This window comes from Vibrio floridensis (assembly GCF_021852965.1).
In the GTDB taxonomy this organism is placed as follows: Bacteria; Pseudomonadota; Gammaproteobacteria; order Enterobacterales; family Vibrionaceae; genus Vibrio; species Vibrio floridensis.
The window spans coordinates 115,344-164,637 of the sequence record NZ_JAKGCY010000009.1 but is presented as its reverse complement, the minus strand read 5'-3'; the positions used below and the strand labels follow the sequence as shown (position 1 = coordinate 164,637).

Sequence of the window (49,294 nt, the reverse complement as noted above, 5' to 3'; positions counted from 1 at the left end):
TCGTTTTTAGCTTTATTGCCAAGAGCACCAGAAAACTTTTTGATGTGTAATGGGTTAGCGATGACATAAGGCAGATTGGCATTTTCACACGCTAAGATGAATGGCATTTCCAATCGACCGGTTGCTTCAATAACAATCCTTTCTGGATGATATTTAGCAATAGTGCGAATGGCTTGTTTGATGCCTTTTTCGTCATTTGTGACGTTAAAATAGATATCGAGAGGGCGGATATAGATATCAAGTTGTGTCTTACCCGTATCAACGCCGACATTAATGTTTTGAAGTGTATTTGTATTCATAATAAGCTAACTCTTGCTTGCGAAATGCGGGCTCGAGACCCAGAAGACTATTCGAGTGTGATGCTTGGAGTTCTATCTGATGTTCGTTCTTGTTATCGGTCTCTCAATAGAGGAGCCAGCGTTCAATCGAACTATCAGATAGAGAACTTTAGTTGCAGCTAAAGTCTGGGTCTCACCTTACCCTGATTCGTTAGTTATTATCCATACAAGGCGTTCAAGAGGGATTCATGCCGCGTGGCATTTTTGGTATGCGGTGAGTTTTGGTGGTGAAGTGGTCTGCGGAAAGCTGGTTTAAGCCGCATTCACCCCTTAACGCAGCGTTATAGCGCTATATGAGTCGCAATCCTGACAGATCAATTAATCTCTAAATATTCATGCGTAGTATGGTTTGCTTGGTTTTATTATGTATAGGTCAATTTGATGAAAAATAAACTAATTTTATGCTCTGTACTTTTGTTGGGGTTATCAGGTTGTGCGTCTGTGCCTACAGCTGATAGTTCAATATCTAATCAGGCAAAAGCATTTGAAGCACCCACAACAGGTAATGCAGGCATTTATATTTATCGTGAAGATACATTAGTTGGTGCGGCACTAAAGAAATATGTTTACGTAGATGATGAATGTATTGGTGAAACGGCCCCAGGTGTTTTCTTTTACCATGAAGTTGAGGGCAATAAAGAACACAAGATAAGTACTGAATCTGAGTTTTCTGAAAATGATTTGACTATCTATACAGAGGAAGGACGAAACTATTTTATTAATCAATTTATTAAAATAGGCGTTTTTGTAGGTGGAGCAGGGTTAGAGCAAGTGGATGAAAACAAGGGTAAAGCAGAGGTTCTTAAAGTTGATATGGCACAAAAAGGAAACTGTACTGTCAAGTGATTATGTGGCAGCGCAATAACAAACGCCTCAAGAGGGACTGTCAAAGCGTGGCGTTTACAGTCCCATTTAGACGCAGTGGTTACCGTTATTGTTTTGCGTTTTTGGTCATGCGTTACCAGCCCCTTAAGGGGGCGTTGTGAGCATCCGCTAGTTTCTAGATAAGGAGTCAATTTTGTTTAAACTCTACTATTATCCGAACAATGCGAGCCTAGCTCCTCATTTCTTGCTTCACCACCTAAATGCAAGTTATGAGTTAGTGTTGGTCGATAGAAAATTGAACTCACAGAATTCGGCAGATTATCTTAGGCTCAATCCAGCAGGTCGCATACCTACGTTAGTTATCAATGACCAGCCAATTTTTGAAAGCCCTGCGATTTGTATTCATATCTGTGAATTGCACCCAGACTCAACGTTAATGCCCTCTGTTGGTGACGCAAAGCGACCTTTGTTTTATCAATGGTTAGCTTTTCTTAATAATACGCTGCAAGCAGAACTCATGGTTCGCTATTATCCACACCGACATACCAACGATGAAGCTAGCATCCCCAATGTTGTGTCTGCGCAAGATGACAGGATTGCTGATGCATTATCAATTATCGACAACCAACTAGCGCACCAAGAGTATTTACTTGGCGATACGCTCACAGCATGTGATTACTTCTTATTTATGCTCGCTCTTTGGTCGTTACCAATAGAAAGGTCACCACTGACTTTCAAGCACCTAGCGGCGTACTTGAAGCGACTTTGCTTAAATCCAACGATTCAGGCGGTTTGTGACATTGAAGGTATAGATATTACCCCTTTTAAATCATACTCATAACTAGGCGGTTGTTATGAAATTAGTTAACATACTTATTTTGGTCATTCTACTTTCAGGTTGCTCTTCAATTGTAGCACGCAGTAATGGCGGTGAGTTTGGTCACCCTTTTTCAGGTCCAATACAATCAATTCTCCTTCAACCGTGTGGGTTTGTAGCTTCTGGTGCTGGATGGTTTATTCCATATCCATTGGTTTTAGCCGATATACCGATATCACTAGTGACTGATGTGGTTCTACTTCCTATTGATTTGGTTATGATGTCAAGCGCTGGACCCGCATATAGTAATATCCAGTATTACCCTGCATCGGACTGTATGTTTGGCGGCCAATAAACATAATTGAAGCCAGCTTTTTTCATTTTCAGCTATCTACGCCCCAGAACTCATCCTATAATTAGCGTGCATATGGAGGATGTTTAATATTTAAACATCCTCTATTTTTTGAAACCGCCAACATGGAGTCGATTCGTTTGTGAGTCGATGTTGTTAAATGCTTACCGGGAAGGTGATTTAAATTACAACCGAGGTTCTTAAGATGACTATTAATAAGTACTTTGTATTTGTTCCACAAGCAGTTGAACAAACTCAGGAAAAGGAAAATAAAGTGGTAACAGATAAGGAAACTCAACGTCAGGCATTAGTAAAGCAAGCTCAGCAGGAAGGCGGGCTATAACGGCTAGGTTTCATAACGAGAGAGCACCCATCGAGGTGCTCTTTTTTTGTCTGTCGCGTGCGAAGAGTGCGTTGGATCTTGCCGCTAAAAAGCAAATTTTACCGCGGTTTGCCCATTAAACTGTTCAGAATCTCGGTAGGTATTGTAACCGGCAGAAACTTCAAGAGAGAAGGTTGAGCCAAACATAAACTGTCCAGTAAGTTTGTAGTCATTCATCACATCTTGGTCAAGATAAGAAATTCGATATCTTGGCGTGAGAGCAAAGAATGGGGCGAGCTGAAAGCTGACGCCAAGATCGGCAGCCGGGCCAAACTCTCGAAACCTCGCAGAACCTTCACGGGAGCTGTATTCACGCTCTACGTCGTATTTACTGACACCAAGTGTGTAGAAAAGCGAAGTGGTATTGAAATTATTGTAACCGCCTAAGCCAGCAAACGAGCTGGAGATGTCGGTATTTCCTGATGTGGTACCTTCAAACTCGTATTTGACATAAGCATCCATGGTAACGGGTGAATAGCTACCAGTGAAGTTAACACCAAAAAGATCTCTTGAGCCTTTACCATCGAACTCAGAGCCTAGAAATGATCCTAGACTGTCATTTTTCTGCTCGCTGTATTGCAGACCGACACCGATGTAAGAGTATTTGCCAAAAGAGTTTGCGTGTGCAGCTGCGCTAAGGGTCAGTAGCAGTGCTACTGTGGTCAATGTTTTTCTTTTCATTGTACTTTCTATGAAGATGGTGAATCGAGAAGGCGACCTTAACAATTAATAAAACAATGTTCAATTGCAATGTTTATAGCGAGCGTAATTGTTCTAAGCAGCGCTTTGTTGATGGTTATATTAGTTTAAGTGAATGTATGAATGTAATAGGCGGGATGCTCATTATTAAGACGTCGAAAACTGGCAATTAGGTCCTCATCGACTAGTGTTATGGCGAACATAACAACGTGTAGGAGGCAAAATGGATAAGAATCCCATCGGTTGGTTTGAGATTTATGTTGATGATGTAGAGAGAGCCAAACATTTTTATCAATCGGTTTTTCAAGTCACTTTTGAACAAATGCTGGATCCGACAGGAACAGATATAGAAATGTGGTTCTTCCCATCGGATATGGAAAGCTATGGCGCAAGTGGAGCATTAGTGAAAATGGACGGTATTAGCGCCGGAGCAGGCGGTACGCTGGTGTACTTTTCTTGTGAAGACTGTGCGGTTGAACAGGAGAGAGCAACGCAACACGGTGGCGTTGTCGTTCAAGCGAAAATGGCCATCGGCGAGTACGGCTTTATCTCGCTAGTGCAGGATTCGGAAGGCAATATGATCGGCTTACATTCTATGCAGTAGTGGAATTGTTTTGCGTTCTCTTTAAATAGAAAAGGCATCTAACAAGATGCCTTTTTGTCTTTGTGATTCGTTTATTGACGAATAAAGCGTCGCTTAAACACCTGCACGTTTAAGTAGGCCTGCCATAAGCGCAGAGCTTGAGCGCGCTTGTTTGCCTTTGCCTTGTAGGGATTTTGCAAGTGAGACGTTATCAATGCTCTTAGCAATGTACGCCATTGAGTTGTACAAATCCGTCGCAGATTTGATCTTTGACTTGTCATTCATAGGCGCAAGCAGTTGCACCATCTGAGTACCACTCATTTGTTTCTCTGTTGCGTATTCCTCAACGGCATCTAAAAGAAGATCAAGGTCGACCATGGCTTCTGCGCTTTCGATACCTTGTTTTTTCATCTCTTTTTGGTTGCGTCGACGCATTTGCTTGATGATGAAAGCAGGCTTGTTGAGCTTTTTGAAGCCGAAATAGCCGATCAGCGCGACAACCGCGATACCGCCAATCACATAACCCCAAACTGAACCTGTAGATTCAACGACAGGTTGAACAGTTTCTACTGCGTATTCAACGGTAGTAGGTGCATCAGACATAAAATTTACCTTTGAAAATGGCTTCTAAAATGAAGCGTAATACTAAATCTGGCTAGCGAAGCACCGCATTGCGGTGAATCAAAAATCGTTGGATAAGCTACTTTTACTCAAGTAGACAATGCATTTGTTTTATCTCGCTTGCACATGTTATTGGGGCCACATACTGAAATACAAGGCATGAGGAGACGCTATCTTTTAAAGTGCAGCCATTGATCACACTTTTATTGAGCATTGAGACAGTATTTGAGCAATGGCTTAGTTCGAACTGGTGGATGAAAAAGACGTGGTGCCAAAATTGAACGATACTTTAGTGAGGTTTTGCAATTGAGGTGGAGCGCATATGGAAGAGCGACGATTCGATAATCCATGCATTCGGCACTGTTGTTTGAATGAGGAAGATGTCTGTTTAGGTTGCGGTCGACACCTAAACGAGATCTTAGGCTGGACGCAATCGAACGCAGCACAACAGCAGGAAATATTGGCGCGCAGCCAAGCGCGTTTAGCCGCACTGAAGGCGCGCGTTTATCTCCATCACCCCAAATGAACTTCACAGCGGTACGCTCTCTGCTTGTTAACGAGAATACCGCGACAAAAACTGATAATATGTCCGCCTTATGCTTTATTTCTACTCTCTGTATCTCTAGTCGCTATGTCTCAACAAGCCAAATTGACACTCATTCGCGGATTACCTGGTTCTGGTAAAAGTACGCTGGCGCAACAACTCGCGAAGCAAACGCACGCCGTTCATCTCGAGACAGACATGTATTTTGTCGATCAGCTAGGCCGCTATCAATTTGACCCAACGCGCTTAGAGCAAGCCCATCGTTGGTGTTTAAACAAAGTGTGCCAATACCTCAAACAGGGCAGAGCGGTGATTGTGAGCAATACCTTTGTTCAGCACTGGGAAATGAAGCCCTACTTGCGTTTTGCAGAGCGTCATGGATTCAGCGTGGCGATTCTTGTCTGTACGGGTGAATATGGCTCGATTCATGATGTGCCAGCACAGACGATAGAAAAGATGCGTCAGCGCTGGCAAAACTAGCTCAACGACCTCGTCCATCCACCATCACAATGATGGTTTTGACGATAATGGCTATGTCTGTTTGCAGCCAGTTAGAGAAGGAATTGAGGCTCAACGCATAGCTATGATCAAACCCCACTTTTCGGCGAACATCTTCGATGCTGGTGTCGTAGCCTTGATTGATTTGGGCAAGCCCTGTTATTCCGGGTAAGACCCCATAGGTGCGATCGGCAAAATAGGGGATCTCTTGTTCAAGGCGCTGATAAAAATCGGGTCTCTCAGGTCTTGGGCCAATCAGAGACATTTCACCTTTTAAAACATTAAACAGCTGGGGCAATTCATCTAGGCGCGTTTTGCGTAAAAATCGCCCCACTGGGGTAATTCTTGGGTCGTTTTCTGTTGCCCACACTGCGCCAGAGCGTGACTCTGCATCGCAGTACATGGTGCGAAACTTCATGATCTCGAACAGTTCCATTTTCTCGGGGGTCGAGCGTCCGACACGCAACTGTTTATAGATGATGTTGCCTTTCGAGGTGATTTTAATAGCCATCGCGATCAGCGGGAAGAGCGGAAGCGTGATGAGCAGTGCCAATAACGCGAAGAGGATGTCAAACAGACGTTTTGCTCGGAAGATATTTGATTCAAACAAGCCATAGTGTTTCATAACTGTTCTCCATTTTGATTGATGCGTGACCACTGGCCATTTTCCTTGCCAAGCAAATAACGAAGACCACCGGTGAGGTTGGCAAAATGGCCAACGACAAGATAGTGAATCAGGTTTACCGGTTTAAGTTGCTTGCTTTTTGGCCAATAGTAACCAATAAGCGCAGTACCATAGAGTGCCCATTGAGCAGTAAGCATCAGCGCAAAGAAAAAGTAGTGGCTAAGCAGCAGTGAGCTTAACAGGCACAAAAGCATTAGATACGGTGTCAGCAGTCGCAGCCCTTTCCCTGAAAACAAGGTGAAAGCCGTCCCACCAAATTTAGGGTTCAATAGTGAGGCAAGTTGAATCAACTGCTGCATGTTTCCCGCAGAAATGCGCAGACGGCGAGCAAAGTCTTGTTGAGTGGAACTTGCTTCGAGCTCAATCGCAACCATCCTTGTTTCATAGTCTGCCTTGTGTCCTTTCTTAACAATTAACATTGGTAGGACAAAGTCATCATTAATGGTATTGAGTGCAAGTGGCGTAAACAGTGCGGTTCTGAACAGGTAGAAAGCACCATGCGAGCCGATGCTGGAGCCGATTGATGCTTCAGTGGCTTTGATTTGAGTTTGGTAACGCCAATACGCTTCTTCCGATGATCCACCGTTACACAACATGCGGTAGCAAGCATTTACCACACCGGTTTTAGGGTCATCAAAATGTGCTGCCGCGAGCAAGAGGGAATCCACTGATATCAAAGCCGAAACATCACTGATCGCCGTAATGTCGCTACAAATTGACGCCATTTCATGATTAATGACCGCAACCTTTCCTCGGTTAATCGGGTGGTCGTGAATCTCAAACAGAACTTCAGAACAGATGGCTTCTTGGATCGTATCTTGCGCAATCTCTACGGTATTATCACAGCATCCGTCGCACGCGATCACCACTTTCAGTTTATCTGTAGGGTAATCTAACGCGGCAAGATTGCGTATTTTTTCAGCTATCCATGCGGCTTCATTGTAAGCGGGCACTAAAACGGTAATAGTGGGCAAATCAGCATCACCCAGCTGATCTCGATAGTGTCGCTGGCTTTTGGATTCAATGTGAGCGCTAAACCCCGTCGATTGCTGTTGTTGGCGTTTTGCCAGCCATTTGAGCAAGAGCGGGTAACCGGCATGGTGATAAACAATCAGCACCGAGGAGATGACAAAGGTGAGTAGCAAAGTTAACTCCATCGTGTTCATCGAACCAACCAACGCAACGTTCATAATAAAACCCCCAATGTCAGTTGATGATATTGTTCAACCACATGACGAATATTGTGATGACGTACCACGTAGTCACGCAGTGAGTTGGGATACAAGCTCTTGTCCAGTTGCAGAAGTTCACGGAGTTCTAAAGCCAATGCGTGTTCATCTCTAGGTGGGCAGAGCCGGCTCAAGTGAGGACACAAAGTTTCATGTGTTCCTCCTACGCTGGTTGCAAGAACCGGAATGTTGCATGCTTGCGCTTCTAAAGTTGAGAGTGGAAAACCTTCATTGAGAGAAGGGAGACAAAATAGATCCAGTGATTGGTAAAATTGAGGCATGTGGTTGCACAAACCCAAGAAGGTGACGCGCTTGGTCAGTTTAAGCGTAAACACTAAAGACTCTAAACTCTGTCGATGAGAGCCATTACCCGCGATGACCAAATGAACATCTTCGGGAAGGTGAGGCATTGCACGAATCAACCACTCTTGCCCCTTAACGTACTCTAATCGTCCAGCGCAGCCTACGATGCGCCTGTCGAGGGGTAGACCGAGTTGCTCACGAGCGGTGTGCATGTTACCTGGAACAAAGTAGTCGCAGTCGATACCATTTTTAATGGTCACGATGTTTTCTCTATGAAGATGTCGCTGGATGCTCATTTTCACTTCGGTTGCATCGGCAACCAAAATGGGATTGATCACGTTCAATGCCGCTGCTTGAAGCCATGCATTTTTCTGTTGAGAGAGGTGCCAGCCGTCGTGCTCAGTGTGAATGCGACATCGAACCCCCGCAAAACGTGCAGCCAAGCCCGCGTAAAGTAAGGGACCAATATGATGTGTGTGGACGACATCCGGTTTGAACTGTTTAAACAGGCGTACCAAGTGGACGAGAGCGTGCCAATCCGTGCCATCTTCCTTTTTATCGAGGAAAACACATTGTCTGGCGTATTTTCTCAGCTTGGGCCAGCGCATCACGGCCTCCTGTTTATTTCCTTCCAAACTCACGATGTACACCTCGTGTTCAGCGGAGCAAACCTTCACCATATCCAGCACTAATGTTTCTAACCCACCAGGAGCAAGGTGTTGTACAACATGGAACAGCGTTTTTCTCTTCTTCTCTGTACTCATTTTCTTATCTCGCTACTGTGATGGTCTAAAATCCACCATTTGGCTACCACATACCCATACATCATGGACGAATGGACCTCTTTGAATGAGATAAAGCAGAAGCCGTGCCAAATAAATAATTACTTTAAATCAATGTCTTGAGAGTGCTTTTGTTCTGGTCAGGTCCGATTCTCAATATGAGAATCGGATTGAATCCCAAGCGTGAACCACAAAAAGAAAGCCCATTTTTTATACGGAAAAATGGGCTTTTCGGTTTTCAACAGTTGGAGCGTTGCCTGAGCGAGGTAAAAAGTTGTTCAACCTCACTTAACATGAGAGGCACACCTCTTAGGGCTCTTTGATCCTAGGAATCACGGTCAGTACAGGGGTGTTGAGTAACGTCCTTAACTGTTGTTGACTGCGAATGGTCGAGTCAAATATTTCAAAGAACATCGCTAATCCGGCCCCCAATGCAACGCCAGCAACAATCCCAACCAAAATGAAAAGGATCACAGGCAAGTTGGAGGGGGCTGAGGGAGTGAACGGCACGTCAATCACTTTTACGCGTTTGTTTTGTTCAAAGATGCCGAGTGAACCCGTCAGTTGCGCCATTTCGTAGCGTTGAACGAGCTCTTCGTAGAGTTGACGTTTTACTTTGACTTCACGCTCTAAGCGATTGATGTCTTTCGCCGTGTTGCCAAATTGATTGGCTTTTTGTTCTAACGCATCAATCATGGTTTTTAAGCTCACGGTTTCTTCATTCAATGCCTCATAGCGGCCGCGAATGACTTGCAACTGTTGCAGTTGGGTAACGAGTAGCGGCTGGTTGTCACTGCTGTCACCTAATGTGCTACTGCTAGCGATATCCCAAAGTTGATCAGTGTTTAATGTGGTTGTGCGATTGCTTAGCAAACTGTGTCGTTCTTGTTCTAAACGAGAGAGTTCACGTACTTTGGCTTGTACAGCGCTGTGCTGCTCAGTGTACTTAGCACTCAAAAGTGCCAGTTCGCTGCGTATGGAGATGATTTGTTCTTCTATTTTGCCGATCACAGGGTTGGTTTTGGAAAGCTGTTGATCAAGCGAACCAAGCGTTTTTTCCACCCCAGCTAATTCAGCCTCTTTTTCCGCTAAGCTTTGTTTGAGTGATGCAAGACGAGTGAGATTTTGAGCTTGCATCGCGGGCGTGTCGGCTGAAAATTCATTTTGAAAATCGGCCAGTGCTTGCTCAGCGACAAACAGTTCTTGGCGTCGTTTCTCGATATGCACAGTTAAGAACTCACTGGAGTCACGGATCGATGAGCGCTCTGGTGCGAGCAGTTGTTCAATAAACTGATCGCTCACTGCTGACAACAAGGATGCCATTCCTTTTGGTGAGCTTGCAACAAGTTCGATTTGAATGAAATCTTTGCCAAGTTGCTGGACGTTGAGTTTGCCAGCCAGTTGATGGATGACGCGATCTTGCTCAGCCACGCTCATTTCATCGGTGATCAAGCCTTCCTGTTTACCGACCGAGTAGAGCACATGACGACTTTTTAGCAGGGTACTAAGGGCGCTTAAGCGATCTTTGAGCATGGTGGAAACGGCAATGTCTTCGAGGAAGGGATTCATTTTCGCCGTTTCTTGGATCAGCATACTGGTGTGAGAGCGATAGACAGGCGTTGCGCTCATGCCAATCAAAGCGCCGACAACCGGCAGAACCAAAATCGGAACAACGATGACATAACGTCTACGCCACGCTGCGACAAGAATCGAGTAAAGCCTCAGTTTCAAACCCATCATAATCGTTCCACCAATTGTTCAACGTAATCGGCACGAGCATCCCAACTTTGCTGCGAAAGATCAGGCGCCTCCAATCTGCTAATCGTGGAAAAATTTTGCAGTTGATCAATCATCTGTTGCGAGTTTTCTGCAATCAAAACGTTTGAATGAAATTGTTCCAAAGCCGGAAAACGTTTGGTTAACACGGGACGACCCGTCGCTAGGTATTCAAGCAACTTGAGCGGATTACAAAATTCAATTTGTTGATTGTTGACAAACGGCAACCAGCTCACCGACCAGTGCTGTGAATAACTAGGCAACTGAGCATGTGGCCTTTTACCCAGATAGAACACATTGCTAAGTTTGGGTAGTGGATTACGGTCAAACTCACACGGCCCAATAAAGACGAACGCCCATTGCGTCAACTGTCGCGCTACGGTTTCAATCATCTGGTAATCGAGCCAATGAGAAAGTGACCCGTAGAAGCCACAAACGTACTGGTAATCATTCGGTAGATCGGGCGCTCTTGAACAGGGTTGGGAGAAGAGTTCAAGATCAACCCCGTGGGGTACAAAATGTGTTTTTTCGGCAGGAAACTTATCCATTAACCGCTCGCTTGCGACCAAAACACAGTCAGCTTGTTGAACCAGCTTGGTTTCATGGGCTGTAACCGTTTGATGATCAACACCGGCTAGGGAAGAGAAATCGTCGCCACAGTAATAAACCGAACGCCAAAGCGGGAAGCTGTCGAGCAGATCCGCTGTGGTTGGCAGTGAGCTCCACAACACGGGGTCATGCATACCTAGCTCCCCAATTTTTCTTTTGAGCTGCAGAGAGAGCATTTGTTTAGCCAACCAGCGAGCGAAACGGCTTGAAGGCGCAGGAATAGTCAGCAGTGTGGTGATGTAGATGTTAGCTGATGTTTTGTCGCTATCTGGCAATTCAAATTGAGTGACAACGTGACGTTTACTAGTCAGACACAGTAGTTTGCTGAGCAGGCGTTTCGCATCTTTAAGCGTCCATCTTGGTTGACGCAAGCCAATGGAGTTGACCCATAAAATACGATGTCGCTTAGCCATACGGCGAATAAGATGTTGAGTTGATGAAGGCAGCCCGCCAAAGTCCTCTGCAAATACGATCAGGTCACTCATCGCGTTCTCCTTTCTTGTTATGAATCTCTTGCTCTTCAGCTGTTTTTAGCGTTGAGAAACGAGATTGAGCATTGGCCGAGATTGAACGAATCACGCGAGCGGGATTCCCCCCTGCAATCACCCCTTCGGGTATGGTTTGGGTGACCACACTGCCTGCGGCAATCACACTGCCTTCACCTATGGTGACGCCAGCCATGATGGTGACGTTGCTGCCGATCCAGCAGCCTCTTTTTAACGTGATCGGGCGAATTTGTGCGGGGTCGTCCCCTTCGCCTGCCGCTCGTCTCTTCGGGTCGAGTGGGTGCCCAGAGTAACCAAAGAACATGCATCGACCAGCAATCGCGACGTCATCTTCAATCGAAACGAGGTCACCAACGGCGATGGTCGTTTGCCAACCGATGGAAACGCGACTCCCAATGTTTAAGGTTGGATTTCGCACTGAGCTACAGCCGGTGATGGTGGATTGACCGGAAATATTGCAAGCGTCTCCAATGCAAATCGCGACATTATCGGTGACTAGGGGCAAACCGCCGTATAGATAGAGTTGGTTGCCACAATGTTTCACCCGACCTTTGAAGGCTGGCGTAGTAACAAAGGTTCGCAGCAAAAATTCGCCTAAGTTACGCAAACCGACAACGAAGCGGTAAAGGAGTAAATTGAACCAGTAAGGAGTCGGAAGGTTGGCGCTTCGTGCACGTTTCAAAAACTGGAAAAGCCCTCTTAAAGCGGGATGGCGGTGATGTTTTAGCCAAGACTTTAAATCGTTTCGAGCAAGGTACCGATTGCTTTTTAGCTCCGTTCGATTCTTTACCAACATAACGCCTCCAAATTCTAATATCCAAGAGAGATTGTCTGAACTTTATGGCTCACGGGTCGCCCTATCGATAAGTAATCAACATGCGTGCCACGTTAAAAAGTCACAAAAATCATTGCATTAGAGAAATTATTACGAAATTAAGAAGTGGTTTTCTCATTTTGAGAATCAGATTTAATGATATGGCTGATGGCGATAGTCAGCGCCGTGAGGATGTAAATAGGCCAGGTAAAACCTTGTGTCAAAAAGGTTCCCGAGACAATCGTACCCAGTAGACCCGCAAACACCGCGTTGGCAGCGATGTCGATGGCGACAGGCATGTCAGGGCGAATTGCAGCAATAGAGCGCAACGACGTTTTGATTAAACAGACGATAAGCGTGACAAACACCGTCAAACCAAGAAAGCCAGTTTCCGCCAGCACGCCGAACCAAGTGCTATGAACCGCATGATTGAGGCCATCCCAGTGAGGGCTATAGAAGAAATAGTTGTAGTAATAGTTTTGTAAGCCAACCCCCAGTAGAGGGTGGTCCAGCGCCATTTTAAACGCCGCTTCCCACGCGTAAAGCCGCCCCATCGCAGAGGCATCGATACCTTCTTCACCAGCACCGCCAGATGCGCGATCAGAAATCCCAGCGACCGCATACAGAAGCAGACTGCCTACTAGGCCAAGCAGCATAAGTAGCGCCTTGTTGCGAATTGTCTTGTTGGCAAAATAGCCAAGCACAGCCATGGAACCTAATAAGCCACCGCGGCTTTGCGTCTCTAATAAGGCGAGAAACAGCACCAAGCAAGTGACGATGGCAACAGTGCGTGCAACAAAACGACTTTGACGGTGGAAGCTGATACTGACACTAAATGCGAATGGGAACATCAGTACCAACGCAAGATCGTTTGGATCACCCAGCATAGAGCCTAACTCTCGTCCAATGGTGACGCGAGAACCTTCAACAAGTCCGATACCTTGAGCTGCATTGCTCAGTGCCACGGTGCCAATGAGTAAACCAGCCAATGTGATCACCATGGAAATGGCATTGAGATGTCTTGCCGTGGTGACAAGCCAGGCGATGGCCAAGGTCATCACCATGATTTTCCAGTAAACCCCTTTAAACGCGTCAAAGGCAACGCCTCGGTTTCCGGCAAAGAATAGGCCGATAAAAACGATCGCCCAAAACAGCGTCAGCCATTTCATTGCCGGGTGCCAGTAAGGTTGAATTTGCTTGGTGATCACCAAATGCCAACTCAAAGCGGCCAATGCACCAAAGGAGAGTAACAATGGAATTTTAAGTGAATAGAGTTGCGGTATCGCTTCATGAATACGGAAAAAAGAGAACACCACAAACAGAAGCACCAACCAAAACGTTTGGTTGAGGACATAAAGAATCGCGATGGGGAGAAAACACAGAACCAATATGACCAGCGGATTGGGCTGAAAATACCAAACCACGCTCAACACCATGCATGCGCTGGCGATAAAAACGAGGTGAGGGTATTTCGCTGTGGTGTTCACGCGATTTCTCCTTGTATTTCAGTTTTGCGCGATGACGAGCTCCAATTCAACATCGGGTATGCTAACCAAGTCATGACCATCAGCGTGATTAAGGTAAGAAATAGAGAGGCGAACTCGTTCGCGTTAGCATCCTGTCTGGTAAGGAGATATTGCCCAGCGATCCCCAATAAAGCCGTAGCATAGACAGCAACGAGTCGTCGGTGTTGCCACACTAATGGCAACGCTTGCTGGCTAAAATAGCTGACGAACGAAAGTCTCGCGGCTTGGGTAAGGGCTAGGGCCAAACAAATCCCCATCACGCCAATGGGTGACAAGAGGGCAAACAGCGAAAGAGCGATAACAGCGCTCAATAGGTTGATCTTGAACAGCAATGCGGTTTGTTGGCGAAATAAAACCCCGAGATTGAGCAGTTCGTAGCACTCTTTAAACATGGCAGCTGGGATGAGCAGAGCGAGGAAATGGATTGCAGGGGAAAAGCTTTCTGGCAAAGCATGAAGAACAAACACTTTGCCCAATGCAAAGACGATAACGCCAAGGAAAGCGATGTAAACAAGGCCAATTTGAGAAATTTGTGCGGCCTCGCGGTATCGCTGGCTCTGCAAATATTCAAAGCGTTTCGGCATCCACCACATACCAAAAGGTTGCACCAGAATACACATCGCTAAAGCGAACTTGGCGGCAATAGCGTAGATCCCCAATTGTGTGAGCGATGTGTAGCCACCAATAAACCAACGTTCTGCGCCATTTAAGCTAAACGCTAATACACCCGAGAACATCAGCGGAGCGGCATAGTGAAGCCAGCTTTTGAGCTGAAGCCACGAAAGTGTCATCCACTGATAGCGATGTATGACGTGAAGGGCCAGGCACTGGTAAAGCGCACTAATTAGACTGCAAGCAATAATCGCCTCAACTGCCGGGAAAAAGCGCAACACGATCATCACCGCACTGAGTTGTAGCACTAAAGCACTGACGCTCACTTTTACCAAGGTTTTTGCTTTGTCTTCTTGCATCCTTAGCCAAGCAGTGCCAATGGCAATCAGGCACTCTAGGCAAACACAAATAAAAAGCAGCAACAGGGAAACCCTTGTTACCGCTCCATCCAATGCTCGTAACGGTAGGGGCAAGTACATCACGGCTAAGATGCAAAGCATTAGCGACATGCTGGCAATCAATAGAGCAAAACTGTAGATCTGATTGACGATCTGCTTTTTGCCATCACTTGTGGTGTATTGCGCGGCAAAGCGATAAAGCACTTCGTGCAACGAGAAGGAGATCAGGAGAGCACTGAAAGTACCGATAGAGGCGAGCAGTTCTAAAGAGCCCATTTGCTCTGCAGTGAGATGATGCGCCATGATAGGTAACATGATCAAGGCCGCACCTTTTTGCAGTAACAAAGCAACACCAAACAAAGAGATATTTTGGACAGATTTTGCTCGTAGAGCGCTCGGCCATTTGATGTTCATAAGGCACCTTTTTCACTCGTTTTGACGCGGTGTATTTCTTTTGAGGCTGATGCTTTTATTGGGTTGGTTTGGCTTAGCGATTCAACGATGGCTTTGTAACACAGTTCCGAACGATAAAGGCGTGCGAGATTTTTTGCGTTTTGAGATAAACGCTTCCGAGTTGCCGGGGAAGCGAGTAAACGTTCTATTTTGAGTCGTAAATCGCGTGCGCTGTTGGGTTGGTACTTAAGGCAATGTTCACCGTCGACCAATTTTTCAGCCCAAAACGCGCCGTCGTCAGGGATGATCACCGCCATGCCCGCGGCTAAAGCTTCCAGGATGGACAAGCCGAAAGGCTCATTGTGACTGGTAGAAACAAAAATTGAGCAGCGCGCACGAATCTCATCAAGATTACTCGGCTGTTGATACCAATGAGAATAAGGCAGCGAACGGTCCGGCTCACTGACTGGAAGTTGCGTTTGTTGTGGCTGAATGTAACAGATGTGGGCATGTAAATCTTGCGGCTGAATTTTCAGCGCTTCAACAAAAAGATCCAAACCCTTCCATTTCAAAAGCGAAGCTGCCCAAAACAGTTTGCTACCATTGGGATTACAAGGTGTGGGCCATTTTTCTTGGCTGAGTCCGTTGGTAAAAGCAATGAAGTTGTGTCGCTCGAACAGTGCTTGCGCCATCTCGCTATTTGAACGGATGTTTGGCTGTTTTTCGTAGTAACGACACAAAGCACCGAACAGGCTTTTTTTGGTACAGGGTAAGTAAAACACCTTCTCTGCAATGGACAGACAGTAGCCGATCGAACGAGAGCGGGCGACGTTGCCGTGAATCACCTGAACGATAGGTGTATCGAACAGTGATTTGTACAGATATAAGGGCATATCAACCCCTGGGCCAGAAATGCCCATCAACTGATGGATCTTTGGCAAGCGTAGGGCAATGATCATCAACATGAGTAAGTAGAAACCTTGCATGGCCCAATATTTCCAACCTTGCTCAGAGATAAGAAAAGCCATGGTGGGAAGATTGAAAATGGTGCAGTTGTTTCCTTGTTCGCGCCAATTGTCTGGATTCGCACTGATGATATAGAAATGCATCGGCTGGTTTTGCCCAACTTGAAGCATCTCCAATGTCGCGATTTTTGACCCGCCCATGTAACCAATGGGATCGAAGATAAGAATATTACGTTTCATAACCAGACCTCCGTGCGGCGGACAAGTTGCAGCAGTGGCTTAAGCGCGAAGCTCCATGAAGGGCTAGGATGGCGCTTTAGTAGCAAACTGTCGTATTCGGCCTGCAGAGCTTGAGTATTGGATTGGATCGTCAAGTAGCGCTGTGCGTCTTGCTCTCCCTGTCTGGCGAGTTGGCGCGCTAGGGATTCGCAATTCATCATGCTTTCCATTGCTTTAAGGAGGGAGAAAAATGCATTGGATTTGTAGAGAAGGCCGTTGTTGCCGTGGTTAACGAATTCTGGAATACCGCCGAGATTGGGCGCGATAACGGGCAAACCCGCCATCATTGCTTCCGCTATCACTAGGCCAAACGCTTCTTGATATGCGCCACTGACAAACGCATCACCATTAGAGGCTAGCCACGAGGTCGCATCGCTGCGTTCTCCCAGAAAATGCACGCGATGCTCAAGATTGAGCTTTCGGCATAGCGTTGCTAGCGGCATGCGCATGGGGCCATCACCAATGATCACCAAATGCGCCGGCGTTTGACTGTTGCGTAGAAAATAGAGTGCTTTTAGCAGCCGATCGATGCCTTTGCGTTGAATCAGTGAACCAACGGTGACAAAGGTAAAGTGATCGTTGGGAATATTAAGGGCCTGCTTGAGTGATACCGTCAGTTGAACATGTGACAACGCAACACCGTTGTGGACAACACTGAGCTGGTTGGATTGCAACCGGTCTTTTTTTAACTCACGGCTGATGGCCTCGCTGACGCAAACAATTTTGTCGGCAAGATGAAACCCCATTAAGAAGCGCTCGCGCAATGGGTAGTCACCGTGCAACTGTAACAACAGTGGCACTTTTGTCAATCGAGAGGCTAAGCTCATCCATTGGCACGGGGCGCCACTATTCACGTGGATCAGTTTTATTTGATGCTGCTTGATGAGTTGTACGGCGCGAGAGACAAGGGATAAAAATGGCACAATGCGCCACTTGTGCTGCCCAAGCACAGCGAACACCGAAAAAACATCACAGTAGGTCGTGACCCCTTGCTCAGTCAATTTCGCATTCAATGGTTCACAATTGGACCATACAATTGGTCGGTAGCGACGCTTATCAAGGGTTTCGATGAGTTGAAACAGCGTGGTTTCACTACCACGAATCCAATTATCGCCATAGTGTACAAAGAGAATCGGTGTCGTTGTTGTCATCTGCAATCCCTACCCACGAGTGTTTGAATGGTAAGGATTGCAATGGAAATGCCAGAGTGAATATGTTTCTAACCAATTGAAATTAAAGCACTCTTGCTTTTGTTAATGGTGAGGCGTCAAATTGATTCCCAAATTGAGAATTTTTCTATCGATATGATAAGCCGATAGCAGTTGCGGTAATACAGCCTGAGGAGAGTAGTTGAGGGCTATGGTCTCTCGAGCTGTAGCAAGCAGCGCTTGGCGCTGGTGGTTGTTCATGCCGAGCCAACGATTCAGTGCTTCAGCGAGCTGCTGCTCGTTATTGGCGAGAAAGCCATTGCTTCCATCGTCAATTAAACGACCTAAATCGCCCACTTGCATTGCAATGACCGCGACACCATTCGCCATTGCCTCCAGCGCGGCCATGGGGAGGCCTTCAAATCGAGAGGAAATCACCAACACTGACAGCGTTGGCCAAACAGACCTCATGTCAGAAGTAAAACCATGAAAGTGCACATTGTCGTTGGCGAGTGTTTCGAGTGCTTCCCGTTCCGGCCCATCGCCAAACAAATGGAAGTGTTGTGAAGGAAAATGCTCCGCCAGCTCAACAAAACGATCCGGCGCTTTTTCATAACTGAGCCGGCCAACGAAACCAATCTTCTCTTGTATTTTTGGTAGCGCTTCACTGACCGAAACGAAATTGTTGGTTTGCTCTCCAGCAAAAGGGAGGGTAGACAGTATTTCTTGGCTAACGGCAAAACGATGATCACTAATAAAACTGGAGTAGCGGTCCAACAGATCATAGAGCCACAGTTTACCCGACTTTTTCTCTCCAGCGTGGTAGGTACTCACCAAGCGCAAATTGGGGAAACTCATCATTCGAGCTAACCGTGCGTAGATATTTGCTTTGTAACCGTGGGTGTGTAGAACGAGTGGTTTGTAACGCTTTAACGCTACAGCCAATTGCATGACGGGCATTGGATGGTTGCCAGACAGTTGAGAGACGTAATTGATTTGAACACCAGCATGACGCAAGTTCTTCATAATGTCGGGGCGTCGTTTGTACTTGTTGGTAAGCAGTACACGCACCGCGATATGTTGTGCTTTTAACGCACGAGCCAACTGCTCCACGTGACTTTCAATTCCACCGTAAACCAATGAATCGAGCAACAGCCAAACCTCTTTCCGTTGGCGAGCTTTCTCCACTTTATTCGCCTTTGTCGAAGGAGATGGACGGGGTTGAACAATAGGGCACTCAGACATTTTCCTCTGTCTCCCACGCCTGTTTTTTACGATAAACCGTAGAAGGACTCAGCTCTAACATCACAGCAGCGCTAATCACATTCCCATCACAAAAGGCAATGGCGTTTTGGATCGCTTCGCGCTCAATTTGCCACATGGGGCGAATTGAGCCATCACTGTTGTGAAAGGCATTTCTGTTAAGTGATTGACCATGGCCATCATTCGATCCCGTTACGTTGACGGGGTGGGTTGGAGAGTGATCATGCATTGTGGCATTGGTGGCAAGCGGAATCGAAACGGAGGGGTTGGAAGTGGCAACTTGTGCTCGACTTTGTTCCACTTTGTTGCTCTGTTTAGCCGTCAATTGCGCAGGAAGTAGCTCTGGAGTGAGTTGAGTTTCATTATTCAGCACCACAATGTTGCGGATGATGTTTTGCAACTGCCTCACGTTACCGGGCCAGTGGTATTTTTTTAAAATCGATTGTGCCTCTCTGCTGATCGAACTGAATTTTTTGTTGTCTTCCTTGGCATAACTTTTTAGAAAATGGCTGGCCAGCTCCACAATGTCGTTACCTCGTTCACGTAGAGGGGGCATTTCAATTGGCACAACATGTACACGATAGTAGAGATCTTCACGAAAACGGCCTTCTTCTACTTCCACTAACGGATCCCGGTTTGTCGCACAGATGATCCGAACGTCGACCTTCAATTCTTTGCTTCCGCCAAGGGGGGTAAAGGTACCGGTTTGCAAGAAACGAAGGAGTTTTTTCTGCATTTCCAACTCCATTTCGCACAACTCATCCAAAAAGAGTGTGCCACCGTTAGCCAGCATTGCAGCACCTTTTCTATCGGTCGTTGCTCCGGTAAATGCCCCTTTGAGGTGGCCAAAAATCTCGCTTTCCATTAGATCACGTGGAATAGCGCCACAATTGATGGCGATAAAGGGCTGATCTTTGCGCAAGCTCTGTTTGTGAATGGCTTCTGCACACACTTCTTTACCAGTACCACTTTCGCCACAAATGAACACACTGGCGGTTGTCGGCGCAACCGAGTCAATGATTTTGTATACCGCTTGCATCGGCAAGCAAGAGCCAAGGAAACCATGATAGCCGGGGCGATCAAATTTCTGCTGCATATCTTCAACGAGATGTTCTAGTTTGGCTCGTTTGAGATGAACGGCAATGGAGGTTTTTAAACGATCGGCTTTTATCGGTTTTTCGAGAAAATCTTCGGCGCCTTTGTTCATCAGGCTGACGGCGATATCAACAGAGCCATGTGCTGTCGCTATGATGACGTTAGTTGGAATGTCGTTTTGATTAATCCAATCGAGTACTTCTTCACCCGACATATCGGGCAGTTTGAGGTCAAGAATGACCAGTTGAGGCACGTTTCTTTCAATGAAACGCATCGCTTCTCTACCCGTTTCGACGTGGAAAATGTCGTAAGGCTCATCTTTGACATACTGCTTGTACAAGATGGCAAGAGAGGTGGAATCTTCAACTAACAACACTTTTGCTCGCATGGCATCTCCTTGCCGTTCCTATTCTTCTGGTTTCTTATATAGGTTTAGCACATGAGTTCAGCTTTGCTCTGTTAAGCACCTATTTTTTATTACTATTTTCTCTTTTTATCGTTTTGAGCGGTGCTGAGATTGACGTACCTACTCATGGTCGATCGCGTCCGGCTCTTCAAAACCCTGTAGTTTGCGCTGATGGAGTGCCTGCAAAGAACGCTGTGCAAGTTCGGGAAGCGTTTTGGCGAGCTTAAGCGCGTCCTTGAAGGCGTGCGCGAAGCAAAATCGCTCGGCTTCTCTGGCGACGTTCGAGAGGTTGCGATTGCCTAGTGCCAGAGATGAGCTGCCTAAGGTATGCAGTTCAAACTCGAGCTGCGCAAAATCTTCAGCCTCAATGGCTTGGGTAATCTTACCGATTCGTATTTCCGACTCTTCGATGTAGTGCTCAATAAGCATTGGCATAACCTCTGCGCTGGTATCACGAATCATCTGTTGAATGATGAGCTCATCCACCAGTGGTGCCTGAGCTTTGCTATCAGAGATCAGCGTGACAGGTGCAGGGGCTTTAACTGGCTGAACTTGAATGGAATTGTTTTCCACCATATCTCCTTGTGCGGTTTTGTGTTTCTTTAGGTGCGCCGTTATCTCATCAATTAAATGACGGCTACGCAGTGGTTTAGAGAGATAACCATTCATCCCTGCACGAAGAAATTTCTCTCTATCGCCATACAGCGCATGTGCGGTGAGGGCGATAATTGGCACGCCAGCTTGCTGGGTATCGGCAAGTTGGCGAATTTCTTTGCACGCCTGCATGCCATCTTTTCCGGGCATGGATATGTCCATAAAAATCAGGTCATAGTGCTCGCGAGAGGCCATTTTCACTGCTTCGTAACCGTCCTTGGCGAGATCGATCTCGCAGCCGAGACGTTCAAACATCGCGCGAATCACCATTTGGTTCGCGGTGTTATCTTCGGCCACGAGAATACGCACATCCTTAAGTAATGTTTCAATATCCGGCTGAGTGTCAATATCCTCAGTCGCACTCATATCGGCATCGGCCAACGGCATATCTACACTGAATAGAAAGCTTGAACCTCGGCCCACTTCACTCTCGACGCGGATTTCTCCGTCCATCAACTGAGCGAGCCGTTTACAAATGGCTAAACCCAGTCCTGACCCTTCACGAGTACGTGAGTAGCTTTGATCGACCATAGTGAACTCTTCAAACAAAATCGCCATAGCGTCTGGTTCGATTCCGATACCGGTGTCACGGATCTCGCAACGGATGTTGAGCGTATCGCCATCCATTTGCGTCTGCACCGTAATCGTCACGCTGCCCCGAGGGGTGAACTTCACAGCATTGCCAATCAGGTTCAGTAATACTTGTCTAAAGCGGTTAGAATCGCCGATCACACACGTGTTTTCATCACCATCAAAGCGTAACGACAGATAGAGTCCTTTATTTTTGGCTAATGGCTCAAAACTGTTGACGATCTCCTCTATGCAACTTTTTAAAAGAAAAGGTCTTGGGTAGAGGATTAAGGTATTGGCTTCCATACGCGAAAAATCAAGAATGTCATTGATGATCGAGAGCAGCAGTTCTCCCGATTCTTTGGCGGTGTGAACCAAATTTTGCTGGTGATGGTCGAGCTTGGTTTCGCCCAAAATGCCCAGTAAGCCCAAAACGCCATTCATGGGAGTGCGGATCTCGTGAGACATAGAGGCGAGAAAGCGACTTTTGGATTCATTGGCTTGTTCGGCTTGGTGTCTTGCTTGTTCTAACTCTTGATAGCTGGTGGCAAGATTTTTCGACATATCATCAAAGGCATTAGCAACTTTCCCGATTTCATCAGAACAAGAAAGGTTGAGCTGATATCCAGGACCATCATTGGACACACGCTCAACTGCGCGGGTCAGTTTGTAAAGGTTGGTGCTTAGATAACTGCCAAGGAAATAAGAGAAAAGTGCGACCAGCAACACTTCTAAAATCGCAATCAAAACAAACAACTTGCTCGCTTCGTCAAGGGCGGCTTGTACCGTATTGGTATCAAAACCCAATCGAATGTCGCCATAGACGACACCATCGACCATGATCTCCTCATGGACATCAAAGATGCGATCGCTGAGGATGAGTTGCTTATCAGATTCTACAGACAAACCTTTGCTGGGTAGATTGCCAGCAGAGGCCAACTGCTGGCCGTTGGCATAAATGTCAACATAGCTCACACCGGGCAACGCGTGAATTTCTTTAGTCAAATCTTCTAGGGTTGCGATATCGAACGATAGGAGAGCGTCTTTTGATGCACGAGCGAACATGGCGGAGGTAGAAAGTGCTTTTTGGATAAACTGGTCTTCGTTTGATTGCCGCATATAGTTCATAGCACTAAAAACCAGCAGCATCAGCATGACCATTTCGATGCACCCGATGCCGATGATGGTTTTGATTCTAAAAGACATCTGATACCTCCTTCTTTTTGCTTCAATGCTCTAACACGTTGATATTCAATGCTCGAATGTCATTCCAGTCTTGATCTAACGCGGGAAGAAATGCATGAATTTTTAAAGGGCTTAGAAGCTCTTCACCATCGTTGCGTTGGTGCAAGTTTGTCAGCGCAGTTTGGATGGCGAGCTGAGTGTCGCGATCGATCTGTGCTTTCACTGCGATCGGGTGTGGGGTATAACCAGCACTGGTCCACAGGACTCGCAGTTGCTTGCGGACTTCTTCTGGCGCAGCGTTGAGTGTGCGTTCTATGCCGCCACCTGCCGCGATAAAACCCTTCGCGACATTGAGATAAACCGAATCGTGTGACGAGACATATTTGGGCTGAAAGGAGATGCCTTGTTGGTTTAGATACCCCTGAGTCAGGATGGTTGCAGCGAAAGCAGCTGGGGAGGGAAACGCAAGTGTTTGACCAGAGAGCTGTCGGACATCATCAATATCGCTCCCTGCGTTAACCACAATCAGCCCATGAATACGTGTGTCTTTCGCTTTGGCAATGGCTTGATAGCCAGAACGCTCGTGATAGACGACATAGTGATACGGGTTCATGTAGGCGATGTCGTAATCGCCATTCGCGAGGCGTTGCTCGAAGGTTGGAATGTCAGGTGCGGTGGCAAAAACAATCTCCAAACCGGTTGTTTCACTCAACGCTTTAATGACGGGCGTCCATGTTTCTGCAAGGCGACTGGCCGATTGTTGTGGGACGATACCAAATACCAATGGTTTGGCGATGCCGAACGACGAAAAGAACAGCAATGCAATTATCAGCAAAAGTGAGCGTTTTGTTTTCATTGTCATCTCTCCGATTGTCAGTAAGGCAAATTGAGAAATTCATTACGGTACAACCAAATTTCTAAGCGCTTTCTTAAGCTTAGTGGAAGAAAGCGGAACTTATTCAGTTGTCGGACAAGTTCTTCTGAAAAACTGGGGGCATTTTTCATATTGAGAATGGTGCCAATCAAATGGATAGAACTGGCACTGAGTAGATTTTGCGCCTGTAGGATTTGGTTTTCCGTTGTCGTGCCATAACAGGCGACTAAAATGGTGGCATCGCACGCACTTGCGACGCTTTGAGCGGGTACATTGCCTTTGTTGAGATTAAGCAGTGGTGAGGTATCTATCACGATGCGCTCATAATGGCTTTGCCATTTATTGACCGCAGCGCACAAGTTAGCGGGATCCTTATAGCTTAACTTGATGGCGGTTTGCTGTGGGACAGGTAAGCCCACCAATACTTGATGCGTTTCGTTGTGCTCAATCAGAACCCCGGGTTGCTCTTCATGCTCAAAACTGTGCACATGGTGAAAGGCGGGTTTAAACAGATTCAAGTCTACATAGAGCGTGTTATGTCCCGCCAGAATAAAACGTTCAGCGAGCGCAGTGGCAATTGATGTGACGCCGTCACCTGAGCAGCAACCAGTTAAGCATATAGTGCGAATTTGTTCGAGTTCAGCCTTTAAATAAATCTGCTCAATTTCAGCATGGGTTGCAGGAATCGTCATTACAATGCTCCTATCAAAACAAGTGTGGTGGTGATTTGCAGCACATCACGCAATCCAGCGCGGGCCTTTTCCAACAAACTTTCATCACGGCTTGGAATGTAAATAGTGTCACCTGCACGAATAACGGGGAGATGATAAATGTTGGCGGTTTTACTGAAGCTGACTAAATCGAACGTGCGCGCTTGGCCTTGACAGCATGACATGTTCACCACACTTATCTTTTCTAGATAGGCACTCGAGCTTGGGCCACCAGCCTCGGCAAGCAAATCTAAGATCGTCATGTTGTCATTGAACGCGTAGCGACCGGGTTTGTTGACAGCGCCCAGTACTCGCACGGTGGATTCTTTACTGGTATCAAGCCAGTTTTTCTCTTTTTCGGGGATATAGATCGTATCACCGGCTTTGACTTGCGGCAGCAGCGACTCGTCACCAGTTTCGAAATAGAGCGATAAGTTTAGTTTGCTCACCAGTGAATAGCTCTTATCACGATGAGTCACGCGAATGTTGTGGATATCGGCGTCTTTGGTTGGTCCATCAGCAGCAGACAAGATATCAAGGAAGTGCATTTCGTTGGTAAAGCGATAGCGGCCTGGGGCGTTAACTTGACCGAACACGTAAATTGAGGAGTCAGAACTTTGTCTCACCCACTGCGATTTGTTGTCTGAAGGATCCTGTGGCAGATCGTGCACGCGAACAATCGCGCCTGCTTGGATTCTCGGTAGCGATTGGCTTGGTGCGCCTTTACGAATAAACGCATCCAGATCAAACACCTGCATTTTCCCTTGATTGACGACTTCAATTTTTGTTGTGTCAGCGCGCAGCGTCGGGCCGCCAACATGAGCGAGAAGATCCATCAAATCCATTTCATCAGACCACTCTATGCGGCCGGGACGAACGACTTCTCCCATCACTGCCACCGCGCGATCGGGCGCGACTTTGAGCCATGACTTTTCGTTCATGTCGGTTTTTTCTGGTACGAAAATTGTGTCACCCGCTTGGATCTGAGGTATCTTGCTGTGACCTAAACCTTCGGTGTGAGCGGTTAAGTCAAAACGAATCACACGGCCATCCGCTTTTAGCACGCGGATTTGGCGCGATTCAGCAAAGCGCGTTGGGCCACCTGCATTGGCAAGAATATCCATGAATGTTGCGCCAGGTTTGCCCTCATAGGCTCCCGGTTGCGCCACTTCACCCATAATGTAAATCGTGTTCGCACCCGATTTGATCTCTTCTTCTTGGCGAGGCACAAAGACGGTGGAACCCGGTGCAATTTCAGGAAGTAACGAGGCATCGCCACTGTCTAGGTATTTTTTTAGGTTGAAGATTCGCGGCTCATTGTTCGAGATAACACGGATCTGCTCAACGCCAGCGTAGCGAGTAACACCGCCAGAGCGCATTAGAATATCTACCAAATTGGTGTCCGCTTTGTAACTGAATGAACCCGGAGAGTTGACCTCGCCGAACACTTTTATTCCTTTCGCAGAATCAGCGCTGTCACCACTGTCGGCCAGTTTGGCAGGATCGAACGTCTGTTCGATGTTGCCAACAAGTGGAGAGGCAGGCACAAATAGGACATCCAGCGATGTAAGCGCTGGCAGTAACTCATCGTTACCCGTATCAAGAAACTGCTTATAATTAAACTCGCTGCGATCACTTCCTCGTTTGAGCTGCATTTTGTCGAGCTGAGCGCCTGAACGGAGTCCGCCTGCGGCATGAAACGCCATCTCGACACTGGCACCTTGGGGTAGGGTATACTCACCCGGTTGGGTAACATACCCCTGCACTGAAATGAGCATTTGTTGCTGTTTGATGAATACTGCGAGGTTACTCACATCGCGAAAAACGGTGGACAGCGACTGTTTAACCGCATTTTCAAGCTGTTCTGCTTGATAACCCGCTACATAGATAGGGCCGATTTCTGGCAAGGTAATGCGCCCACGCTTATCGACTTGAAACCCACGATTGAGACTCCCCTCACCCGGTAGGTTAATTTGAATTAAATCGCCGACTTGGACACGTTCTTCTATCGCCTTTGCTTTAAAGGGCGCCAATACAACGAGCAACAAAATCAGTAGCAAATAATGTTTGGCTAAGCTCATGGTCGGCCCCCTGAATTTACTTTTTGCTCGGTTTGAGCAGGCGATTGCACTTCGATACTGACGCGGCGATTGGTGAGTCTTACCGCGGCACTGTCACCGTCAAATAGGGGCAGTTTTTCGCCCAAAGATTGAGTGGTGATACGCTCTGGCGAAAGTCCAAATATGGTGAGGTAACGTTTCACTTGTTCCGCACGATCCATGGCAAGTTTTTCGTTGTACGACTCGTTGCCAGTGGCATCTGCATGACCAGTGACCGCCAAAGTGAGCCGCTCGTTTTCACGCAATAAGTTCGCCGCTTTGGCAAGGTGTCCCATGTATTTAGGGTTGATTTCCGCTGAGTTAACGGCAAATTGATTGTCTATATTGAGTAGCTGATAAATATCGTTGACCACATCCAACTGCAAGCGGAACTGATGTTCATCGTTGGGTGGTACACAACGGGTTTGAGACAGCACGTAATCTAACTGCTGTTCCAATTGGTGAAGGCGCTTACGTTGAATCACTAGATCATTGGCCGCATCGAGCAACAAGCCACCTTGCAACTCACGAGCGATCCGATTTTGCAACTCAAGCGCTTGCACGACAGATGCGGGGAAGCACCATTTGGCGCCTTCTCTGATTAAAGAGTCAAGGTGCAACTTGGCGATTTGCCAGTCAAAGCGCATACCGTGTTCAGGACCTAAAGGCTCATCAGGCATCACGGGAGAGAAGTCGGCATTCTCGTAATGAATGTTTTGGTAGCTTTCCGCCATCCCTCCGCTGCCTTGTTCAGGGTAACTGGCGCACCCCGATAGAAACAGAAGTGTGATGCTTAATAGTGATGATATTCCGTTCGATTTCATGCCAACCTCCGTTCTCTTCCAGAGTATTTTTTATGGTTAAAACTGCTTCGAGTTGACCGGGATGGCGTGGTCTATACGCAGTAGGCTGATGATTTCTAATGGCTGACCGCGAACATTTTCAATGCGCATGCTTCGGTCACGTTCAATCAGACGTTTGTAAAGGTAAACAATCGCGCCAATGCCTGAAGAATCCAAAAATTCGACACCCGCCATATCAACCTCGATGTCATGGTGAGCATCGTTGTTGATCAGGTTATCGATGTGGATTTGGGCTTGACGGCTGCCATGGGCGTCAAAGTTTCCAGTGATAGATAGGGTGAGTGTGTGTTGATTAATGTCGAGTGTGCAAAGTTCCATAATATCGTTCTCCGTATTGGGATGATGTTATGGGAGCAGGTTGTATGCCAAAAATATAAATCACAAATTTCAATATGTTACCCAACACATTACCGCCATTCTCAATTAGAGAGGACGAATTCTCAATTTGAGAATCATCAAAAATTCGGTGTGTCGCATGAAAATGGTGCAATTTTTAGATCGCAAAGACGGTTTTTGACGATGAAAATCGCACATCGTTTATGAACCCATGTCGAGTTAATGAATCAGCGCAACAAATACAGTACAAGAGGAGCAGATGACGAATTCAAGGATGAGTGATGATACGTTTAAGCCTGTTGTCTATAGCCATGCTAGCAACATCGACTGCCCAGGCAGAATACGAACCAATACCTTTACCTGAAGTGATGCTCGCTCAGTCGTACCAGCATGGCATCCGGGTTACGGACTATTGGTACAGTGAAAAACTCGATGGTATTCGGGCTTACTGGACTGGAGAGCGCTTTGTCACGCGCAATGGTAATCCAATTTATGCGCCTAGTTGGTTTACTGATGTCTTACCGAAGATGCCTCTCGATGGAGAGTTGTGGGCAGGACGAGGAAATTTCCATCTTGTGCAGCAAACTGTGCTCGACCACAAGCCATCGGACGAGGCCTGGCTACAGCTTCGGTTCATGGTGTTTGATTTGCCCGAATCAGCGGGTGACTACCAAAAACGCTACTACACCCTGATTGATTTGGTGAAGAATATCGACAAGCGACATATCCGCTTTGTTGAACACAAACCGATCCATAGCGAGAAAGAGCTGTTTGAAAAACTGGATGCGATTACCGGCTTGAGTGGTGAAGGGGTGATGTTGCGTAATATCACCAGCCGTTATCAAGCTGGGCGAGGAAACGATCTACTCAAACTGAAGAAGTTCAATGATGCAGAGGCGACCGTGATTGGCTATAAACCGGGAAGTGGGCGATTGATGGGCATGCTCGGTGCGCTATTGGTTCGGCTTGAAGATGGTACTGAATTTTATATTGGCAGTGGCTTTACCGATGAACAACGTAAGAGACCGCCCGCAATCGGTGCAACCGTCACTTTTCGTCACAATGGCTTCACTAATTCTGGTAAGCCAAAGTTTGCGCGTTACATGAGAGAACGACAGGCGGAATAAAAAGTATAACGACTTGGTAAATATGACGACTTAACGCTAAGCCGCCACAAACATGAGACCCTCGTTAAAGACTAGGGTCTCAAATCATAGTTCAACTGAATCTCATCACGCTGGCGATGCAACCAGTGTAAGCGAGCGCCAAGCATCACAGCCGCAGACGAAAGTCCAACAATAAAACCTATCCAGAAGCCTTGAGCTCCCATAGGCTCGACGATCAAATCGGTCAATCCAAGCACATAACCCGTGGGTAAACCCAGTAACCAATACGCGATGAAGGTGCGATTGAAAATTGCTTTCATGTCTTTATAACCTCTCAGTGCACCCGCAGCGATCACTTGAATGGCGTCGGTACATTGATATACGGCCGCAAAGATAAGCAACTGCATAGCGAGAGTGATCACGACTTGGTTATCTGTGTACAGCAGAGCAATTTGCTCTCTTAGCAATACGGTAATCAGCGCAGTGATCACAGCGGTAGACAGACCAACAAGAATACCAACATGAGAAGCGATTCGTGCACCTTCCGTCGATCTTTCCCCCAACATGTGTCCCACACGGATACTGGTTGCCGCACCGATACTCATAGGTAACATAAAGACGAGAGACGAAAAGTTGATGGCAACTTGGTGAGCCGCTACCACCGTTGACCCCAAAGGAGCGACCAACAAGGCGACAACTGCAAATAAGGTCACTTCGAAAAACAGTGCCGCAGCGACTGGAAAACCCAACTTAAACAGGGTGACTTGAGCGGCTAATTTCGGTGCGTGAAAAGTCGCAAACAGCTTGATCGGCTTCAGTCTTTGTGACGTGGTCACATAAAGCAACAGCAGTAAAAACATCACCCAATACACAATGGCGGTTGCAACACCACAGCCAACACCCCCTAAAGCCGGAGCCCCAAGTTTGCCGTAGACGAACATCCAGTTAAGAGGGATGTTGAGCAAAAGCCCAATAAAGCCAATGACCATGGCAGGCTTAGTGAGCGATAGACCATCGGTTAGACTTCTTAACGTTTGAAATAGCAAAAAAGCAGGAACAGCAAAAATAACCGCATGGATGTAACCCATCGTTTTCTCGGCCATTTCAGCCTCGACGCTCATAAAACCAAGAATCCATTGTGTTTGAAATAGGACCGCGATAATAGGAACGCTAATCAATAGTGCCATGACAGCACCTTGCTGTATCTCAAATGGCACCCGTTCACGCTTTCCTGCTCCGTTGAGTTGGGCGACAACAGGAACGAGGGCCATCAGTAAACCAATTCCAAACAGTATCGAAGGCAGCCATATACTCGCAGCAACAGAAACTGCGGCCATATCGGTAGCACTTACCCCACCGGCCATGACAGTATCAACAAATCCCATTCCCGTTTGAGCAACAGAGGCAATTAAGACTGGAGTTGCAAGTTTAATTAAGCTAGACGCTTCTTTCTTATAGCGATGCACGATTGACTCCGAAGCTAAGCAGAAGATTGAAAAGACGCATATATCCTACGCGGTAAACGCACATGCCTATCCGACGTCAGGCCTTTCGACGTTTTCAACGCATTAATGCCGTAGTTGCACAACGGAAAAGAAGGAGGCAGTATTGAAATCCGGTAGTGTTACCGCGCTAGGTATATTCTACTGGGATAATAATGGAATCTTACATTTCAATCTATAGAAAAGAAGGCTGGTTAGATGTTTACAGGCATAGTTCAAGGTACGGCAGAGGTTGTTATCATTGAGGCAAAAGAGTCATTTCAAACTCATACTATTCGCTTATGTGGCGAGATGCTTAGTGACTTGGCCATTGGTGCTTCAGTGGCACACAATGGATGCTGTCTGACGGTGACAAAGATAGCCGATGATCTTGTCAGCTTTGACTTAATGCAAGCAACACTCAAGTTAACCAACTTAGGAACGCTTCGTGTTGGCGATCGAGTCAACATCGAGAGAGCGGCAAAGTTTGGGGATGAAATTGGTGGTCACTCAATGTCGGGCCACATCAGTACCACGGCAAAGGTCGATCAAATCATTGATACACCAAATAACCGAACCATTTGGTTCAAACTGCCTCACGATGATGCGATGAAATACATATTGGCGAAAGGCTACATAGGCGTGGATGGCTGCTCGTTAACGATTGGGGAAGTCGAAGCAGATCGTTTTAGTGTGCATCTTATTCCAGAGACGCTAAATCGAACTCTGTTTGGTCAGCGTAAAGTTGGGGAAAGCGTGAATATCGAGTTTGATCCACAAACACAGGCCATTGTGGATACCGTTGAACGAGTGTTATCAACTAAAGGTATCACCATTTAGGTGATACCCAGTTAGCGATATAGACACATCTTTTGGTCAAAATACTTGTTCGTCGTCTGCATCAGCGGTGAGATGGATGGTGTCATGAAGCTCGTCAACCATCATATTCAAATGTATCGCATGGCAACACGCTGGGCAGTCATCATAAAATTCTTGGTCGCCATTGGTTGCATCTAGGGTAATGCCAATATTGTGTCCACAGTGTGGACAAGCAAATCGCTTCTCAGTGTAGTTACGCATACATCATAATCCTTACGTCTATCCTGTTTCCATCTAGAAGGGGGAATGCAAAGGATGTTGTCTCTTCTAGACTTATCTCAATTTCACTCTAAGAGCTTACTTTCATAGTAGGCAGATAAGTTGCTATTTGGGACGAATTAAGTACAAAACATGACTATCCGCTCACTATAGAAACGACAGGTTTGAAATTGAGGTGATGTGCGTCAAAAAGACGCACATGCATTCAGTAGGATAGAATGTTGTCAATCGACTTCTGAGCCTGCTCGAGATAGTGACCGCCGAACAAATTACAATGATTGAGAAGATGGTAGAGGTTATACAGCTCTTTCCTTTCGCTATATCCGCTGGGAAGAGGGGCGATGGCTTCATAACCGCGATAGAAGTCCGCATGGAATCCGCCAAATAACTCAGTCATTGCTAAGTCACATTCTCTATCTCCCCAGTAGCAAGCAGGGTCATAGCAAATGGGTCCAAAAGCGGAAAGTGCGACGTTGCCGTGCCACAAATCGCCATGAATGAGTGAAGGCCGTGGATTATGGTTAGCAAGAAGTCTCGAAAATACTTCAACAATGTCGTCTACTGACGCAAATACAACACCTTTCTCTTTCAGCAATTGAAGTTGCCAGCCAATTCGCTGTTCAGCGAAAAAGGTCGACCACTTTTTGTGCCAAGAATTGGGCTGCAATGTTGCACCAAGGTAGTTATCTTGATCGCAGCCATACTGTTTTTGCTCACCCCACAAATGAAGTTTTGCCAATTTTTGTCCAAAGGCGAAACTGTTTTCATTATCTTCAAGAGGTTTAGTGGCAAGGTAGTTAAGAATGATAAAGGCATTTGTCTTGCTCTGCCCAATCAGAACGAGCTCAGGTAACGCAACGCTATCTGTTTGACGCATCAAGCGAAGATTTTCTGCTTCGACTTGAAACTTACCCAGATACTCCTTGGAGTTCACTTTAACGAAGTAACGTTGTTCTCCATCACTGATCATGTAACATTCGCTGATATCGCCACCCGATAGATGGACTTTTTCAACGATGTTAAATGAAAACATTAAGGCTTCAGAAAGTTGTTGAGAAATCGCTTGCCACATAATCTTCCTCTCTTCTAAATCACCACACACCTAATAGTTTAATTCATAACTCAATTTCTGATTTGGTTAACTGACAAACTTTGACAACATCATAGCGAGTTGGAGCTAAAAATTAGCATAAATGTGAATCCAGTCGCTTAGTGATCACGAGTTTAGTGGTTTGAACACTAGAGCATTTAATAATCGCCAAGTATCATTCAGTTTTTGATGTTGGTTCCAATAGTAGTATGAAAATCCTAATTTGTGACGATTCGGCATTTGCGAGAAAATCAATCAGTCGTTCCATTGTTTGCGACAACTCAATCCACATTTTGGAAGCGCAAGATGGCTACGAAGCTCTTCAGATGATGATGGAGCAAAATATTGATCTTCTTTTTCTCGATCTCACCATGCCTATTATGGATGGATTTGAATTACTTGCTAACCTTCCGGTCAGCCAATATCACACTGATGTTATTGTTGTCTCTGGGGATGTACAGCAAGAAGCAAAACAACGTTGCTTAGAGCTTGGTGCGATGGCGTTTTTATGCAAACCTTTTGCCAGAAATGAAATAGAGCCTCTATTCGCTAAGTTCGGTTTGCATTTCGCAGAGCCGCATCTCAAGCCCGCTGCAAACCCTGAGCCCAAACTAAGCGCATTTGCAAAATTCAAAGAAATTACCAACATCGCCTTGGGCAAAGGGGCTGCCATTATGGCGGACCACCTCAATGAGTTTATTCAGTTGCCAGTCCCTAGCGTAGGCCCACTGACATATGGTGAACTGTGTATGACCATGGCCGATGTCATTAAGCGGGAAGGCGCAGTGGCCGTGTCGCAGCGCTTTGTTGGTGGCGGAATCCACGGCGAAGCGTTAGTCTGTCTTTGGGGAAATGACATTGACAATATCGGGCAAAAACTTGGCTATCTTCGCGACTTTTCTACCCACAATGAAATTATACTAAACGTCTCAAATTTATTAGTTTCCTCATTCCTCACTTCGCTGGGGGGGCAATTAGACAAACAGTTTTCACTTCGTCAGCCCGCAATTATCGATAGCTTGAGCTCCCAATATGACAGTGCACGAGAGTCAGACGAACTGTTTACGGTTGAATATACCTATTTTGCTGAATCATTAGACTTTGAATGCGAAGTCCTGTTTTTGATTGATAAACCGTCAGTCAGCATTATCTACGAAATTATGGAGTCAATATGAGTTCCGATTTAACCCTGAACATCGCTGACTTTCATTGGATCACACAAATCCTAGACACGATGGATTCCGGATTAGTCGTTATCGACAGAGAATACAATGTCTGTGTCTGGAACAGCTTTATGCAATCTTACAGTGGCGTACTGAGTCAGCATATTCTTGGTAAAAATCTTTTCGACTGTTTTGTCGATTTACCACGCGCTTGGCTGGAGACCAAAGTTAACACGGCAAGCGTCTTAGAGACACGGTCATTTTCTAGCTGGGAAAATCGCCCTTACTTGTTCAAGTTCCATAACTTTTCCCCCGTGTCAAACAGCTGCACCTACATGTATCAAGATATCGTGATCACACCGCTACGTTCACTTAAAGGTGAGATCAGTCATGTTGCAATTCAAATTAATGACGTATCTGAAATTGCACGAAGCAAAACGCACCTTAAAGAAACAAACCATCATCTTTCGGAAATCAGCCGACGTGATGGCCTTACCGGTCTACTAAATCGAGCCTTCTGGGAGCACTCTCTAAAAGAGGAGTTTGCTCGCATGCAACTTCAAGAATCAATCAGCTCTCTCGTCATATTCGATATCGATCATTTTAAAAAAGTAAACGACACCTATGGACACCATGCTGGGGATGAAGTCATTCGGCGAACAGCGGCCTTTTTGCGTAAAACTGCGCGCAATAGTGATCTTTGTGGACGATTTGGAGGGGAAGAGTTTACCGTCTTGCTGCCCAATACCAGTGCAGACCAAGCGCGTTACTTTTCTGAGCGGCTAAGAAAACGTATCGAACAGGAAATGGTATGCGTAGAAAAGTTCGAAATAAAATTCACAATTAGTTTGGGTGTTTGTGAGTTTAGGCCAAAATTTGCCTCTCACACCGAGTGGCTAAAAGCCGCTGATGACGCTTTGTATCGCTCCAAAGAGGGGGGACGAAATCAGGTTACCGTAAACGAAGAGTGATCTTTGTTCATTTTTGATGCAAATTTGCCGTTTCATCAAATAATGGCAAATATAATCAAATAAGGGGATGAAATTTTCTCTAACTGGCTTAGTATTAACAAAGAGAACAACGATGTAAGCTTACGTACTAAGTAAGCGTTCAGACGGAGAATTAGAGTGGTTGTTAACACCGATGGATACTTAGCGCTCATTGAACACCTTGCCTTAAATTTAGATGTGTTTGCATCTGATGTTGGCGACACAGGTACTGAAACCGTTGAAGATGTCGTCACGGATATGATCGCCTCAAATATCATGGCTATTTTTGAGCAGAATCCAGAGTTACATTCAAGCGTTCGCTTTAAGCTGCTAAAAGAGGCGGACTCCGTAGCGGAAGACTTAGGTGAAGTGCTCGCGGGGGTTTGGTATAAAAAAGCCACTAATGAACAAATTAATTTTTTGGATGAATACATCGCGTTAGTGAAAAATTTGTTCGACACCGCCGTTGCAAAATACGATTAGAAAAGAAGCCATTTTTCCTCCTCGTAGAGTTTCAGCTTCAAACCAACCTTCCCAAGGGTTACATTGTAACCCTTCTTACTTGCCAAAAAGTGCTTGCCCAATATGGGTTATCCAGTCTCGAAATGATGACACCCTTCGACGTAGAAGCATGCATAAACTGTTTGTCCGTTAAGTAGATGCCTACGTGGTAATCGGATTTGCTCGTTTTAAAGAATAACAAGTCACCTAATTGTTTTTCGTCCCACCGAATTTCAACTGAATACTGTACTTGCGCTTTGGTTGTTCTTGGCAACGAGCGTTGATAAGCGTGAGTAAAAGCTTGCTGGACAAATGCCGAGCAATCGATGCCCGATTTGGAGTCGCCACCGAACAAGTAAGGTGTACCCTGCCAATCAAGGAAAAATTGCTGCAGTTTGTGGTTTCCGGACCAAAGCTCCGGTGAACTGGGCGATGTTAAATCGCTATTCACACTTTGAGTGGGGCTCTGAGCACACCCCGTTAATAAGAGGTAAAAAGTAAACGCTATTAACCACTTGCACTGAGTCACTTGTCATCTCTCTATCGCAAAACTGTCACATTACAGTCATATGCCAACTCTAGACTCACTTGAAATCACTACGCCGTTTTCTTGTGACGTCATCGACTGGTTAACCTATGACTACTATTAAAAATCGTTCTATTTCGTTGATTCAAGCAATAAGTGGGCTTTTTGTCACCCTGATGTTGTTTGTCTCTTTGCTTTCATCATCAAGTTACATCAACGTGAATAAACTTGGTGAACAATTTGATTCATTATCCGAATCTGCCTTACCAATGGCGTTCAATAATGCCAAACTCACTCAGAGCATTCTGCAACAGATAAAGCAATTAAACTACGGTGTTACGCTGTTCGAAACGGATGCCTTAGCGCAAGTTACACAAAAAGTGAGCGAGATCGACCAGCAAAATACTCAACTGGTGGAAACTCTCGAATTGCTCAGCGCCCAGCTGGGTGGTTTACTCTCTGCCGAGCAAAAAGACTTGCTAAATGAGAACATGTCGCAACTCTCGCAAGTTAGCCATTCAATTTTGGCGTCACAAGCGAATGAGATCGAAATTCAGGCCTCGTTGGAACAAGCGATTTCAACTTTTCGCTACGGGCTAAGTTCTATTGGCCCAGAAATGACACGAATTAGTTCATTTTTGGCAATGGATAATCCTGAATCTCAAGATGCTTCAAACCGCTTTAGCGCAGGGGCCAGTTCGATGGAAAGCACCTTCCTCATGCTGCTAATGCAAAATGATATTAGGGTAGCGGATAAACACTACCAAGAGATGAAGAACCGCATCGCAGGGATTGAGCTCGCGTTTGATGACTTTAAAGAGTGGCACCCAGATGTAACGAATTTTACCAGCCTGACTGCACCATACGATATCGTACTCACCGGTTTTCAAGAGAGCGGGGTGCTTGCAGAAGTCATGCGTAAAATTGAACGTCAGCAACAAAGACAGTTGCAGATTCATCGCGTTACTCAGTTAGCCAACACCACGTTAACACTATTAGATGATTTGTCCGCAACGGCGAGCTTACTGATTAAGCAAAACGAATCTTTGGTTCACAATACGATTGGCCAAACCAAAAATACCGTTGTTTATGGTGGCGCGGCCTTCTTATTTACGTTGCTTGCCTCTTGGTTTTCTTTCAAGCGTTGGGTTGAAAGTGGCCTGCGTGGCATTCTTTCTCGGCTTGATGCACTGACAAAGCACGATTTTCGTCATCAGGCGGTCGCTTCAGGCCCAAGAGAAATGCGAGAGATCGCAGAGAATTTGAACTTAGTGATCAGTGCGACACAGCAATCTCTTTCGTTGGTAACGCAAAACTGTGAATCCTTATATCAGAGCTCAGAGATAAGCCATGGTGCAGCCGAACAGGCTAGCCAAAGCTTAACGAGACAAAATCGCGCGTTATCATCCATGGTCTCCACGATTGTCGAGCTAGAAAGCTCCATCAATCAGATTTCGCAGGTGACGACAACGTCACTCGCTGATGCTGAACGAGCTGCAGAGAACACCAAACGCGGTGTCTGTGTTGTAGAGGGAAGTTTAGAGCGGTTAGAACGCCTTGAGCAGTCGCTGAATGTGAATGATGATGCGATGAAAGAGCTTGATAGCCGAGTTGAGGCAATTCTGGAGATGGTGGATATGATCAGCGGCATCGCAGCAAACACCAACTTACTTGCGTTGAATGCCGCCATTGAAGCCGCTCGAGCGGGCGAGCAGGGGCGCGGTTTTGCTGTGGTGGCAGATGAAGTGCGTAAACTGGCCAGTGACACATCCCAACAAACCACCAATATAAGCAGCATGATGAATGAGCTCGTTCTTGCAGCTGAACGCAGCCGTCAATCGGTTGATGAGTCACGTGCAAGCATGTCGCAAGCACTGGCATCCAGTGATGAAGTGCGCGTGGTTTTTGCAGATATTGAATACGCCGTGCAGCATATCCGCACCAAAGTGGAACAAATTGCACAGGCCACTCTCGAACAACAGAGGGCAACAACCGACGTATCTAAATCCATTACCCACGTCTCTGATCAAGCAAAAGAATCACATCATCAGCTTTCAGCCATGGTAGAAAGCTCTAAGCAAGTTTCTCTCATCTCAGAGCAGCAACAAGAGATGCTACACAAATACCAACTCGCTTAAACTGATTTATGGTGCAATCCGAAAGGGTTGCGTCAGCATTTTATCGAGCCGTTGCTCGTCGGCATGACGAATCTCTGGAACACCGATAACAACCGCATCATGGCCTGCTTTGGGCTGTGCGCGATAAGTATGAAAGCACCGATCCCACACAGAAAGAAAAAAACCAAAATTGGAGTGGGTCTCTTTCACTTCCGTTGAGTGATGTACTCGGTGCATATCTGGAGTCACGATTATCCGGCGCAGCCAATGGTCTACTTTCAACGGAAGCTTGGCGTTACTGTGATTAAACATCGCGCTGGCATTAAGAATGATCTCAAATACCACCACGGCTAGGGGAGAAACACCAAGCACAAAAACGCTTGCCACTTTAATGCCCATCGAAATCAACATCTCTAAAGGATGAAATCGGGTTCCGGTGGTCACGTCAATATCAAGGTCGGCATGATGCATTCTGTGTAGTCGCCACAATGGTTTGACACGATGGAACAGCAAATGCTGCCAGTAAATGATGAAATCGAGAGCAATGACTGAAAACAAGAGGTTCCAAGTCGCCGACATATTCAATGCATGGAACAGTCCGTATTGATGATGCTGCGCTTGTAGTGCAGCTTCAAAGGCGACTACGGGCACGAGCAGTGTAACCAATACGCTATTGAGTGCCACCAAAGAGAGGTTGTTGACCCAACGAAACGAGCGAGAAACGGTCAGTGTTTTACGCGGGCATCGATTCTCCCAGACAAAACAGATCAAAAGAACACCAAGGAAAAAACTCAAGCGAAGCAGGGAAGGGTCCGTCATGCTATCTCATCCATATTTAATCATTATTCTATTATTAAGGCCTCGGAGACCAAGATTCTCTTATCAGCAAATGCATTGAAGGTTGTCGCCTCACTGAACTGACATTAAAATCGTGCTCCTTTTGACTTCATTCGACGCGACATCATGCGAGTACATGCTTTCCATCGGTTATACCAGTACCGACAGTCTATCTCAACCAAGCCTTTTAATGCGCGTGGCTGTAACGTTATCCGCTGCAACTACTGTCACGTTGCGCAACAACATTGCATTTGTGGCTATCAACCTGATATCGAGTCGAATATCGCCTGCATGCTGATTGTCTCTGACAACGAAGTGTTTAAGCCAAGTAACACTGGTCGATTGATCGCAGACACCATAAAAGAAACCTACGTCTATCAGTGGAACCGCACCGAACCCGATAGCGACATGTTGCGTTTGCTAGCAAGTAATGAGTACCAACCAGTGGTGGTGTTCCCCGCGGACTATGTAGACGATCCTAAGCGTCTGCTTGAAGATTTGCCCGGTTTAGCTCGAAGCCAAGCGACCGAAGCGAATCGAAAATGGTTGTTTATTTTTATTGATGGCAGTTGGCGTGAGGCGCGTAAGATCTTTCGTCGCTCCGATTTTCTAGCATCACTGCCAGTATTATCGATTCATCCAGAGGCTCTATCCGCTTACCTGATGCGACGCTCAGATAACGAGCAGCATCTTTCAACGGTTGAAGTGGCATCACTGGTGCTTAAACAAGCGGGTGAAACACAGGCCAGTCGCTGTCTACAAAGCTGGTTTGAAGTATTTCGTGAAAGTTACTTACTCACCAAAAGCCGTGGAAAAGGCGACTTCGAACGACCAGTACTGAAACGTTTCATCGCGGAGTTCAAAAGCGAGAGTTAAGTCTAAGCTTTACTTCTCAGTTGCTGGCAACTTACGCAAACAGACGTCATGAAAAGATAAATCCTGCCTGTGTCACGGTTTGCAGGCGTAGAGATATGGATAATGGCGCTAGTTTTTATAATTTACGCTTATTTTAGGGGCTCATTTTTGGCTCCATGCAGCAATTTCAGGAGAGAAATTCATGTATTACGGCTTTGATGTTGGTGGCACTAAAATCGAATTTGGTGCATTTAACGAAAAACTAGAGCGCGTGGCAACAGAGCGTGTTCCGACACCAACCGACGATTATCCGTTATTGTTAGAAACCATCGCAGGTCTTGTCGCAAAATACGACCAAGAGTTCGCTTGTGAAGGCAAAATTGGCCTTGGTTTACCAGGCATGGAAGACGCTGACGATGCAACGGTACTGACGGTTAACGTACCCGCGGCAAAAGGCAAGCCGTTACGTGCGGATCTGGAAGCCAAAATTGGTCGTAGCGTAAAAATTGAAAACGATGCGAACTGTTTTGCACTGTCTGAAGCATGGGATGAAGAATTGCAAGACGCCCCTTCAGTGATGGGTTTGATCTTAGGTACGGGCTTTGGTGGTGGTTTGATCTACGAAGGCAAAGTCTTCTCAGGTCGCAATAACGTTGCTGGTGAGCTTGGTCACATGCGTTTGCCATTGGATGCATGGTTCCATTTAGGCGACAACGCGCCGCTGCTAGGGTGTGGTTGTGGTAAAAAAGGCTGTCTAGACAGTTACCTTTCTGGCCGTGGTTTTGAATTGCTTTACGCCCATTACTACGGTGAAGAGAAGAAAGCCATCGACATCATCAAAGCCAATGCAGCAGGGGATGAGAAAGCTGCTGAGCATGTCGAACGTTTTATGGAACTTCTTGCGATCTGTTTTGGTAACATCTTCACCGCGAATGACCCGCACGTTGTTGCTCTCGGTGGTGGCTTGTCGAACTTTGAACTGATTTATGAAGAGATGCCAAAGCGTGTGCCTAAGTATCTGCTTTCTGTCGCTAAGTGTCCGAAGATCATCAAAGCAAAACATGGTGATTCAGGCGGTGTACGTGGTGCAGCATTCTTGAACATCAAAGGCTAATGCGCGGCAAAACCCATTAATGAAAAAGGCTTGCAATCATGCAAGCCTTTTCTTTTAGACCCATTCCATCACGGGAAGTCCGAAGCAGAAGCGAATTACTTATTCTTCTTACCTACGCCTAGGTTTTCTTTCTGTTTCATCGTGATCACGCCAAAGCCAAGCTTTTTAAAGTGATTATCACGGTAGTTGCGCACGGCTTTCGTATCAGAAATCGCTTCAATTTGCTGTTCCATTTTCAGATAGTCGCGAATATCAATTCCTTCCGCTTCTGCAACCGCTTCATGAATATTACGGTGTTTTTCGTAAGAAAATGGCAAAGTTTTTTCAACACCTTTATAGGTGTAAATAATGGTACGAATCATGAAATCTCTCAAAATAAAAGGCCAGACGCGCTGACCTTGTATCTGTATCTAACAACAACAGGGCTAGATTCTGCCTTGAAGTGGAATAATTGTCACGCTTTCTCCCGTTTTTACACTATCCACCGCGGGAGAAATTTCAATCAAGCAGTTGGCTTCACTCATCGAGCGCAAAATGCCAGAGCCTTGTTTCCCAGTCGTGCGAACGGTTAGGCGGCCAGTTTCATCCAATTCATAGACACCACGGCTAAACTCCGTGCGGCCTTGGCGAGAACGCAAATCTTCTTTGGCAATCGCACTGACTTTCAATGGCTTCCAGCCTAGCTCGCCTTGCATTTTACGCACAGCAGGCTCAACAAAGTTGATGAATGACACCATCACGGCAACAGGGTTGCCCGGAAGGCCAAAAAACGGCTTTTCATTGATCTGACCGAATGCCAATGGGCGTCCTGGCCGCATATTGATGCGCCAGAAATCAATTTGACCGAGCTTGTCGAGAGCCAGTTTGATGTAGTCGGCATCGCCAACGGACACGCCACCCGAAGTAATGACCACATCCACTTGCTGCGCTGCGCTTTCTAGTGCGTCGATCATCGATTGCTCGTTGTCTTCTAGAATGCCGAAGTCCAAGATGTCACAGCCGAGCTTCTCAAGCATGCCCATAATGGTAAAACGGTTTGAATCGTAGATAGAGTTCGCTTTCTGTTCTGTACCAGGCGCTTGAACTTCGTCGCCGGTGGAGAAGACTGCCACTTTCAACTTACGTAATACATTGGCTTGTGCAAAACCAAGAGAAGCCATCATGCCCATTTCAGGCGAGGCGAGGCGAGTCCCTGCGGTAAACACGCTACTGCCGATGGTTAAATCTTCACCCGCTTGGCGTACGTTTTGTCCGGCTTTGATGTTGGCACCATTGAAAGTGACCTTGTCACCGTCTTGATGCGCTTGCTCACGCATGACCACCGTATCTCCGTTGATGGGCGTTGGCGCACCGGTCATGATTTTGACCGCTTGCCCCAATTCTAACGGGTGTTCGTAGTGGTAACCGGCCAGCACTTCAGCCACGATCTGGTAACTTTCTCGCTGTAAGTCATCACTTCGAATGGCGTATCCATCCATCGCTGAGTTGGTGTATTGCGGTACATTCACCGGAGAAATCACGTCGTGAGCCAGCACACGCCCATAGGCGTGTTGTATCGGACACGATTCAATATCACCCACAGTAGAGACAAGGGAGAGAATTTTCTCTTGCCCTTGGGCAACAGAAAGAAACGCCGGAGAAAGCGTATCGCAACATGCGGCAGGTGCATTTTGCGTGGCCACTTGCTGATGTTGGTGAACATAATCGAGGACAAATTGGCAAATCGCATCCAAATCATTGATGTTGAGTTGGGGCAGTGCGCTTTCTAACGGGCCACTGTCTGAAGCGATGGCGATAATGTTCTCATCATTAGGGTACAACCAAGGTTTTCCGACTTCTTCACGATGCAATTCGATTTTGGGAAACGCAATGTTCTTGCAGCCTTCTACCAAAATGACGTCGATGGTTTGCTGATCAAAGCGGCTCAGCAGGTAATCAAATTCCGATTCAGCTTCTGGAGTTTCTGTCATCAAGGCAAAACGATTTCTTGAAGCAATCAGCATTTGTGAGGCACCCGCTTTGCGTAAGCGGTAGCTGTCTTTACCCGGTTTATCGACGTCAAAATCATGATGAGCGTGTTTCAGTAAACCCACTCGCAGGTCTGCTGCGGTCAATTTAGGCAACAAGGCTTCCAGTAGGGTGGTTTTTCCTGTTCCTGAATAAGCAGCAAAGCCAAGTAAAGGCAAAGTGATGGTGTTTCTCATGATTCTAGTTGTCCAAATTGGGTGAGTTCTTCAGGCGTGTTGAGGTTGACGAAACAGTCTGGAGAATCACTAAAATCCACATACTGTGTGTGACACTCTTTGTAGAGTAGGATGATTTTACGGTCACCGCGTTCTAAAAACGCCGTCAGTTTAGGCAAGACACGCTTGTGATACAGAGTAAAGACAGGTTGCTGATGATCGCCATCATGGGCAACCAAAATGTCGGTTTCGTCCGTCACCGCACGACAAAAACGCTCCACCAAGTCTTCATTGATGCGTGGACAGTCACAAGGGACAAACCCAACCCAGTCGGTAATCGCGTGCAGCAATCCGGCATGAATGCCGCCCATAGGACCTGGGAAATTTTGAAAATGATCGCCAAACACGGGACCATATTGTTGGTAATCATCCTGATTGCGGTTGGCATTGATCAGAATGTTTGAAGTTTGCGGCGTTAGCCGGTCAATGACGTACTCAATCAACGGCTTATTATTTAAGGCGATCAAGCCTTTGTCTTTACCGCCCATTCGGCTAGCTTGGCCGCCAGCTAAAATAACCCAACTAGTGAGTGTTGGTTGTAGCATAGGTATTCTCTTGGGATAACTCTTTTGTAATGACATACAAGAGTGGCGACTCTACCAGAGTATTGTTTTTGATCCACCACTGTTTTTTACACAAATCGGTCAGCGCGTTGGTTTGATGGCTCGTGACCACAATGCTGGAACCTCTCGCTAATAAATCTTGCGCTAACACCACTAAACGCTCGATCGACTCTTGATCAACCGACGCGCTGGGTTCATCCATCAGCAAGATTGAAGGTTTTAGGATCCACGCTCTAGCCATCGCAACCCGTTGACGCTCGCCACCAGACAGCACAGACACATGCTCATCGGCTAAGGTTTCTAAGCCTACCATACGCAGCGCGTGAATCACTTCGGCTCGTTTCTCCTTTGTGCTGCCACCATCATATTTGATGCCGTAAAGGACATTTTCATAGACGGAGCCATCAAACAGATAAGGGGACTGATGAAGATAAACAACATCACGACGGCCCAATGAAGTAAACCAGCGGCGAAGCCAGCCATTATTTTGCGCACACACTTTACCGCTCGTCGGATGCACCAAACCAGCCAAGATCTTCAACAAGGTCGTTTTGCCAACCCCATTGTCCCCCTTGAGGTAAATGGCATCGTTCGGGCCGATTTGAAGTTGAGGAATGTGAAACAGCACTCGCTCTTTAAAGCGCATGGAAAGATCTCGAGCGGTAATTTTAATCGTCATATCACTTCCTAAGTTCGCAAATAGCCTTTGCCACGCATACTCGACAGCAAAAAGTTCAACACGAGTGCCAAGGTGAGTAGCACAATACCAAGCGCAACACCTTGAGCAAAGGCGCCCTTGTGACTCTCCATTGAAATCGCGGTGGGGATGTTTCGCGTCAAACCCATAATGTTTCCACCCACCATCATCGAACAACCCACTTCGGTCACAATTCGAGAAAAACCGGTAATGGTAGCCGCCATAAGAGGAAAACGGGTTTCCCAAATCATCGTCGCGCTTAATCTTGGCAGAGACACACCAAGGGTTAATGCGGTTTCTAACGCGCGGCGGTCGCTCGATTGCAACGCGCCATACATCATCGAAACCAACACAGGAAAGCAAATCAGCATTTGTCCGAGGATCATCGCTTTTTGCGTGAACAGCATCTGCCAGTCACCGAGCGGACCTGATCGCGAGAGGAACATGTAAAGCAGCAAACCAATCACCACCGTGGGTACCGATTGCAACGTGTTCACAAATGAAACCAACAGCCACTTGCCGCGAAAATTGGTGTAGGCGAGGAGAAAAGACAAAAAAGTCGCAGGCAACAGCACCAACAATATGGCGGTAAGAGAAACGCTAAAGGAGACCGCAACGATCTCCCATAGTTCTTTGTCTAAGCTAAACAGTAAGGCAAAAGCCTCTTGTGTTGTTTGCCAAAGGCTCATTGATGACTACTTCTGATCTGCATTGGCCACAAACAGCTGCTTGCCATTTAAGAGGAAGCTGTTGATCAGCTGTTGACCACGCGGATTGACTAACCAATCGCTGAACGTTTTGGCACCTTGATAATTGATGCTCGGGTAGCGCTCGGGATTGACCAAAATCACTTGGTACGGGTTGAAGAGTTTTTGATCACCTTCGAACAGTACCGCAAGATCCAACTTGTTGTTGTACGCCAGCCAGGTGCCACGGTCTGTTAACGTGTAAGCTTGCATTTCGGCTGCCATATTCAGTGTTGGCCCCATGCCTTGGCCGACAGAGCGATAGCCACCGAAGTTGGGTTCCATCTTAGTTTGTGCCCAAATGCCCAGTTCTTTCTTATGCGTACCCGAATCATCGCCACGTGAAATAAAGGTGGCATTGTTATCCGCGATGGCTTTAAACACCTCAAGCACGCTGTTGTCTTGAGCGACTTTCGCTGGGTCTGCTTTTGGACCCACCACAATAAAGTCGTTGTACATGAGCTTGCGAGGTAACACACCGTAACCTTTTTCGACAAAGGTCAACTCGGCTTTTGGCGCATGTGTCATCACCAAATCCACATCGCCATTTTCACCCATTTTCAGTGCTTTACCAGTGCCAGCGGCCAGTACATCCACTTTATAACCGGTGTCTTTTTCGAATTCGGGCAGTAGGTAATCAAGCAGGCCAGAGTGATAAGTGCTGGTCGTGGTTGCCAAACGCACACGGTGAACATCATCGGCAGAGAAAGAGGAGAAACTCACCAGCGTAATCGACGTTGCCGCCAAAGTAAGAGCTACTTTGTTCATTGTATTTTTATTCCTTCAAATCATTCTTGGGCAAATAGGCCATTGCCGTTAAGCACACTGACACACAAACCGCGTCACCACTCGGTCAAACCTCATCGGCTAGCGCTGTTAGATATCAGTTTGCAATTGCATATGGGCCTATTGCAAACAAGATGCCAACAAAACACCAGTACTAAATTGAGAAAATAAGCCTTATATCATGCAGTTAAACATCGAATAGTTTGATGTGAGACAAAATGTCGCACATTTTATAAGGAGATTTAATGATTCATTGGTACACTATGTCCTATACGTCATTCTGTCTCGAGGAAAGTATGTCTATTCAATTGGATCCCAACTCCGTATCTCAATACCAAGCGTTTTCCGTGTTAGTTGTCGATGATGAAGTCGGCATGCAGGCCATTTTGAAAAAAGCGCTGGGTAAATGGTTTTCAAAAGTGGATGCGGTAGGCAGTATCGAACAAGCTGAAAAGCTCAGAGTGACCAACCATTACGACCTGATAGTGCTCGACATCAATTTGCCAGGGCGTTCGGGTATCGAATGGGAAGAAGCGTTTAATGATCCCGAGCGAAAAGCCGATGTCATTTTTATGACCGGATATGCCGATCTCGAAACCGCCATTACCGCGTTAAAACTGGGCGCGACGGATTTTATTCTCAAGCCGTTTAATCTCGAGCAGATGCTGCAAGCAGTAAAACGTTGCATGGATCGTCGCCTCAATGCACGAATGCAATATGCGCTCAAACGCGATTATCAGCGCAATCATATCTCTGAAATGGTTGGGAACTCCGACAAAACCCGCCAACTAAAGCACATGATCACACAGTTTGCCCCATCAAAAGCGTGTGTGCTGATTGAAGGGGAGTCGGGTACTGGTAAAGAACTGGTGGCTCGTGGTGTTCATCTGGCCAGTGGTAGAACCGGTCCTTTTGTGCCACTAAACTGTGGCGCGATTGCGCCGGAACTGTTGGAAAGTGAACTGTTTGGTCATACTTCTGGGGCGTTTACTGGGGCGAAAAAAGCACGTGAAGGGCTTTTCCGCGTTGCCATCGGCGGCACATTATTCCTCGATGAAATAGGTGAGATGCCACTCGCGATGCAATCGTCCTTGCTGCGAGTGCTAGAGCAGCGCAGCATTCGCCCTGTTGGCAGTGAAAAAGAAATTCCAGTCGATGTACGCGTGGTCGCGGCAACCAATCGCGATTTACAACAAGAAGTTGAAAAAGGGCGTTTTCGTAAAGATCTCTATTACCGACTCAACGTGCTGAAGATTGAAGTACCACCACTTCGTGATCGAAAAGCCGATCTCCATGATCTGGTCCCATTTTTTACTCAGCGATTGATTACCGAACTGGCCATGCCAGCGCCACTGTGGGCACACGAAGATATTGAAGCGATGCACGACTATAATTGGCCTGGTAACGTGCGCGAACTCAGGAATCTAATTGAGCGCTGTATTCTGTTGGGTAAGCCACCAGCACATTATTGGCGTGAGCTCAATGGCGTTGCCGCTCTTCCTAATGTGTCGATCACCGTTTCACATAGTATGGAAGTGCCAACGTTTAAAGAAGGGAAACCTGAGTTTTCCGGTGCCGGCTACCCCAATGATTGGACATTAAAAGAGGTAGAAAAAGCCCATATCCAGCAAGTGGTGCACTATTACGATGGTAATAAATCGGCGGCATCGCGTGATCTTGGCGTGGCACGCAAAACGTTGGAGCGTAAATACAAAGAGTGGGAAACTGAGGAAGCGGATTATGCAGAGTGATCAAACACTTTGGTCAACTTGGCGCTATCGCTTTAAAAGTATGGTGCGCTATCGGTTGCTGTTTCTAACCTCAGCACCGATTTTCCTCACCTTGATTGCACTGATCGGCATCTCTGTCTATTGGTCGATTCATTACACTTGGAGCAGTGCACTGATTGATGTTTCTGAACGCCTTGGAGTCGCCAATAACAGCATTACACTATTGCAACAGAAGCAGGCTAATTACGTTAAAGCCTTTGCTGAAAGCTATCAGTTTCGCACTCGTATCAATCAGCCAGTGGATCAAGACGATCTTCAGCAATGGGTGCATAAACAGAAAAAACATTATCAGCTCGATTTTCTCGCTTTTCATCGTGTCGACACCATAGAGCAAAAATTCCGTTTTCTTGATTTAACCCAAAAGGAATCGTTTTTCGATGTACTGAGCGAAAAGGAACTAAAACAGCTTGATCAGGATTTGGCCAAACGAGCGGAAGTTCCCATTTTAAAAAGTGGAAAGGTCGAAACGCGCGGCCTAGTAAGTCGCACTGTGATTCCGGTGTTTAACCAAAGTAATGATCTGATTGGTTTTCTAGATGGTGGACTACTGCTCAACAACAGCACCGTGCTCGTCGACCAAATCCGCGACCTGATTTACATCGGAGATGAGGATTCTCTCAGGCCAATTGGCACCGTGACGCTGTTTATGGAAGATCTCCGCGTCAGCACCAATGTGCCGTTAGACAGCGAAGATCAGATTGGCCGTGCGATTGGTACTCGAGTGTCGAGCGAAGTGCATAAATCGGTGCTGATCGAGGGCAAGCAATGGGTCAATCGCGCCTTTGTCTATGACGCTTGGTATATCACAGCCTATCAACCCATTCGCGACCAATACAACAATACCATCGGCATGCTCTACACCGGCTATTTGATGTGGCCATTTGTTAAAGCGTATCTCACCAACATAGTAGAAATCAGCGTTATCACCTTGACCTTGCTGGTGGTCTCTGGGCTTTTGGTTTATAGAGGCTCGCGGGATCTTTTCCGTCCGATTGAACGCATTCATAAAGTGGTAAAACTGGTGCAACTGGGCAAAGACAAGCGGATTGGTGCGTTAGGACTAGATGAAAACCACGAGCTGGCGCAACTGGCCAAACAGTTTGACAACATGCTCGATCTGCTCAAGACGCGCGAACAGCAGATCAAACAAGCGGCCAATGAACTGGAGCAAAAAGTGTTGGAGCGCACAGCCAGTCTTAATGAAAAAACCGAGCAGCTTGAGCACCACATTCGATTACTCAATCAAACGCGCGACAAACTGGTCGTCAATGAAAAGCTGGCGGCCTTGGGCGAGTTAACCGCGGGTATCGCCCATGAGATTAACAACCCAACCGCCGTGATACTGGGTAACGTCGAGTTGATTCGTTTTGAACTCGGTGACGATGCCGCTCGCGTTGAGGAAGAAATAGAAACGGTGATGGCGCAGATCGACCGAATTCGTAACATCACGCGAAGCTTGCTGCAATACAGCCGACAGGGCGGGGTGCAAGATGAGATCATTTGGCAGCATGTCAATCCTATCATCGAAGAGAGCATTACCTTGGTCAAAACCGGCTCCAAAAAACGCACCATCGAATTCGTCACTGAGCTCAAAGCGCATACGTCCGTTGAAGTGAATCGCCATCAACTGTTACAGATTTTGGTTAACTTACAAATGAACGCCATCCACGCGATGAACGGTGAAGGCCGATTGACCATCACCAGTGAAGATTGGTTGGAAGAAGGAGAAAGCGTAGGCGCGGTGATCCACATTGAAGATCAAGGTTGCGGCATCAAACCCGAAAAACTGAGCCGAATATTTGACCCGTTTTACACCACCAAGCGTGATGGAACCGGGCTTGGTCTTTCTGTTA

Annotated in this window: 49 protein-coding genes (1 of these 49 running past the window's edge); 17 read left to right on the top strand and 32 right to left on the bottom strand. The window is 46.5% G+C overall.

Annotation, left to right across the window (positions count from 1 at the left end; genetic code table 11):
• A partial coding sequence (locus LZU85_RS14665) for an IS110 family transposase (protein ID WP_237287430.1) occupies nucleotides 1-299 on the bottom strand: 299 nt, incomplete at its 3' end.
• Nucleotides 300-719: 420 nt separating this feature from the next.
• On the opposite strand from LZU85_RS14665, the gene LZU85_RS14655 reads away from it, so the two are divergent.
• The 4 genes from LZU85_RS14655 (at nucleotide 720) to LZU85_RS14640 (ending at nucleotide 2,675) form a co-directional block, all read left to right on the top strand.
• Nucleotides 720-1,184 (top strand): DUF2846 domain-containing protein, encoded by a 465-nt coding sequence (locus LZU85_RS14655; RefSeq protein ID WP_237287428.1) that lies wholly within the window; start codon nucleotides 720-722, stop codon nucleotides 1,182-1,184.
• A 172-nt stretch (nucleotides 1,185-1,356) separates the two neighbouring features.
• Complete coding sequence (locus tag LZU85_RS14650; RefSeq protein ID WP_237287426.1) at nucleotides 1,357-2,004, top strand: glutathione S-transferase family protein; 648 nt, start codon at nucleotides 1,357-1,359, stop codon at nucleotides 2,002-2,004.
• Nucleotides 2,005-2,017: 13 nt separating this feature from the next.
• The gene (locus LZU85_RS14645) at nucleotides 2,018-2,335 is read left to right on the top strand and encodes a YceK/YidQ family lipoprotein (RefSeq protein WP_176298745.1); all 318 of its coding nucleotides are present in this window, start codon (nucleotides 2,018-2,020) and stop codon (nucleotides 2,333-2,335) included.
• 202 nt (nucleotides 2,336-2,537) lie between these two features.
• Complete coding sequence (locus tag LZU85_RS14640) at nucleotides 2,538-2,675, top strand: hypothetical protein (protein WP_011080522.1); 138 nt, start codon at nucleotides 2,538-2,540, stop codon at nucleotides 2,673-2,675.
• An 84-nt stretch (nucleotides 2,676-2,759) separates the two neighbouring features.
• Here LZU85_RS14640 and LZU85_RS14635 read toward each other — a convergent pair whose 3' ends face one another.
• The gene (locus tag LZU85_RS14635) at nucleotides 2,760-3,395 is read right to left on the bottom strand and encodes an outer membrane beta-barrel protein (protein ID WP_237287424.1); all 636 of its coding nucleotides are present in this window, start codon (nucleotides 3,393-3,395) and stop codon (nucleotides 2,760-2,762) included.
• Nucleotides 3,396-3,636: 241 nt separating this feature from the next.
• Between LZU85_RS14635 and LZU85_RS14630 the strand changes: the two genes are divergently transcribed.
• Nucleotides 3,637-4,017, top strand: coding sequence for a VOC family protein (locus LZU85_RS14630; RefSeq protein ID WP_103277420.1), 381 nt, complete (start codon nucleotides 3,637-3,639; stop codon nucleotides 4,015-4,017).
• 93 nt (nucleotides 4,018-4,110) lie between these two features.
• Here the strand turns inward: LZU85_RS14630 and LZU85_RS14625 are convergent, their stop codons facing one another.
• A complete protein-coding gene (locus tag LZU85_RS14625; protein WP_011080519.1) occupies nucleotides 4,111-4,599 on the bottom strand; it encodes a hypothetical protein in 489 nt (162 codons plus the stop codon).
• 340 nt (nucleotides 4,600-4,939) lie between these two features.
• Between LZU85_RS14625 and LZU85_RS14620 the strand changes: the two genes are divergently transcribed.
• Together LZU85_RS14620 and LZU85_RS14615 are read left to right on the top strand one after the other, a co-directional pair.
• The gene (locus tag LZU85_RS14620) at nucleotides 4,940-5,143 is read left to right on the top strand and encodes a DUF1289 domain-containing protein (RefSeq protein ID WP_158123322.1); all 204 of its coding nucleotides are present in this window, start codon (nucleotides 4,940-4,942) and stop codon (nucleotides 5,141-5,143) included.
• Nucleotides 5,144-5,248: 105 nt separating this feature from the next.
• Nucleotides 5,249-5,641 carry an ATP-binding protein gene (locus tag LZU85_RS14615; protein WP_108654313.1) on the top strand — a complete coding sequence of 131 codons (393 nt, stop codon included), beginning with the start codon at nucleotides 5,249-5,251 and terminating at the stop codon, nucleotides 5,639-5,641.
• Nucleotide 5,642: 1 nt separating this feature from the next.
• Here the strand turns inward: LZU85_RS14615 and LZU85_RS14610 are convergent, their stop codons facing one another.
• The 18 genes from LZU85_RS14610 to LZU85_RS14525 form a co-directional block, all read right to left on the bottom strand.
• The gene (locus tag LZU85_RS14610; RefSeq protein ID WP_176298749.1) at nucleotides 5,643-6,284 is read right to left on the bottom strand and encodes a sugar transferase; all 642 of its coding nucleotides are present in this window, start codon (nucleotides 6,282-6,284) and stop codon (nucleotides 5,643-5,645) included.
• Entirely contained in the window at nucleotides 6,281-7,534 is a 1,254-nt protein-coding gene (locus LZU85_RS14605; protein WP_419795975.1) for a glycosyltransferase family 2 protein, read from the bottom strand. The genes LZU85_RS14610 and LZU85_RS14605 overlap by 4 nt, the downstream gene beginning before the upstream one ends.
• The gene (locus LZU85_RS14600; RefSeq protein ID WP_237287421.1) at nucleotides 7,531-8,640 is read right to left on the bottom strand and encodes a glycosyltransferase; all 1,110 of its coding nucleotides are present in this window, start codon (nucleotides 8,638-8,640) and stop codon (nucleotides 7,531-7,533) included. Before LZU85_RS14600 ends, LZU85_RS14605 begins: the two co-directional genes overlap by 4 nt.
• Nucleotides 8,641-8,967: 327 nt before the next feature.
• Nucleotides 8,968-10,398, bottom strand: a complete 1,431-nt coding sequence (locus LZU85_RS14595) for a GumC family protein (protein WP_237287419.1) — start codon at nucleotides 10,396-10,398, stop codon at nucleotides 8,968-8,970.
• A complete protein-coding gene (locus LZU85_RS14590; protein WP_237287418.1) occupies nucleotides 10,395-11,528 on the bottom strand; it encodes a glycosyltransferase family protein in 1,134 nt (377 codons plus the stop codon). The genes LZU85_RS14595 and LZU85_RS14590 overlap by 4 nt, the downstream gene beginning before the upstream one ends.
• Nucleotides 11,521-12,345 carry an acyltransferase gene (locus tag LZU85_RS14585; RefSeq protein WP_237287416.1) on the bottom strand — a complete coding sequence of 275 codons (825 nt, stop codon included), beginning with the start codon at nucleotides 12,343-12,345 and terminating at the stop codon, nucleotides 11,521-11,523. The genes LZU85_RS14590 and LZU85_RS14585 overlap by 8 nt, the downstream gene beginning before the upstream one ends.
• Nucleotides 12,346-12,482: 137 nt before the next feature.
• The gene (locus LZU85_RS14580) at nucleotides 12,483-13,799 is read right to left on the bottom strand and encodes an O-antigen ligase family protein (RefSeq protein WP_237287431.1); all 1,317 of its coding nucleotides are present in this window, start codon (nucleotides 13,797-13,799) and stop codon (nucleotides 12,483-12,485) included.
• Between the two features lie 47 nt (nucleotides 13,800-13,846).
• A complete protein-coding gene (locus LZU85_RS14575) occupies nucleotides 13,847-15,313 on the bottom strand; it encodes a lipopolysaccharide biosynthesis protein (protein WP_237287414.1) in 1,467 nt (488 codons plus the stop codon).
• Entirely contained in the window at nucleotides 15,310-16,497 is a 1,188-nt protein-coding gene (locus tag LZU85_RS14570; RefSeq protein WP_237287413.1) for a glycosyltransferase family 4 protein, read from the bottom strand. The genes LZU85_RS14575 and LZU85_RS14570 overlap by 4 nt, the downstream gene beginning before the upstream one ends.
• The gene (locus LZU85_RS14565; RefSeq protein ID WP_237287411.1) at nucleotides 16,494-17,687 is read right to left on the bottom strand and encodes a glycosyltransferase; all 1,194 of its coding nucleotides are present in this window, start codon (nucleotides 17,685-17,687) and stop codon (nucleotides 16,494-16,496) included. Before LZU85_RS14565 ends, LZU85_RS14570 begins: the two co-directional genes overlap by 4 nt.
• A gap of 102 nt (nucleotides 17,688-17,789) precedes the next feature.
• Complete coding sequence (locus LZU85_RS14560) at nucleotides 17,790-18,929, bottom strand: glycosyltransferase (RefSeq protein ID WP_237287409.1); 1,140 nt, start codon at nucleotides 18,927-18,929, stop codon at nucleotides 17,790-17,792.
• On the bottom strand, nucleotides 18,922-20,430 hold the full coding sequence (locus tag LZU85_RS14555; protein WP_176298758.1) for a sigma-54-dependent transcriptional regulator: 1,509 nt from the start codon (nucleotides 20,428-20,430) through the stop codon (nucleotides 18,922-18,924). The genes LZU85_RS14560 and LZU85_RS14555 overlap by 8 nt, the downstream gene beginning before the upstream one ends.
• Nucleotides 20,431-20,568: 138 nt before the next feature.
• A complete protein-coding gene (locus tag LZU85_RS14550; protein ID WP_237287407.1) occupies nucleotides 20,569-22,878 on the bottom strand; it encodes an ATP-binding protein in 2,310 nt (769 codons plus the stop codon).
• Between the two features lie 22 nt (nucleotides 22,879-22,900).
• On the bottom strand, nucleotides 22,901-23,713 hold the full coding sequence (locus LZU85_RS14545) for a phosphate/phosphite/phosphonate ABC transporter substrate-binding protein (protein WP_237287405.1): 813 nt from the start codon (nucleotides 23,711-23,713) through the stop codon (nucleotides 22,901-22,903).
• Nucleotides 23,714-23,730: 17 nt separating this feature from the next.
• On the bottom strand, nucleotides 23,731-24,423 hold the full coding sequence (locus LZU85_RS14540) for a P-loop NTPase family protein (RefSeq protein ID WP_176298761.1): 693 nt from the start codon (nucleotides 24,421-24,423) through the stop codon (nucleotides 23,731-23,733).
• Complete coding sequence (locus tag LZU85_RS14535) at nucleotides 24,423-26,522, bottom strand: SLBB domain-containing protein (protein ID WP_176298762.1); 2,100 nt, start codon at nucleotides 26,520-26,522, stop codon at nucleotides 24,423-24,425. Before LZU85_RS14535 ends, LZU85_RS14540 begins: the two co-directional genes overlap by 1 nt.
• Nucleotides 26,519-27,364 (bottom strand): OmpA family protein, encoded by an 846-nt coding sequence (locus LZU85_RS14530; protein WP_176298763.1) that lies wholly within the window; start codon nucleotides 27,362-27,364, stop codon nucleotides 26,519-26,521. Before LZU85_RS14530 ends, LZU85_RS14535 begins: the two co-directional genes overlap by 4 nt.
• 36 nt (nucleotides 27,365-27,400) lie before the next feature.
• A complete protein-coding gene (locus LZU85_RS14525; protein ID WP_176298764.1) occupies nucleotides 27,401-27,721 on the bottom strand; it encodes an STAS domain-containing protein in 321 nt (106 codons plus the stop codon).
• 299 nt (nucleotides 27,722-28,020) lie between these two features.
• On the opposite strand from LZU85_RS14525, the gene LZU85_RS14520 reads away from it, so the two are divergent.
• Nucleotides 28,021-28,866 (top strand): DNA ligase, encoded by an 846-nt coding sequence (locus LZU85_RS14520; protein WP_217904602.1) that lies wholly within the window; start codon nucleotides 28,021-28,023, stop codon nucleotides 28,864-28,866.
• A gap of 71 nt (nucleotides 28,867-28,937) precedes the next feature.
• On the opposite strand, the gene LZU85_RS14515 is transcribed toward LZU85_RS14520, so the two are convergent.
• A complete protein-coding gene (locus LZU85_RS14515; protein WP_237287403.1) occupies nucleotides 28,938-30,311 on the bottom strand; it encodes an MATE family efflux transporter in 1,374 nt (457 codons plus the stop codon).
• A 234-nt stretch (nucleotides 30,312-30,545) separates the two neighbouring features.
• Between LZU85_RS14515 and LZU85_RS14510 the strand changes: the two genes are divergently transcribed.
• The gene (locus LZU85_RS14510; protein WP_237287402.1) at nucleotides 30,546-31,166 is read left to right on the top strand and encodes a riboflavin synthase subunit alpha; all 621 of its coding nucleotides are present in this window, start codon (nucleotides 30,546-30,548) and stop codon (nucleotides 31,164-31,166) included.
• Between the two features lie 36 nt (nucleotides 31,167-31,202).
• On the opposite strand, the gene LZU85_RS14505 is transcribed toward LZU85_RS14510, so the two are convergent.
• Both LZU85_RS14505 and LZU85_RS14500 read right to left on the bottom strand, forming a co-directional pair.
• Entirely contained in the window at nucleotides 31,203-31,406 is a 204-nt protein-coding gene (locus tag LZU85_RS14505) for a CPXCG motif-containing cysteine-rich protein (RefSeq protein ID WP_176298768.1), read from the bottom strand.
• 223 nt (nucleotides 31,407-31,629) lie between these two features.
• Entirely contained in the window at nucleotides 31,630-32,496 is an 867-nt protein-coding gene (locus tag LZU85_RS14500; RefSeq protein WP_176298769.1) for a fructosamine kinase family protein, read from the bottom strand.
• A gap of 227 nt (nucleotides 32,497-32,723) precedes the next feature.
• Between LZU85_RS14500 and LZU85_RS14495 the strand changes: the two genes are divergently transcribed.
• The 3 genes from LZU85_RS14495 to LZU85_RS14485 all read left to right on the top strand — a co-directional run bounded on the left by LZU85_RS14495 (nucleotide 32,724) and on the right by LZU85_RS14485 (nucleotide 35,149).
• Nucleotides 32,724-33,689: a response regulator gene (locus tag LZU85_RS14495; RefSeq protein WP_237287400.1), complete on the top strand. Its 966-nt coding sequence runs from the start codon at nucleotides 32,724-32,726 to the stop codon at nucleotides 33,687-33,689.
• Nucleotides 33,686-34,648, top strand: coding sequence for a diguanylate cyclase (locus LZU85_RS14490; protein WP_237287398.1), 963 nt, complete (start codon nucleotides 33,686-33,688; stop codon nucleotides 34,646-34,648). The genes LZU85_RS14495 and LZU85_RS14490 overlap by 4 nt, the downstream gene beginning before the upstream one ends.
• 156 nt (nucleotides 34,649-34,804) lie before the next feature.
• Nucleotides 34,805-35,149, top strand: coding sequence for a DUF3802 family protein (locus LZU85_RS14485; protein WP_176298772.1), 345 nt, complete (start codon nucleotides 34,805-34,807; stop codon nucleotides 35,147-35,149).
• A gap of 58 nt (nucleotides 35,150-35,207) precedes the next feature.
• Here the strand turns inward: LZU85_RS14485 and LZU85_RS14480 are convergent, their stop codons facing one another.
• Nucleotides 35,208-35,696 (bottom strand): C40 family peptidase, encoded by a 489-nt coding sequence (locus tag LZU85_RS14480; RefSeq protein WP_419795974.1) that lies wholly within the window; start codon nucleotides 35,694-35,696, stop codon nucleotides 35,208-35,210.
• A gap of 107 nt (nucleotides 35,697-35,803) precedes the next feature.
• Between LZU85_RS14480 and LZU85_RS14475 the strand changes: the two genes are divergently transcribed.
• Complete coding sequence (locus LZU85_RS14475) at nucleotides 35,804-37,831, top strand: methyl-accepting chemotaxis protein (RefSeq protein WP_237287396.1); 2,028 nt, start codon at nucleotides 35,804-35,806, stop codon at nucleotides 37,829-37,831.
• A gap of 6 nt (nucleotides 37,832-37,837) precedes the next feature.
• Here LZU85_RS14475 and LZU85_RS14470 read toward each other — a convergent pair whose 3' ends face one another.
• Nucleotides 37,838-38,629 carry a sterol desaturase family protein gene (locus LZU85_RS14470; RefSeq protein WP_237287395.1) on the bottom strand — a complete coding sequence of 264 codons (792 nt, stop codon included), beginning with the start codon at nucleotides 38,627-38,629 and terminating at the stop codon, nucleotides 37,838-37,840.
• Between the two features lie 144 nt (nucleotides 38,630-38,773).
• Here LZU85_RS14470 and LZU85_RS14465 point away from each other — a divergent pair, with 144 nt between their 5' ends.
• Both LZU85_RS14465 and nagK read left to right on the top strand, forming a co-directional pair.
• Nucleotides 38,774-39,523, top strand: a complete 750-nt coding sequence (locus LZU85_RS14465; RefSeq protein ID WP_237287394.1) for a tRNA-uridine aminocarboxypropyltransferase — start codon at nucleotides 38,774-38,776, stop codon at nucleotides 39,521-39,523.
• A 181-nt stretch (nucleotides 39,524-39,704) separates the two neighbouring features.
• Nucleotides 39,705-40,616 carry an N-acetylglucosamine kinase gene (gene nagK, locus LZU85_RS14460; RefSeq protein ID WP_011080420.1) on the top strand — a complete coding sequence of 304 codons (912 nt, stop codon included), beginning with the start codon at nucleotides 39,705-39,707 and terminating at the stop codon, nucleotides 40,614-40,616.
• A 95-nt stretch (nucleotides 40,617-40,711) separates the two neighbouring features.
• Here the strand turns inward: nagK and LZU85_RS14455 are convergent, their stop codons facing one another.
• From LZU85_RS14455 to LZU85_RS14430, 6 genes are all read right to left on the bottom strand, one after another.
• Complete coding sequence (locus LZU85_RS14455) at nucleotides 40,712-40,978, bottom strand: DUF2960 family protein (protein WP_011080421.1); 267 nt, start codon at nucleotides 40,976-40,978, stop codon at nucleotides 40,712-40,714.
• A gap of 63 nt (nucleotides 40,979-41,041) precedes the next feature.
• The gene (locus tag LZU85_RS14450; RefSeq protein WP_237287393.1) at nucleotides 41,042-42,820 is read right to left on the bottom strand and encodes a bifunctional molybdopterin-guanine dinucleotide biosynthesis adaptor protein MobB/molybdopterin molybdotransferase MoeA; all 1,779 of its coding nucleotides are present in this window, start codon (nucleotides 42,818-42,820) and stop codon (nucleotides 41,042-41,044) included.
• The gene (gene mobA, locus LZU85_RS14445; protein ID WP_045596890.1) at nucleotides 42,817-43,404 is read right to left on the bottom strand and encodes a molybdenum cofactor guanylyltransferase MobA; all 588 of its coding nucleotides are present in this window, start codon (nucleotides 43,402-43,404) and stop codon (nucleotides 42,817-42,819) included. Before mobA ends, LZU85_RS14450 begins: the two co-directional genes overlap by 4 nt.
• Entirely contained in the window at nucleotides 43,382-44,101 is a 720-nt protein-coding gene (locus tag LZU85_RS14440; RefSeq protein WP_176298777.1) for an energy-coupling factor ABC transporter ATP-binding protein, read from the bottom strand. Before LZU85_RS14440 ends, mobA begins: the two co-directional genes overlap by 23 nt.
• An 8-nt stretch (nucleotides 44,102-44,109) precedes the next feature.
• Entirely contained in the window at nucleotides 44,110-44,808 is a 699-nt protein-coding gene (locus LZU85_RS14435; protein WP_011150304.1) for an ABC transporter permease, read from the bottom strand.
• Between the two features lie 6 nt (nucleotides 44,809-44,814).
• Nucleotides 44,815-45,633, bottom strand: a complete 819-nt coding sequence (locus LZU85_RS14430; protein ID WP_176298778.1) for an ABC transporter substrate-binding protein — start codon at nucleotides 45,631-45,633, stop codon at nucleotides 44,815-44,817.
• Between the two features lie 314 nt (nucleotides 45,634-45,947).
• Here LZU85_RS14430 and LZU85_RS14425 point away from each other — a divergent pair, with 314 nt between their 5' ends.
• Nucleotides 45,948-47,402: a sigma-54-dependent transcriptional regulator gene (locus LZU85_RS14425; RefSeq protein ID WP_176298779.1), complete on the top strand. Its 1,455-nt coding sequence runs from the start codon at nucleotides 45,948-45,950 to the stop codon at nucleotides 47,400-47,402.
• Nucleotides 47,392-49,294: the 5' portion of a sensor histidine kinase gene (locus tag LZU85_RS14420; RefSeq protein WP_237287392.1), read on the top strand. It continues 131 nt past the right edge of the window; only the first 1,903 of its 2,034 coding nucleotides appear in the window; its start codon is at nucleotides 47,392-47,394; its stop codon lies off the right edge, out of view. Before LZU85_RS14425 ends, LZU85_RS14420 begins: the two co-directional genes overlap by 11 nt.

What these genes read in the sequence shown, in the direction of transcription:
- LZU85_RS14655 (WP_237287428.1), top strand. Translation starts at nt 720, where the DNA reads ATGAAAAATAAACTAATTTTATGCTCTGTACTTTTGTTGGGGTTATCA.
- LZU85_RS14645 (WP_176298745.1), top strand. Translation starts at nt 2,018, where the DNA reads ATGAAATTAGTTAACATACTTATTTTGGTCATTCTACTTTCAGGTTGC.
- LZU85_RS14640 (WP_011080522.1), top strand. Translation starts at nt 2,538, where the DNA reads ATGACTATTAATAAGTACTTTGTATTTGTTCCACAAGCAGTTGAACAA.
- LZU85_RS14635 (WP_237287424.1), bottom strand. Translation starts at nt 3,395, where the DNA reads ATGAAAAGAAAAACATTGACCACAGTAGCACTGCTACTGACCCTTAGC.
- LZU85_RS14630 (WP_103277420.1), top strand. Translation starts at nt 3,637, where the DNA reads ATGGATAAGAATCCCATCGGTTGGTTTGAGATTTATGTTGATGATGTA.
- LZU85_RS14625 (WP_011080519.1), bottom strand. Translation starts at nt 4,599, where the DNA reads ATGTCTGATGCACCTACTACCGTTGAATACGCAGTAGAAACTGTTCAA.
- LZU85_RS14620 (WP_158123322.1), top strand. Translation starts at nt 4,940, where the DNA reads ATGGAAGAGCGACGATTCGATAATCCATGCATTCGGCACTGTTGTTTG.
- LZU85_RS14615 (WP_108654313.1), top strand. Translation starts at nt 5,249, where the DNA reads ATGTCTCAACAAGCCAAATTGACACTCATTCGCGGATTACCTGGTTCT.
- LZU85_RS14610 (WP_176298749.1), bottom strand. Translation starts at nt 6,284, where the DNA reads ATGAAACACTATGGCTTGTTTGAATCAAATATCTTCCGAGCAAAACGT.
- LZU85_RS14605 (WP_419795975.1), bottom strand. Translation starts at nt 7,534, where the DNA reads ATGAACGTTGCGTTGGTTGGTTCGATGAACACGATGGAGTTAACTTTG.
- LZU85_RS14600 (WP_237287421.1), bottom strand. Translation starts at nt 8,640, where the DNA reads ATGAGTACAGAGAAGAAGAGAAAAACGCTGTTCCATGTTGTACAACAC.
- LZU85_RS14595 (WP_237287419.1), bottom strand. Translation starts at nt 10,398, where the DNA reads ATGATGGGTTTGAAACTGAGGCTTTACTCGATTCTTGTCGCAGCGTGG.
- LZU85_RS14590 (WP_237287418.1), bottom strand. Translation starts at nt 11,528, where the DNA reads ATGAGTGACCTGATCGTATTTGCAGAGGACTTTGGCGGGCTGCCTTCA.
- LZU85_RS14585 (WP_237287416.1), bottom strand. Translation starts at nt 12,345, where the DNA reads ATGTTGGTAAAGAATCGAACGGAGCTAAAAAGCAATCGGTACCTTGCT.
- LZU85_RS14580 (WP_237287431.1), bottom strand. Translation starts at nt 13,799, where the DNA reads ATGGTGTTGAGCGTGGTTTGGTATTTTCAGCCCAATCCGCTGGTCATA.
- LZU85_RS14575 (WP_237287414.1), bottom strand. Translation starts at nt 15,313, where the DNA reads ATGAACATCAAATGGCCGAGCGCTCTACGAGCAAAATCTGTCCAAAAT.
- LZU85_RS14570 (WP_237287413.1), bottom strand. Translation starts at nt 16,497, where the DNA reads ATGAAACGTAATATTCTTATCTTCGATCCCATTGGTTACATGGGCGGG.
- LZU85_RS14565 (WP_237287411.1), bottom strand. Translation starts at nt 17,687, where the DNA reads ATGACAACAACGACACCGATTCTCTTTGTACACTATGGCGATAATTGG.
- LZU85_RS14560 (WP_237287409.1), bottom strand. Translation starts at nt 18,929, where the DNA reads ATGTCTGAGTGCCCTATTGTTCAACCCCGTCCATCTCCTTCGACAAAG.
- LZU85_RS14555 (WP_176298758.1), bottom strand. Translation starts at nt 20,430, where the DNA reads ATGCGAGCAAAAGTGTTGTTAGTTGAAGATTCCACCTCTCTTGCCATC.
- LZU85_RS14550 (WP_237287407.1), bottom strand. Translation starts at nt 22,878, where the DNA reads ATGTCTTTTAGAATCAAAACCATCATCGGCATCGGGTGCATCGAAATG.
- LZU85_RS14545 (WP_237287405.1), bottom strand. Translation starts at nt 23,713, where the DNA reads ATGAAAACAAAACGCTCACTTTTGCTGATAATTGCATTGCTGTTCTTT.
- LZU85_RS14540 (WP_176298761.1), bottom strand. Translation starts at nt 24,423, where the DNA reads ATGACGATTCCTGCAACCCATGCTGAAATTGAGCAGATTTATTTAAAG.
- LZU85_RS14535 (WP_176298762.1), bottom strand. Translation starts at nt 26,522, where the DNA reads ATGAGCTTAGCCAAACATTATTTGCTACTGATTTTGTTGCTCGTTGTA.
- LZU85_RS14530 (WP_176298763.1), bottom strand. Translation starts at nt 27,364, where the DNA reads ATGAAATCGAACGGAATATCATCACTATTAAGCATCACACTTCTGTTT.
- LZU85_RS14525 (WP_176298764.1), bottom strand. Translation starts at nt 27,721, where the DNA reads ATGGAACTTTGCACACTCGACATTAATCAACACACACTCACCCTATCT.
- LZU85_RS14520 (WP_217904602.1), top strand. Translation starts at nt 28,021, where the DNA reads ATGATACGTTTAAGCCTGTTGTCTATAGCCATGCTAGCAACATCGACT.
- LZU85_RS14510 (WP_237287402.1), top strand. Translation starts at nt 30,546, where the DNA reads ATGTTTACAGGCATAGTTCAAGGTACGGCAGAGGTTGTTATCATTGAG.
- LZU85_RS14505 (WP_176298768.1), bottom strand. Translation starts at nt 31,406, where the DNA reads ATGCGTAACTACACTGAGAAGCGATTTGCTTGTCCACACTGTGGACAC.
- LZU85_RS14500 (WP_176298769.1), bottom strand. Translation starts at nt 32,496, where the DNA reads ATGTGGCAAGCGATTTCTCAACAACTTTCTGAAGCCTTAATGTTTTCA.
- LZU85_RS14495 (WP_237287400.1), top strand. Translation starts at nt 32,724, where the DNA reads ATGAAAATCCTAATTTGTGACGATTCGGCATTTGCGAGAAAATCAATC.
- LZU85_RS14490 (WP_237287398.1), top strand. Translation starts at nt 33,686, where the DNA reads ATGAGTTCCGATTTAACCCTGAACATCGCTGACTTTCATTGGATCACA.
- LZU85_RS14475 (WP_237287396.1), top strand. Translation starts at nt 35,804, where the DNA reads ATGACTACTATTAAAAATCGTTCTATTTCGTTGATTCAAGCAATAAGT.
- LZU85_RS14470 (WP_237287395.1), bottom strand. Translation starts at nt 38,629, where the DNA reads ATGACGGACCCTTCCCTGCTTCGCTTGAGTTTTTTCCTTGGTGTTCTT.
- LZU85_RS14465 (WP_237287394.1), top strand. Translation starts at nt 38,774, where the DNA reads ATGCGAGTACATGCTTTCCATCGGTTATACCAGTACCGACAGTCTATC.
- nagK (WP_011080420.1), top strand. Translation starts at nt 39,705, where the DNA reads ATGTATTACGGCTTTGATGTTGGTGGCACTAAAATCGAATTTGGTGCA.
- LZU85_RS14455 (WP_011080421.1), bottom strand. Translation starts at nt 40,978, where the DNA reads ATGATTCGTACCATTATTTACACCTATAAAGGTGTTGAAAAAACTTTG.
- LZU85_RS14450 (WP_237287393.1), bottom strand. Translation starts at nt 42,820, where the DNA reads ATGAGAAACACCATCACTTTGCCTTTACTTGGCTTTGCTGCTTATTCA.
- mobA (WP_045596890.1), bottom strand. Translation starts at nt 43,404, where the DNA reads ATGCTACAACCAACACTCACTAGTTGGGTTATTTTAGCTGGCGGCCAA.
- LZU85_RS14440 (WP_176298777.1), bottom strand. Translation starts at nt 44,101, where the DNA reads ATGACGATTAAAATTACCGCTCGAGATCTTTCCATGCGCTTTAAAGAG.
- LZU85_RS14435 (WP_011150304.1), bottom strand. Translation starts at nt 44,808, where the DNA reads ATGAGCCTTTGGCAAACAACACAAGAGGCTTTTGCCTTACTGTTTAGC.
- LZU85_RS14430 (WP_176298778.1), bottom strand. Translation starts at nt 45,633, where the DNA reads ATGAACAAAGTAGCTCTTACTTTGGCGGCAACGTCGATTACGCTGGTG.
- LZU85_RS14425 (WP_176298779.1), top strand. Translation starts at nt 45,948, where the DNA reads ATGTCTATTCAATTGGATCCCAACTCCGTATCTCAATACCAAGCGTTT.